Raw genomic sequence first — 55,129 nt, 5'->3', positions numbered from 1 at the left:
TGACGAGCAGGCCGTCGGCCTCGAACCTGGCCAGGATTCTGCTCAGGTATCCGGCGTCGAGGTCGAGCATGCGCCGCAGCTCGCCCGCCTCCAGCGCCGGCCCCTCGGCGCTGGCGAGCTCGAACAGCACCCTCACCTCGGTCAGGGAGTAGGGCGAATCGAGCATGCCGAGCTGCAGGACGCCGATCACCTTGGTGTAGAAGCGATTGAAGGCCCTGATCTCAGCGATCATTGCCTCGGTCAATGAGTTCATTGACACAGTCAAGCATGAGAGGATGTCTGTTGTGAAGCACCTGTTCATTGGTGGATACGGTCCCGACATCGTGGTCGCGGGCAAGGACCTGACCGTGCTCGCGCGCGCCGCGGCCCACAAGGCCTCCTTCCTTGCCTTCCATCCCGCGATGCCGGTGCTGTACGCCGTGGGCGAGGACGACCGCGGCACCGTGAGCGCCTACTCGGTGGCCGCCGACCGGCCGGCCCCGCTCGGCGAGCGCTCCAGCGAGGGCGGCCAGCCGTGCCATGTGGCCGTGCATCCGGGCGGGCGGCTGCTGGCGGTGGCCAACTACGGCGACGGCGTCGTGAGCCTGCACGAGCTCGACGAGAACGGCGCCTTCGCCGGTGAACCCGTCGTGCTCACCCACCACGGTTCCGGTCCGGTGTGGGAACGGCAGGAGCGGCCCCACGCCCACCAGATCGTCTTCCATCAGGACGTGTTGCACGTGTGCGATCTCGGCACCGACGAGATCCGCCGCTACGCGCTCGACGGCCGCGCGCTGGAGTTCGTGAAGCTGCCCGCCGGGATGGGCCCCCGCCACCTGGTGTTCGACGGCGACCGCTGCCACGTGGCCGGCGAGCTCGACGCCATGGTGCGGAGCTACGACAGCCACTGGAACGAGCTGGCGGCCGCCCCCGCCAGCCAGGCGCCGGGCACGAACTATCCCTCGCACATCGAGGCGGCCGACGACTACGTCTATGTCGCCAACCGCGGCCCCGACACGATCGCGGTCCTGCGCAGGACCGATCTGGCGCCGGTGACGGAGGTGTCCAGCGGCGGTGCCTGGCCCCGGCACTTCGCCATCGACGGCGCCGCCATGTACGTGGCCAACCAGACCGACGACGCGGTCTCCGTGCTGTCACTGCACGGCGGCCTGCCCCGGCCGACGGGCGGGCGCATCGAGGTGGTCGCGCCCGCCTGCGTGCTGCCCCGCTAGTCAGGCCTGGCCGCGAGGATCGCGCTCAGCAGCCGCCTGATCTCCGGCTCCACCGCCTCCTTGGTCACGCCCAGGCCGGTCAGCGCCGCCGTCGCGGGGCCCTCCTCCAGCGACAGGACGCCCAGGAGGATGTGCTCGGTGCCCACGTAGTTGTGGCCGAGCCGTAGCGCCTCACGCAGGGTGAGTTCGAGCGCCTTGGTGGCCTGGGCGGAGAAGGCGATCATGTCGGGCGCGCCTGACCCGGCCGGCGGCGTCACCGCCTCCCGCACGGCCGTGGGGCTCGCCCCGAGCGTGACCATGATCTTGGCGGCGATGCCCTCGGGCTCGTGCAGGAGGCCGAGCACGAGGTGGCCCACCTCGATCTGGTCGTGCCCGCCGTCGCGCGCCTCCGCCTGGGCCTGGACGACCACGTGGCGGGCGCGCTCGGTGAAGCGGGCGTAGTTGCGCAGGTCCTCGGCCAGGGTGGGGCCGTCCTTCGACACGAACCGCTTCTGCGCGGCCTGCTTGCTCACGCCCATGCTGCGGCCGATCTCCGTCCAGGAGGCGCCCGAATGCCGCGCCTGGTCCACGAAGTGGCCGATGAGGTGGTCGGCGACGTCGCCGAGGTGTTCGCCGAGCGTGACCGCGTCGGACAGCTGGTCGAGCGGATCGCCGCCGCGGGTCTTGATCGCTGAGATCAGGTCGTCGAGCCTGACGGTGTTCTCCATTCGTCAACCATAGGTTGACGAGAAAGGGTCGTCAACCGTTGGTTGACGCTCGGTCCGCCGCTCGCCGGTGAGTCCGTCGATACCCCGTCCTGGAGCGGTACGCCGCGCCGCGGGCGCCGCCGGATGATCTCCTCCGGCGCGTGTTCGATCCGGCCAGGATGGGCAGGGAACTCCTCGTGACCACGCGACCCGATCCGCCCCTCCCCGGTGTCGGCCGGCGCGGTCACGCCTGTCGTGCCCGCGTCCGGCGTCGGACCGCGCACGGCGCCCGCCTTTTGGTCTAGACCATTGCCGGTACCAAAGGGCACAATGCGTTGCATCGGCGATACGTCGAAGGCACCGCCCCAGCAGTTTGGCCGTGAACCCCATCGGGAGGAACCCGCCATGCGTATTGGAGTGCTCACCGGAGGCGGCGACTGCCCCGGTCTCAATGCTGTGATCAGGGCTGTTGTTCGCAAGGGTGTCAGCGTTTACGGGCACGAGTTCGTCGGCTTCAGGGACGGCTGGCGCGGCCCCCTCGAGGGCGACACCATGCCGCTCGACATCCAGGCCGTGCGAGGGATCCTGCCGCGGGGTGGCACGATTCTGGGTTCGTCCCGCACGAACCCGATCAAGATCGAGGGTGGCGTCGACCGGATCAAGGACAACCTCACCGCGAGCGGGATCGACGCCTTGATCGCCATCGGCGGCGAGGACACCCTCGGTGTCGCCCGCCAGTTGTCCGACCGTGAGGTCAAGGTGGTCGGCGTGCCCAAGACCATCGACAACGACCTGTCCGGCACCGACTACACCTTCGGCTTCGACACCGCCGTCAACATCGCCACCGAGGCCATCGACCGGCTCCACACCACCGCCGAGTCCCACCACAGGGCGCTGATCTGCGAAGTCATGGGCCGTCACGCGGGCTGGATCGCGCTGCACGCGGGCATGGCAGGCGGTGCCAACGTCATCCTCATCCCCGAGAAGCCGTTCGACATCGACCGTGTCTGCGAGTACGTCGAGTCGCGCTTCCGCACGCGCTACTCACCGATCATCGTGGTCGCCGAGGGCGCCCACCCCCTCGAGGGCCAGATGACACTGCAGGCGAGCGAGCTCGACGCCTTCGGCCACGTACGGCTCGGCGGCATCGGCGAGATGCTGGCCAAGGAGATCGAGAAGCGCACCGGCAAGGAGGCCCGCACGACCGTGCTCGGCCACATCCAGCGCGGCGGCACGCCGACCGCCTTCGACAGGGTGCTGGCCACCAGGTTCGGGCTGCAGGCCATCGACGCGGTCCACGCCGGCGACTTCGGCACGATGGTGGCGCTGCGCGGCACCGACATCGTGCGCGTGGGGCTCGACGAGGCCACCTCGGAGCTGAAGACCGTCCCGGTCGAGCGCTACGAGGAGGCCGAGGTCTTCTTCGGTTAAGCGGATTGCAAGTGGCGGGCCGTACCGTGAGGGCAGAGCGGGAGACCGCTCCATTCCCTCCGGGTACGGCTCGCCCCTGATTGTCGCGGCCCATGATGAAGGGGGCGAGCCGTACCCGCCGGATGCTGTCGCTCTCGCCGTCCCCGCAGGCCGGAGGGCCGGGAGAAACGCCGCGAGGGCCGCGGCGGATCCGGGATCGCCCCGGCCGCCGCGGCCCTCGCGTGCGGATGTCTCAACCCCGTGGGTGCTGCTGGGGCCGGCCGTAGGGCGCCTGCGTCCTTCTAGGGAGGGGGCCGCCCGCCTGTGGGGCGGCGCCGTACTCGGGTCTGCCGTACTCCGGCCGTCCCTGCTCGCCCAGCCCCTGCGCGGCACGGCCGCGCTCCTGCCGCCCGTGCACGGGCCGCCCCTGCTCGGGCAGGCCCTGCGGGGGCAGGCCCTGCGGGGGGCGGCCGCGCTGCGACCGGCCCTGCGCGGGCGGGCCCGCGGGCACGGGCGCGCGAAGGGTCTGGGCGCTCTCGGCCGCCTGGCGGCGCCTCTCGAGGCGGGCCATCAGCTCGGCGTCCTCCTGCATCTCCGCCTGCGACGGAGACAGGATGACCATCAGCAGCATGGTCAGCGTGATGAGGCTGACCACCGTCATCAACGGCACGAGAAAGGACAGCGCGTCCGCGCCGGCCACGTGCCCGGATGCGGTGTGGAGCTGGACGCTCATCCCGAACATGCCCGTGTAGTGCATGCCGGCGACGGCGACACCCATGATCAGCGCGGCGCCGGTGATCGCCAGGGCCCGCCTGACGCGCAGGGTGAACCATAGAGCGACCGTCGCGGCGACGACCGCGATGACGACGGAGGCGCCCACGAACGTCGGGTCGTAGGTGACGTGGGCCGACATGTTCATGGCGTACATGCCCATGTAGTGCATGGCGGCCACGCCGAGCCCGGTCAGCAGGCCGCCGCCGAGCAGGGCGAGCACCTTGGCGCGGCCGAAGGAGACCAGGAACAGTCCCGCGCCGACCACGACGACGGCCACCAGCGCCGAGGCGACGGTGAGCGGGACGTCGTACCTGATCTCGGTGCCCTCGACGTCGAAGCCCATCATGGCGATGAAGTGCATGACCCAGATGCCGGTGCCGCCGATGGAGATGGCCGCGCCGATGAGCCATCGCGCACGCGAGGAGCCGGTCGAGGCGTTGGCCTGAGCGGTGAGCCGTAGGCCGAGCATCGAGCCCATACACGACATCACGTACGCGAGGATCGGCGTGAGCGGACCCTGGGTGAAATGATTCATGTTGTGACAATCCTTGCCATAGGGATCTTCCGGATTGTCGCAGCGCGTCTATCCCATTTGCATGGATAGCTCAACTATCTGTCAATCTCCTCTGTCGGAAACGTGAGAACCTCTCATGGGCGATGCCTTCTGGCGGGCGATCGCGGTCTTCAGGGCCGCGTCGCTGATCTACGCGGCGGTGCTGATGCTCCAGCACGAGGGCTTCGCCCACCCGGTCGCCGGCTGGACGGTCATCGCGATCATGGCGCTGTGGACCGCGGCCGCCACCGTCTGCTACTCCGTCGAGGCCCTGCGCGGCTGGCCGCTGCTGACCGTCGACATGCTGGTGGCGCTGGGCTGCCTGCTGGCCACGCCGTACGTGCAGGGTTCCTTCCAGGGGCAGCTCGGCAGCATGCCGGTCCCCGCGATCTGGATCGCCGGCCCCGTCCTGGCCTGGGCCGTGTACGGCGGGCGCCGCCTGGGCGGGGTGGCGGCGGCGATCGTGGCGGGCACCGACCTCTGGGTGCGGATGGCGGGGCCCGGCTCCCCGATCCTGATCAACGGGGCGGTCCTGCTGTTCATGGCGGGAGTCGTCGTCGGGCACGTGGCGCGCCTCGCGGTACGGGCCGAGGAACGCATGCAGCGCGCCGTCGAGATGGAGGCCGCCCAGCGCGAACGCGAACGGCTGGCCCGCGGCATCCACGACTCGGTGCTGCAGGTGCTGGCGCTGGTCAAGCGCCGTGGTCAGGAGCTCGGCGGCGAGGCGGCCGAGCTGGGCAGGCTGGCCGGGGAGCAGGAGGCCGCGCTGCGCGAGCTGGTCGCGGTGCGGACCGCGCCGACGGGGGCGGCGGATCTGCGGGCGCTGCTCATGAGGTTCGGCTCGGCCCAGGTGACGATCTCCACGCCGGCCACGCCGCTGGTCCTGCCCACCGGCGTGGCCGAGGAGACGGCGGCCGCCGTACGGGCGGCGCTGGACAACGTGCGCGCCCACTGCGGCGAGCGGGCGCGGGCCTGGGTGTTCGCCGAGGAGGGCGACGGCGAGGTGACGGTCAGCGTGCGCGACGAGGGCCCCGGCATCGCCGCAGGACGGCTGGAGCAGGCGCGCGCCGACGGGAGGCTCGGCGTCGCCCAGTCGATCAAGGGCCGGGTGGCCGATCTGGGCGGCAGGGTGTCGATCCTGTCCACGCCCGGCGAGGGCACCGAGGTGGAGATCACCGTGCCCGCGCCGCTTCGCCGGCGGTCCTGAAGGTGGCGGCCCTTAGAGTGACGGCATGGTGCGGGTGATGGTGGTCGACGACCATCCCATGTGGCGCGACGCGGTGGCCAGGGACCTGGCCGAGGCGGGGTACGAGGTGGTCGCCGCCGTGGGCGAGGGACGGCAGGCGCTCCGGGTGGCCGAGGCGGTCAGGCCCGACGTGGTCGTCCTCGACCTGCAGTTGCCCGATCTGTCGGGGGCGCAGGTGGCCAGAGGGCTGCCCGGGGTGAAGATCCTGGTGCTGTCGGCGAGCGCCGAGCAGGAGGACGTGCTGGAGGCGGTGAAAGCCGGCGCCTGCGGCTACCTGGTCAAGTCGGCCGGCCGGGAGGAGTTCCTCGACGCGGTGGCGCGGACCGCCGTGGGCGACGCGGTCTTCACGCCCGGGCTCGCGGGGCTGGTGCTGGGGGAGTACCGCCGGCTGGCCGCAGAGTCGCGCACGCGGCCGGAGGGTCCCCGGCTGACCGACCGGGAGACCGAGGTGCTGCGCCTGGTGGCCAAGGGGCTGTCCTACAGGCAGATCGCCGACCGGCTCGTGCTCAGCCATCGCACGGTGCAGAACCACGTCCAGAACACGCTCAACAAGCTCCAGCTCCACAACCGCGTCGAGCTGGTCCGTTACGCGATCGAGCAGGGGCTCGACGAGGACCTCTGACGGACGACCGCACGCCGGGCGGGTCTCGCCGCCGCGCGGCGGACTAAACTCGTAAGGTCGCGGCGTTGCAGATGGGGCCGCGTTCCCACATTCCTCCCGGAGGTTCCCGCCATGACGATGTCCGCCCTGGGCGAGCCGTGCGTGCTGCTCAAGCTGGGGGAGATCGTCCTGAAAGGCAAGAACCGCGAGCTGTTCGAGCGCAGGCTCGTCGGCAACATCCGCGCCGCCCTGAAGGACTTCGACCTCAAGACCGACGTGCGCCAGCGCCACGGCGTCATCGCGATCTTCCTGCCCGAGGGCACCGGCGTCGAGGTCGCCGACCAGGTGGCCCAGCGCGTGACCGACGTGCCGGGCCTGGTGTGGATCCACCGCGCGTGGCGGGTCGCCAAGGACCCCGACACGGTCGTCAAGGCCGCGCTGGAGCTGATCAGGGACCGCGAGGAGGTCAGGCGGGGCGCCAAGTTCGCGGTGCGCTCGCGCCGCCGCGACAAGCGCTTCCCGCTGCGCTCCAACGAGCTCGACCGGCTGGTCGGCGGCACCATCAACGACACCTACGGCCTGCCCGTCGACCTGAAGAACCCCGAGCTGACCGTCTACATCGAGGTCGACCGCGACGAGGTCTTCGTCTTCACCGACGGGCTGCCCGGGCAGGGCGGCCTGCCGGTGGGCAGCAGCGGCAGGGCCCTGGTGCTGATGTCCGGCGGCATCGACTCGCCCGTGGCCGCCTACCGCATGATGCGCCGCGGGCTCCACGTCGACTTCCTGCACTTCTCCGGCATCCCCTTCACCACCTCCGAGTCGATCTACAAGGCGTACGCGCTGGTGCGCAGGCTCGACCGCTTCCAGGGCAAGTCGCGGCTGTGGGTCGTGCCGTTCGGCAAGGCGCAGCAGTCGATCAGGACCTCAGGGCAGGACCGGCTGGCCGTGATCGCCCAGCGCCGGCTCATGCTGAAGACGGCCGAGGAGGTCGCCCACCGCATCAGGGCGGGCGCGCTCGTCACTGGCGACGCGCTCGGCCAGGTCTCCTCCCAGACGCTGCAGAACATCACCGCCCAGGACAACGCGGTCGACCTGCCGATCCTGCGACCGCTGATCGGCTGGGACAAGACCGAGATCATGGCCGAGGCCCGGCGGATCGGCACGCTGGAGATCTCCGAGCTGCCCGACGAGGACTGCTGCAGCCTGCTGGCGCCCAAGCGCGCCGAGACCCGTGCCAAGATCGAGGACCTCAAGCTGATCGAGAAGCGCCTCGACGCGGAGGAGCTCGTGGTGCAGCTCGCCGACTCGATCCAGGAATACACCCTCTGACGGGCCACGGCGTCCCATGCCAGAGGAGCGGGGGAGTATCAGGCCCGGTGAGCGGGCGGGTCTCCTCCCGGCCCGGACCGAGGCCGTCGCGGATCGGTCGCCGCATGAGGAGCGCGTAGAGCGCCGCGGCGACGACCATGCCCACGGGCAGGGCGAGGTCCAGGCCGCCCAGGGCCGCGGCGACGGGGCCGGTGTACAGGGTGTTCACGCAGAGGGCGGCCGCGCCGGTGCCCGCCGCGAGCGCCAGGGCCCCGGCCGGGTTGACGCCCCCGGTGTACCAGAAGGGGCTCCCAGGGGTCTCGTCGGTGAGCGCGAGCCCGTCGTAACGGTTGCGGCGCAGCAGGATGTCGGTGGCGTAGACGGCCATGCTCGGGCCGAGCAGGACGACGGTCAGCTGCAGGACGTCGCTGACGGTGCCGAGGAAGTCGGAGACGAGCAGCGCGTACAGGGTCAGGGCGACGGCGACGGCTCCGTCGACGATCACGCTGAGGGAGCGGCGGACGCGGACGCCGACGGCCTGCAGGGCCATGCCGGCGCTGTAGGCGGTCAGGGCGTTGATGGCGATCGTGCCGAGGACCAGCGCAAGCAGGAAGGCGGGCGTGAACCAGCCGGGCAGGATCTTCTCCAGCGCGGTCTGCGGGTCGGTCATGTCGACCGCGGTCGCGGCGAACGCGCCCAGGGAACAGACGATGACGCTGGGCAGGAAGCTGCCCAGGGCGGTCCATCCCACGATCGCCTTCGGTGACGAGGCGCGGGGCAGGTAGCGGGAGAAGTCGGCGCTGGTGGTGTACGACAGCGGGCCGGAGGCGATGAGGGTGACACCGGCGACGAGGGCCGGCCCACCGGCCTGCTCCTGGAGGACGCCGCCTGCGAGCTGGTCGAGCGCGGGTGCCCGCCACCGCCGGCCCAGCCGCGACCTCACCCAGCCCCCGCACGGCCCCGGCCAGGCGCTCACCGCTCTGGAGGCGCTGCGGGGCATGACGGTCAACGCCGCCTACGCGGCGGGCGAGGAGCGCCAGGCAGGCCGGATCGGGCTCGGCCACCGCGCCGACCTCACCGTCCTCGCCGGCGACCCGCTCACCACCGCCGCCACCGGCCTGCCCGACCTGCCCGTGCTGCTCACCGTCCTCGACGGGCACCTCACCCACCGCGACGCGAGCCTGTGAGCCGTCCCGTCAAGGGGTCCTCCCGTCAGAGGTCCGTCCCATCAGGGGGGCCGTCGCGCTCAGGGGGTGTCGACCTTGAAGGGATCGTGCTCGGCGAGGAGCTTGTCGAGGCGCGCCTGGTCGACCCGGTTGGTCATCGCGCTCAGCTCCTGCCGGTCGCGTACCACCTTGGCCAGCGTGAACGCCGACGTGATCACGTAAAGGACGCCGACGGTCAGGAACGCCCTGATCCATCCGGAGACCGGCAGGTAGGCCACGCCGATCGCCACGGCGGCGAGCGACGCGCCGAAGGACAGGACCGCCTGCACGTAGTAGGCGGTGGTCTGGGAGGGCTGGATCGGTTTGCTCATGGCTCGATGATGAGACGCCACGAGCGCCCGACACATGCGGAGAAATACTTAGTTACTCGTGAGTACGGCAGGCGGTTCGTGGCGCGCCGGCCGTACCAGCCCTGAGCCCCCTGCCTGGTCAGACCGTGACCGTGTCGCCGGTCAGGCCCTTGCCCAGCAGGGCGGGGAAGGTCCGCATGGTCGTGGCCAGCTCGCGCAGGTCACCGTCGACCAGGGCCTGCGGGCCGTCGCACAGCGCCTGCTCGGGGTGTGGGTGCACGTCCACGATGACGCCGTCGGCGCCGACCGCGATCGCCGCGCGGGTCAGCGGCAGCACCAGGTCGCGGCGGCCGCCCGAGTGGGACGGGTCGATGATGACCGGCAGGTGCGAGAGCCGCTGGGCGACCGGGACGGCGGAGACGTCCAGGGTGTTGCGGGTGGCGGTCTCGAAGGTGCGGATGCCGCGCTCGCACAGCACGATGTCGAGGTTGCCGCGCTGGGCGATGTACTCGGCGGCCATGAGCCACTCCTCGATGGTGGCGTTCATGCCGCGCTTCAGCATGACCGGCTTGCCCGCCGCGCCGACCGCCTGCAGCAGCGCGAAGTTCTGCGCGTTGCGCGTGCCGACCTGCAGCATGTCGGCGTAGGAGGCGACGAGGTCGACGTCGTGGGCGTCCACGACCTCGGTCACGACCGGCAGCCCCGTCTCCTCGCGCACGTCGGCGAGGATGCGCAACCCCTTCTCCCCGAGCCCCTGGAAGGCGTACGGGGAGGTGCGCGGCTTGTAGGCGCCGCCCCGCAGCAGCGTCGCGCCCGCGGCCTTGGCCATCTGGGCGGCCTCGAGCGTCTGCTGCGGCGTCTCCACCGCGCAGGGCCCCGCGATGAGCGTCACGGTGTCGGGGCCGATCGGCACCCCGCCGACGTGCACGGTGGACCTGTCCGGGTGGTTCTCCCTGCTCACCAGCTTGTACGGCGTCGACACCCGCATGACGTCGCGCACCCCGCTCATGCCGCGTAGGTTGACGGCGCTGAGCTGCGTGACGTCGCCTACCAGCCCGATGATCGTGCGCTGCACCCCCCTGCTGACGAACGCCTCCACGCCTGCCGCCTGCACGAGGCCGACGACCGCCTCGACGTCGCCCTGCGTCGCCTCGGAGCCCATCACGATGACCATGTTCTCTCCTCGAAAATGACGAAGGCCCCGAGTCCTCATGGACCCGGGGCCTTCGTTCGCCTGTGTGCTAGCGCATCACCAGATGGCGAACGGTCCGATCGGGTCCGTCGCCATACCAAAACAGGAAGGTGATCCGCATAGTCCGGCAATAGTAGCGCATGCCGGAGACCTGACAAGCCAGGCACCGCGTCCGCGACGCCGCACCCGGGATGGGAGGATGGCCTGGAACACAGTCGGTGAGGGAGTGATCGTGGAGGAGTCGCGCCTGCCCCCAGGCCAGTACATCCCACGCGGCCGACCCGTCATCCACTACGGCCGGGTGCCCCGATTCAAGCCGGACACCTGGGACTTCCGGGTCTTCGGCGCGACGGCGTCGGGCGAGGAGCACCGCTTCACCTGGACGGACTTCGGGCGACTGCCCCGGACGTCGGTTCTGGCCGACTTCCACTGCGTGACCAAGTTCTCACTCATGGGCAACGAGTGGTCGGGCGTCACCCCGCAGACGATCATCGCGGCCGCGCCGCCGGCCGCCGGCGTCCGCCACGTGATGATCTGGGCGGAGTACGGCTACAGCGCCAACCTCAGGATGTCCGACCTGACCGCACCCGGCACGCTCTTCGCCACGGAGCTGGACGAGAAGCCGCTGGCGCCCGAGCGAGGCTTCCCGCTGCGCATCGTCGTCCCGCACCTGTACGCGTGGAAGAGCGTCAAGTGGGTGCGCGCGGTGGAGTACCTGGTCGAGGACAGGCGCGGCTTCTGGGAGGAACGCGGCTACCACAACGTGGCCGACCCGTGGAAGGAGCAGCGCTACTCCTACCAGGAGGAGCCGGGGGAGGGCCCGCCGCCCTAGCTCTCGCTCCGTTCCCGCCCGGACACAGTGCGTTGTTGGCTACCGTTACGCGCATGTCGACCACGGCTTGCGCGGTTCTGGCCGCCTTCGCGTTCGTCGCGGGGTTCGCCCTGGCCAGAAGGCGTCCCGTGCTCCCCGAGGGCCGCTGGAAGGGTGCGGCCACCTTCACCACGCTGCACGTGGCGGCGCTGGCGGCACCCGCGCTGCGGACGGGGCTGACACGGGAGTCGGCGCGCAGGGCCGTACGGCATCTGCGGGCGCTGCTCGGCACCTCGGCCGTCGCGATCACCTCCACGGACGCGGCGCTCGCCTGCGACGGGGCCTGCCCCGAGGAGGTGCTGGCGCACGCGCGCGCCTCGCTGGCCTCCGGGCGGCCGCACGTGTTCGCGGGCGAACCGAACGGCGCGGTCGTGGTCCCGCTGACGGTCGAGGGCACGGTGGTGGGCGCGCTGGCCGCCTACGACCGGCAGGTGAGCGCGGCGCTGGTGCGCACGGTCACCGAAGTGGGCAGGTGGGTGTCGGGGCAGCTGGAGCTGGCCGAGCTCGACTCCTCCAGGCGGCGGGCGATGGAGGCGGAGCTGCGCGCGCTGCGCGCCCAGATCTCCCCGCACTTCGTCTACAACGCGCTGACCACGATCGCCTCGTTCGTCAGGACCGACCCGTGCCGGGCCCGCGAGCTCATCCTCGACTTCGCCGACTTCTCCCGCTACGCGCTGCGCAGGGCCCGCGACTTCACCACCCTGGCCGACGAGCTGACCTGCGTGGACCGTTACCTGCTGCTGGAGCGGGCCCGCTTCGGCGACCGGCTGCGCTTCAGCGTGCAGGTCGCGCCCGAGGTGCTGCCGGTGCCGGTGCCGTTCCTGTGCCTGCAGCCGCTGGTGGAGAACGCCATCAAGCACGGCATGGGCGGCCGCGACGGCGTCGGCGAGGTCAGGATCGTGGTCCGCGACGCCGGCCCCGAGGCGCACATCACGGTCGAGGACGACGGCACGGGCATGGAACCCGAGACCGCCCGCCGGCTGCTGGACGACGACCCGCACCGCGGGGGCGGCGGCATCGGCCTGGCGAACGTGGACGTCAGGATGCGGCAGATCTACGGCGAGGACTACGGCCTGGTCGTGGAGACCGGCGTCGGCGCCGGCACCAAGGTGAGGCTCCGCGTGCCCAAGAGCCACCATAGCTCTTTGTAGTCAAATCTTTACGCAAAGCTGGCGTGTCACTTGTGACGTGCGCGTTCTTGAGGCAGCGTAAAGGTCATGCTACGCGTGCTGGCCGTCGACGACGAGGTCCCCGCCTTGGCGGAGCTGGCCTACCTGCTCCGTCAGGACGCCAGGGTCGAGCATGTCGCGACGGCCTCGGACGGTGTCACGGCGCTGCAGGACATGGTGCAGATGATCGGGGCGGGAGAGCGGCTCGACGGCGTCTTCCTCGACATCCGCATGCCGGGGCTCGACGGGCTCGACCTGGCCCGGCTGATCGGCGGTTTCCCCAGTCCGCCCCGGCTGGTGTTCGTGACCGCCCACGACGACTGCGCGGTGCAGGCCTTCGAGCTCGAGGCGGTCGACTACCTCCTCAAGCCGGTGCGCGCCGAACGCCTCGCCGAGACGGTGCGCAGGCTCGAGGCGGCCGCCGCCCCCGCCGCCGACCACGGCTGTGACGACGTCATCCCGGTCGAGCTCGGCGGGGTCACCAGGTTCGTGCCGCAGCAGGCGGTGTGGTACGCCGAGGCCAAGGGCGACTACGTGCGCCTGCACACGCCGGACGGCGGCTACCTGGTGCGCATGTCGCTGGCCGCGCTGGAGCGCCGGTGGGCGGGCGCGGGCTTCATCAGGGTGCACCGCAGCACGCTGGTGTCCGCCCGCCATGTCAGCGAGCTGCGGTTCGACGGCGGCCGGGTGACGCTGACCGTCGGCAGGGAGACGCTGCCCGTCAGCCGCCGCCACACCAGGCAGGTCAGGGAGCAGCTGGTGCGGCAGTACAAGGCGTTCACGTGAGCGGCAGGCGGGTGCTCGTGGTCAGGCGGCCCGCTCTTCGGCGCGGTCCCCGGCGGCGTGCCCTCATGCCGCGGGCCCCCGTGCCGCTCGCCTCCGACGGCGCTGTCAGCGACGCGCGGGTCAGGGCGCTCATGGGCAGGCAGGCCAGGATCGCGCTGGCCACGGTCGCGGCGGTGCTCGCCGCGCTGGTCGCCCTGCCGCTGCTGACGGCGCGGAGCGACTGGCTGGTGGTGACGATGGCTGTCCAGCCGCTGTGGGTGGTGCTGGCCGTGCTCCAGCTCAGACGGGCGGAACGCGCGGAACGCGACAGGTGAGCGGCGGCAGCGTCGCCGCGTCGGCGGTCGGCATCGCGTTCGTGGTGGTCATCTCGGTGGTCGTCGGCGTGGTGCGGCCGCGGCGCTACACCAGCGCCGCGGAGTTCTACGTGGCGGCGCGGACCGTCCGGCCGTGGTGGAACGGGGCGGCGATCAGCGCGGAGTTCACCTCGGCCGCGGCCTGCCTGGGGCTGGCCGGCCTGATCGCCCTGCACGGCGCGTCGGCGCTGTGGTACCCGGTGGGCGCGGCGGCGGGCTACGTCGTCGTCATCGCCTTGGTGGTGGCGCCGCTGCGCCGCTCGGGCACCTTCACGCTGCCCGACTTCGCCCAGTGGCGGCTCGGGTCGGTCGCCCTGCGCAGGTTCGCCACCTGGCATGTGCTGGCGATCGGCCTGCTCTACCTCGTCGCCCAGCTCCACTCGGCGGGGGTGGTGCTGCGCGTGCTGACCGGGATGCCGACGTGGACGGGCTGGGTCTCGGTCACGCTCGTCTCGGTCGTCGTCACGCTGGCCGGGGGCATGGGCAGCGTGACCAGCGTGCAGGCGGTGCAGTACTGGCTCAAGCTGGTCGTCTTCACCGGGGTCGCGCTGGTGCTGTGGTGCGCCTGGCGGTGCGGGGGGCGGAGCGGGCCGCGGGCGACGGCGGGGTTGGAGGGGTTCGAGGGGTTGGCGGCGCCGTACGGGGAGGCGCTGGCGGGGGCGGGCGAGCCCTCACTGCCGGGTGTGCTGGCCGTACTGCTGGTGTGCGCGCTCGGCACCATGGGGCTGCCGCACATCATCGTGCGCGTCTACGCCAACGGCGACGCGCGCGCCGCGCGGCGCTCGATCGTGGCCACCCAGGTGCTGCTCGGCGTCTTCTTCCTGGTGCCGCCGCTGTACGGCATCCTCGGCCGGGTGCACGTGCCCGGCGCCCGCGAGGAGGAGGTCGTGCTGCTGCTGCCCGGGGCGCTGCTGCCGGGGACGGCCGGAGACGTGCTGACCGGGCTGCTGGCCGCGGGGGCCTTCGCCGCCTTCCTGGCCACCTCCTGTGGCGTGCTGGCCGCCGTGAGCGGCGCCGTGTCGGCCTGCGTGACGCGAGCGGGCGTGGGCGCCTTCCGCTTCGCCACGGCCGCCGTGGCGCTGGCGGCGCTGACCCTCACCTCGCTCACCACCCCCGGCACCTCCGTGATCGGCGTGCTGTTCGGGTTCTGCCTGTCGGCGGCGACCTTCTGCCCGTTGCTGGTGCTCGGCATCTGGTGGCGGCGGCTGACCGCCGCGGGCGCCGCAGCCGGGCTGGTGGTGGGCGGCGGGCTCACCGCGGCCCTCGCCGCCGGCGACCTGGCAGGCGTGAGGCTGGGGGCGGTGTCCGTGTATCACATGGCGTTCACCGTGCCGCTCGCCTTCGTCGCGATGGTGGTGATTTCCCTGGTCACACCAGGTCGGGTACCTATGGGGGTGGATCGGATGATGGCCAGGATGCACCTGCCCGAACCGATCGCGGGCCCCGCCGACGACCACTCGTCGCCCGGGAACGACCGCTCGTCGCGGCAATACTCTCCGTACATCGATGACTACTGACCGTTTACCGAGCTGTCGCCCAACGGGGTTTCAGCTGCAAGATCGCGACCGTAGTGTTTCCGCATCGGAGAGCCACTCCGCCGCATCAGAGGGACGAGCCACCCGGCTCATACGGGCCTGATGCGCGGATCCCTCCGGTGACCTGCCGGTCACCGAACGGTGGTCGGGCCCTTTACCGGGGGGTAGGGCCCGCACGCCGTAGACGTGAAGGGGCGCCCGCTGTGGCCGCGTGCTGAACCGCGATCCGGCCATACGGGGGCGGCCGGATCGCGCGAGCGGCGCGCCCCTTTACGTCTCCACGGGCCCGGCGGAGCTCAGGAGTCGCGCAGCTTCTTCAGCAGCTCGATGTCGTCGCGGTGCTTGTCGGCCTTGCCCGGCGTCTCGATGCAGATCGGCACGCCCGCCACCGCAGGGTGCCGCATCAGGTCGGCGAACGGCTGCGCGCCGATGTGGCCCGCGCCGATGTTCTCGTGGCGGTCCTTCTTCGACCCGCACACGTCCTTGGAGTCGTTGGCGTGGATCAGCTTCAGCCGTCCCGGCGCGATCCGGTGGAGGGCGTCGAAGGTCTGCGTGACCCCGTCGGCGGCGGCCAGGTCGTGGCCCGCCGCGAAGGCGTGGCAGGTGTCGAGGCAGACGCCGGCCTTGGGATGCCAGTCGAGCGCCGCCAGGTAGGGCTCCAGGTCCTGGACGGTGGCGCACAGCATCGCGCCCTGGCCCGCCATCGGCTCCAGCAGCAGGTCGGGGCCGTCGTCGGGGATCTCCTCCAGCAGCGGCAGCAGGTGCTCGCGCAACTGGCGCAGCGCGTCGTCGCGGGACTGGCTGACCGCCGAGCCCGTGTGGACGACCACGCCCCTGGAGCCGGTCTCGACCCCGCGCCGCAGCGTGTGGCGGGTGACGGCGATCGAGTTGGCCAGCGTCTCGGGGCTCGGCGAGCCGAAGTTGACCAGGTAGGGCGTGTGGATGAAGGACAGGACGCCGGACTCGGCCAGCTTGGCGTCCTGCTCGGGTCTGCCCGCCGCCAGGGCCCAGCCGCGCGGGTTGGTGACGAACACCTGGACCATCTCGGCGCCGATCTCGGCCATGTACTTCAGGCCGCCCGTGGCCAGGCCGCCGGTGACGGAGACGTGTCCGCCGATGAGAGATGTAGCGCTCATGATGGGGCCAGTCTAGGCGCACGCGGTGACATCCCAGGTGGGAGTCAGTGCCAGGGCACCTCGGGGGAGCGGTAGAAGGTCACCGACTGTGCCTGCCAGCGGGGCGCCTGGGCGGCCAGCCGTCCCCGGTAGTCCTCCCAGGAGCGGGCGGCGGCGGGCGACCAGCCGATCTCGGCGATGCCGGGCAGGCGCGGGTAGGCCATGTACTCCAGCGCGTCGGGCGTCTCCAGCGTCTCCGTCCACAGCGGGGCCTCGACGCCCAGGATGTCCTTCTCGGTCACGCCCTCGACGAGGGTGGCCGGATCCCACGCGTAGCTGTCGCCGACCTCGACCAGTCCAGCCCAGTCCAGGCCGTAGTCGGTACCGGCGGTGTATTTCATGTCCAGGTAGGAGCGGTCGGCGGGCGACATGATCAGCTTGGCCCCCCTGGTCACGGCAGCCACGGCGCGGTCGGGCTCGCGGGGGTTCCAGTGCTGGGCCACCTCGCCCGAGGTCATCTCCGCCCAGCCGGTCAGGCGCTTGCCGTACTTGTCGACGATCTGGTGGGCGCGCGTGACGAACTTCTCGTAGTCCTCGGGGTCGGTGCTGTGCGCCTCGTCGCCGCCCAGGTTCAGGTACGGCCCCGGCGTCAGCGCGGCCACCTCGCGCACGACGTCGTCGAGGAAACGGTAGGTGACCTCCTTGCTCGTGCACAGCGAGCTGAAGCCCACCTCCCTCCCCCTGTACGGCTCCCGCGCCCTGCCGTCGCAGTTGAGCTCGGCGTAGGCGGCCAGGGCCGCGTTGGTGTGCCCGGGCGTGTCGATCTCGGGCACGACGGTGACGAACCGCTCGGCGGCGTAGCGCACGATCTCGCGGTAGTCGTCCTGGGTGTAGAAGCCGTCGGCCGCCAGGCGGGGCCAGCTCTTGATCTCGATGCGCCAGCCCTGGTCGTCGGTGAGGTGCAGGTGCAGGTGGTTGACCTTGTAGGCGACGGCCAGGTCGATGTAGCGCTTGACCTGCTCGACGGTGAAGAAGTGGCGGGCGACGTCGAGCATGACGCCGCGGTAGGGGAAGCGCGGCCGGTCCTCGACGCGGACGCCGTCGATCGTCCACGGCCCCGGCTGCGGGCCGGCGCTCTCGACCTTCGGGGGCAGGAGCTGGCGGAGCGTCTGCACGCCGCGGAACAGGCCCTCGGGGGTGGCGGCGGCCAGCCGTACCCGCTCGGGGGTGACGTCGAGGGTGTAGCCCTCCTGGCCGAGACCGCCCGCCGGGGGCCGGCTCGTCACCTCCAGGGTGATCTCCGCCTCCTGCCGTACGACGGGCAGCGCGTAGCCGGTGGCCCTGCGCAGCAGCCGGGCCAGCCCTTCGGCGACGGGCACCCCGCTCGCCTCGCGCACCCCGATCCGCGCGCCGGCGTCCAGGGTGAAGCCGCCCTCGCTCGCCCGCACGGAGACGGGCAGCGGGACCAGGGCCGGGCTCGTCGGGTCCTGCGCGTCGGCCGCGCACCCGGCGGCGAGGGCGGAGGCCGTCATGAGCGCGGCGAGTCGGCGGTGCGGCAACGGGCCCTCCCGAATTGTAAGGTTTCTTTACATATATCACCTACTGCAGGCGGAGGGCGAGGAAGAAGTCCACCCGGTCCTCGAGGCGCGACAGGTCCCTTCCGGTCAGGTCCTGGATGCGCTGGATGCGGTAGCGCAGGGTGTTGACGTGGACGTGCAGCAACTCCGAGCACCTGGTCCACGAACCCGAGCACTGCAGGAAGGCCTCCAGCGTGCCGACCAGGTCGGCCTTGTGCACCTGGTCGTAGGAGCGCAACGGGTCGAGCAGGCGCACCCTGAACATGTGGCGGACCTCGTCCGGCACCGACGCCAGCAGCAGGACGTGGGTCGCCAGCTCGTCCTGACCCACGACGGCGTCGGGTCCGGGCTTGCCCTCGGCCATCCGGCGGGCGTACCTGGCCTCCTCGACCGCGCCGCGCAACCCCTCGACAGGGGCCGTGCCGCTGACGCCCACCGTCAGGCGGGCCCCGGCCAGGCCGGGGGCCAGCTCGCGCACGGCGGCGCGGACCCGCTCGGTGAGGCCGGGATCGTCGCAGGGCACGAGCGCGAGCGCCTCCTCGCCGACGACGCCGATCGCCGGCGGAGTCAGTCGGTCGCCCGGCGGCGGGCCGGTGCCGCCGGGCGTGGCCGCGTAGAGGATCTCCTTGACGACGGCGCGCAGCTCGGCGGGGCGCAGCGCGCCGTGCGCGGCGGCGGCCAGGGCGACGTAGCCCGGCGCCCCCGCCAGGCCGGTGACCTCCAGCCGGGGCAGGATGTCGCTGGGCCTGCCCTCGGTGACCACCAGGCGCACCAGTTCCTGGGCGATGCGCCCCTCCGGGCTGAGCCGGTCGTCCAGCCTGACCCGCTCCAGGGCGGCGACGGCGGCCAGCTCGCCCGCCAGCGCCTGACGCTCCTCCGGCCAGTCGGTGAAGCAGCCCTCGACGGCGACGAACCAGTCGGCCACCCTGGAGGTGGTCTGCTCGTCCACGGGGAAGATCGAGTACCCGTTCCGCGAGCAGGGCAGCCGCTTGACGGTCAGGAAGGTCCTGGCCATGGCGGCGGCCGTGTCGCGGTCCAGCGGGCTCGAGCCCGACACCAGGCGCCCCGACGAGGTGAGGACCCAGCACCGCATGCCGAGGTCACGCCCGATCATCTCCAGGACGGGGTCGAGCCCCGCCCCCGAGACGAGCTGGCGGTGCCGGTCGAGGACCGCGGTCACGTCGGAGGCCCTGGCCGTGGACAGGTGCCGCACGATGTGCTCGGTCACCTCGGCGAACGACAGCGCCTGCGGCACGTGGAAGAGCGGCATCCGATGCCGGCGGCAGGCGTCGACCAGGTCGGCGGGCAGATCGCCGCTGCGCGCCTCGCAGGCGCCGAGCCCCGAGGCGCCGGCCCTGGCCAGCGCCCTGACGAAGGTTTCGCTGTCGGCGGGCGCGCGCCGCCAGATCAGCCCGGTGAGGACCAGCTCGCCGCCGCTGAGATAGCGGCCCGGATCGAGCAGGTCGGTGGTGACGACCCACCTGATGGGCCGCTCCAGATCGTCGTGACCTGCCACGACGGACAGGCCCAGCTCGGTCATGCCGAGCAACGCGTTGAGCCGCATGTACTCGGAGGGTAACCGATGGGTGAACGGGACGTGCATTGGAGCATGACACGAAAAGACCTGGCCAACCCCCCGCGCACTTCGGAGTTCTTGCTGCTGGACCGGGGACATCAGCGCTGTGTGTACTCGTGACATGTCCAACCTCAACGCCCTCAGCGCCGGCGAGGCGGAGGAGGAGCTGCTGACCTGCTGCGCCTCCCGCGCCTTCGCCCGCGAGGTGGCGGCCCGGCGTCCCTACGCGGACCTGGCCGAGCTGACCGCCGCCGCCGACGCCGCCGTCCGTGCCCTGGACTGGCCGGACGTCGAGGAGGCGCTCGCCGCCCACCCGAGGATCGGGGAGCGGGTCCAGGGCGCCGGCCGCGAGTCCGCCTGGAGCAGGCAGGAGCAGTCGGGAGTCGAGGACCACCTGCGCGAGGCGCTGGCCGAGGGCAACCGCGCCTACGAGGACAGGTTCGGCCACGTCTACCTGGTGTGCGCCACCGGCCTGTCCGGGCAGGAGATGCTCGCCCGGCTGAAGGAGCGCCTGGCGCACGACCCCGCCACCGAGCGCGAGGTCGTGCGGGACGAGCTGGCCAAGATCACCAAGCTGAGGGTGGCGCGGATATGAGCTTCTCGACGCACGTGCTCGACGCGGTCACGGGACGACCCGCCGCGGGCGTCCACGTACGGCTGGAGCACCAGGGCCAGGTGGTGGCGCAGGGCCGTACGGACGACGACGGCCGGATCAAGGGCTGGAACCCCGGAGCGGGCGTGCACCGCGTGGTCTTCGACACCGGCTCCTACCTCCAGGACACCTTCTACCCCGAGGTCGTCATCACCTTCACGATCGCCGACCCGGCCGAGCACTACCACGTCCCCCTCCTGCTCAGCCCGTTCGCCTACTCCACCTACAGAGGGAGCTAGATGTCAGTCATCCTCGGACCCAACCGGTACGGCAAGGCCGAGACCAGGCTCGTCCGCGTCGTCCGCGACGGCGAGGTCCACCATCTCAAGGACATCAACGTCAGCAGCTCCCTGTCGGGCGACATGGCGGCGGTCCACCTGACCGGCGACAACGCCGCCGTGCTGCCCACCGACACGCAGAAGAACACCGCCTACGCCTTCGCCAGGAAGTACGGCGTCGACCAGATCGAGGACTTCGCGCTGCTGCTGGCCAGGCACTTCGTCGACACCCAGCCGACCATCCACCACGCGAGGGTGGAGATCGAGGAGTACGCCTGGGAGCGCATCGGCGGCGGCCACTCCTTCGTGCGCGGCGGCAGGGAGGTGCGCACCTGCGTCGTCCACCACGACCGCGACGGCCGCACCAGCGTGGTCTCGGGCCTGCGCGACCTGGTCGTGCTGAACTCCACCGGCTCGGAGTTCCACGGCTACATCGTCGACGAGTACACCACCCTCCAGCCGACCACCGACAGGATCCTGGCCACCGCGGTGGCGGCCCGGTGGCGGCACGCCGCGCCCGGCGCCGACTTCGGCAAGTCCTACGCCGAGGTGCGCCAGTGCCTGCTGGACGCCTTCGCCGAGACCTACAGCCTGTCGCTCCAGCAGACGCTGTACGCGATGGGGCGGCGCGTGCTGGAGGCCAGGTCCGAGGTGTGCGAGGTGCGCTTCACCATGCCCAACAAGCACCACTTCCTGGTGGACCTGGCGCCGTTCGGGCTGGACAACGACAACGAGGTCTTCTATGCCGCCGACCGGCCCTACGGGCTGATCGAGGGCAGCGTGCTGCGAGACGACGCGCCGGACGCGGCGTTCGCCTGGGAGTGAGACATGGACTTTCTGCGGCCCACCACATGGGCGGAGGCGCTGGCCGCCAAGGCCGACCAGCCGGAGGCGGTGCCCGTCCAGGGCGGCACCGACGTGATGGTGGAGATCAACTTCGACGTGCACCGGCCCGCCGCGCTGCTCGACCTCAACCAGGTCGGCGAGCTCCAGACGGTCGAGCTGGTCGACGGGATGTACCGGGTGGGCGCGGGCGTGCCGTACACGCGGATCATCGAGGAGCTGCCCGGCGCGCTGCCCGGGCTCGCCCAGGCGGCGCGGACGGTCGGCTCGCCGCAGATCCGCAACCGCGGGTCGGTCGGCGGCAACCTGGGCGCGGCCTCGCCCGCCGGTGACAGCCACCCTCCGCTGCTGGCGGGGGACGCCGTCATCGAGGTGGAGTCGCGCGACGGCGGGGTCAGGATGATCCCGGCGCCCGAGTTCTACCTGGGCGTCAAGCGCAGCGCGCTGCGGCCCGACGAGCTGATCAGGGCCTTCCACATGCGGCCCGCCGAAGGACCGCAGTACTTCTCCAAGGTCGGCACCCGCAACGCCATGGTGATCGCGGTGTGCTCGTTCGCGGTGGCGCTGCACCCGTCGCGGCGCCGGGTCGGCACCGGGATCGGCTCGGCCGCCCCGACGCCGCGCCGCGCGCTGGAGGCCGAGGAGTTCATGGCCGCCGAGCTCGACTGGGACGCCCGCCTCGACCCGGCCGTGCTCAAGCGGTTCGGCGAGCTGTGCGCCGCGGCGGCGTCGCCGATCGACGACGTGCGCGGCACGGCCGACTACCGCAGGCACGCGATCGCGGTCATGGCCCGCAGGACCCTGACGTGGGCCTGGAACGACTATCGGAAAGCGAGGGCCGCGTGATGCGCGTGAACTTCACCGTCAACGGCCGCACCGAGGCCGTCGACGACGTGTGGGAGGGCGAGAGCCTGCTCTACGTGCTGCGCGAGCGGGTGGGCCTGCCGGGCTCCAAGAACGCCTGCGAGCAGGGCGAGTGCGGTTCGTGCACGGTCTACCTGGACGGCACGCCGGTCTGCTCGTGCCTGGTCGCTGCCGGCCAGGTCGAGGGCCGTGAGGTCCGCACCGTCGAGGGGCTGGCCGACGGCGACCGCCTCGACCCCGTCCAGGAGGCCTTCGTCGAGTGCGGCGCCGTCCAGTGCGGTTTCTGCACGCCCGGCCTGATCGTGCAGGCGCACGACCTCATCCAGCGCAACGACCGGCCGACCGACGCGGAGATCCGCGAGGCGCTGGCCGGCAACCTGTGCAGGTGCACGGGCTACGAGAAGATCCTCGACGCCGTACGGCTGGCCGCCGCCAGGAAGGCGGCGCAGCCGTGATCATCGAGAACGTCCGCATCGCGCCCGTCGTCGGCCCCGAGATCGAGTCCGGGTACATCAGGATCGAAGGGGACACGATCGCCGAGGTCGGCCGCGGAAGGCCGGCCGAGGACGGCGACGCCGAGCGGATCGACGGCACCGGCTGCCTGGCCACGCCCGGCCTGGTCAACACCCACCACCACCTCTACCAGTGGGCCTCGCAGGGGCTGGCCCAGGACGCGACGCTGTTCGAGTGGCTGGTGGCGCTCTACGAGGTGTGGGCCGCGATGGACGCCGAGGTGGTGCACGGCGCGGCCACGGCGGGGCTGGGCTGGCTGGCCCTGTCGGGCTGCACGACCTCCTCCGACCACCACTACGTCTTCCCCAAGGGGCGCGGCGACCTGTTCGGCGCCGAGATCGAGGCGGCCCGCGCGGTCGGCATCAGGTTCCACCCCGCGCGCGGGTCGATGGACCGGGGACAGTCGCAGGGCGGCCTGCCGCCGGACGTCGTGGTCGAGCGGCTCGACGACATCCTCACCGCCACGCAGGAGGCGATCGACACCTACCACGACCCCTCCTTCTCCTCCAGGCTGCGGATCGCGGTGGCCCCCTGCTCGCCGTTCTCCGTCAGCGCGGAGCTGATGACCGAGGCCGCCTCGCTGGCCCGGGCGGCGAACGTGCGCCTGCACACCCACCTGGCCGAGACCCTCGACGAGGACGAGCACTGCCTGGAGCAGTTCGGGATGCGGCCGGTCGACTACATGGAGAAGCTGGGCTGGCTCGGGCCGGACGTGTGGTTCGCGCACACCGTCCACCTCAGCGACGGCGACATCGACAAGTTCGCCAGGACCGGGACGGGCTCGGCGCACTGCCCCTCGTCCAACGGACGGCTCGGCGCGGGGATCGCGCGGGTGTCGGAGATGCTGGCCCGCGGCGCCACCGTGGGCCTCGGCGTCGACGGCAACGCCTCCTCCGAGCTGACCACGATGGCCGGTGAGATGCGCCAGGCGCTGCTGTTCCAGCGCGCCCGCTACGGTCCCACCGCGCTGACCGCCAGGCAGGCGCTGGAGATGGCCACGCTCGGCGGCGCCCGCAACCTCGGCCGGCAGGACGAGCTGGGCTCGCTGGAGGCGGGCAAGCTCGCCGACATCGCGCTGTGGCGCGTGGACGGCGCGTTCGACTCGGCCGTCACCGACCCCGTGTGCAGGCTCGTCTTCGGCCCCAGGCAGCCGCCCCTGGCCAGGCTGCTGGTCGGCGGCCAGACGGTCGTCGAGGACGACGAGCTGCGCACGGTGCCGCAGGACGTGGCGGGCAGGGCCGGGGCCGACGCGCACCGCAGGCTGCTGCGCCTGGCGTCCGAACAGGGATTCAGCGCCGCCAAGGAGGTTCACGCGTGACCGGCTCCCGACAGAGCACACCGCTGAGAGCGCCGCACGAGATCACCGCGCCGGGACAGGGCCGGGTGGGCGACAGCCCGCTGCGGCCCGACGGCACCCTCAAGGTCAAGGGCGAGTTCGCCTACTCCTCCGACCTGTGGATCGACGGGATGCTGTGGGGCGCGACGCTGCGCAGCCCGCACCCCCGCGCCCGCATCGTCTCCATCGACACGTCCGCGGCACTGGCCCACCCGGGCGTGCACGCCGTGCTCACGCACGAGGACGTGCCCGGACGCAAGCACTTCGGCCTCGACCTCACCTGGGACCAGCCGGTCCTGGCCATCGGCGAGGTACGCCACCAGGGCGAGCCGATCGCGCTGGTGGCCGCCGACCATCCCGAGATCGCCCGCAGGGCGCTGGAGAAGATCGCCATCGAGTGGGAGGTCCTGGAGCCGCTCGTCGACGCGCGCAGGGCCGCCTTCGACGGGGCCTACCCGCGGGTTCAGGAGCGGCCCAACCCCGCCAGGCACCAGCCGGTGCGGATGGGCGACGTCGAGGCGGCGAAGGCCGCGGCCGAGGTCGTGGTCACCGGCACGTTCGAGGTCGGCATCCAGGACCAGGCCTTCCTCGGGCCCGAGTCGGGGCTGGCCGTACCGGCCGAGGACGGCGGGGTCGACCTGTACGTGGCCACCCAGTGGATGCACAACGACCTCAAGCAGATCGGACCGTGTCTCGGGCTGCCCGAGTCCAGGATCAGGATGACGCTGTCGGGCGTGGGCGGGGCCTTCGGCGGGCGCGAGGACCTGTCGATGCAGATCCACGCCGCGATGCTGGCCCTGCGCACCGGACGGCCGGTCAAGATGGTCTACAACCGGCACGAGTCGTTCTTCGGCCACGTGCACCGGCACCCGGCCGAGATGCGCTACGAGTACGGGGCCACCAAGGACGGCCGGATCCTCTACGCCGACGTGGAGATCCTGCTCGACGGCGGCGCCTACACCTCGGCCACGCTCAACGTGGTCGGCAACGCCGCCTCCCTCGGCGTCGGGCCCTACGACATCCCCAACATCAGGATCGACGCGTACGGCGTCTACACCAACAACCCGCCGTGCGGCGCGATGCGCGGCTTCGGCGCGGTGCAGGCGTGCTTCGCCTACGAGTCGATGATGGACCGGCTGGCCGCCGCCTGCGGGCTCGACCCGGTCACCGTCCGGCAGCGCAACGCCGCCTCCCAGGGCACCAGGCTGGCCACCGGACAGGTGCTGTGGGCGCCGCTGCCGATGGCCGAGATGCTGGAGCAGGCCCGCACCCTGCCGATGCCCGCCGCGCTCGACGCCGCCGACATCAGGAACCTGCCGGGTGGCGCGTCGCAGACCACCCACGGGGAGGGCGTCGTCCGCGGCGTCGGCTACGGCGTCGGCCTGAAGAACATCTGCTTCTCGGAGGGATACGACGACTACTCCACCGCCAGGGTCCGCCTGGAGGTCGTCGGGGGAGTGGCCACCGCGCTGGTGCACACCGCGGCCGCCGAGGTCGGACAGGGACTGGTCACCGTCGAGGCCCAGATCGCTCGCACCGAGCTGGGCATCGAGCGGGTCGTCATCCACCCCGCCGACAACCAGGTGGGCGACGCGGGGTCGAGCTCGGCCTCCCGCCAGACGTACATGACGGGCGGCGCGGTCAAGGCGGCCTGCGAGGCCGTCCGCGAGCGGCTGTTCGAGCGGCTGGACCACGACGACCTGTCGCTGTCCGGCGGCAAGGTCGTCTCCGCGAGCGCCGGAGTGATCGCCACCGTCGAGGAGGTCCTGGGCGACGAGCCCATCGAGGAGATCCGCGAGTACCACCACGAGCCGACCACCGGCATGGACGAGGTGACCGGGCAGGGCGACTCGCACACCCAGCTCGCGCTGTGCGTCCACCGCGCGGTCGTGGACGTCGACGTCGAGCTCGGCCTGGTCAAGGTCGTCGAGCTGGCGGCCGTCCAGGACGTCGGGCGCGTCATCAACAGGCTCTCGCTGGAAGGCCAGATCCACGGTGGCAGCGCCCAGGGCCTCGGTCTGGCGGTGATGGAGGAGATCGTGGTGCGCGACGGCAAGGTGCGCAACCCCTCCTTCACCGACTACCTCATCCCGACCATCCAGGACATGCCGCCGATGCGGCTGGAGATCCTCGAGAACGCCGACCCGCGCGCGCCGTACGGGCTGCGCGGGGCCGGAGAGCCACCCACGCTCTCCTCCACGCCCGCGATCGTCGCGGCCATCCGCGACGCCACGGGTCTCGCACTCAACCGGGTGCCGGTCCGCCCCGAGCACATCACGCTCGGAGCAGCAGTGAGTTGATCAACGGGGGCCGCCCGCGGGGCGGTCCCACAACCACACCCCCAGCGGCGGACCCGTCATGTCCCGCCGCAGGTCGACCATGCCCCGAGGAGGGCCCGACCATGACCCAGCTGAAGCCGAAGCCTGTCGCAGGAGACTTCTTCGACCTGGCGAACAGGGGCACCACGGTGGGCAGGGAGGTGCGCGGCGGCATCACGACGTTCGTGGCCGTCGCCTACATCATCCTGCTCATCCCGATCATCCTGAGCGGCGCCAAGGACGTCACCGGCGCCCAGATGACCATTCCGCAGCTCACCACCGCCGTCACGCTGTCGGCGGCACTCACTACGATCCTCATGGGCCTGGTGGGCAACGCTCCCTTCGCCCTCGCCTCGGGCCTCGGAGTGGCACCGGTCGTGGCCTTCCAGGCGGCACCGCACATGACCTGGGCCCAGGCGATGGGCCTGGTGGTCCTGGAGGGCGTGGTCATCGTGATCCTGGCCCTCACCGGGGTCAGGCAGCTCATCATGGACGCCATCCCCACACCCATCAAGCACGCCATCGGCGTCGGCATCGGCATGCTCATCGCGCTGATCGGGCTGGTGGACGCGGGATTCGTCGGCAGGGGAGAGGGCACGCCGGTGACCCTCGGCGTCGGCGGCCACCTGGCCGGCTGGCCGATCGTGGTCTTCTGCGCCGGCCTGCTGCTGACCATCGCCCTGTTCGTCAGGAGGGTGCCGGGCGCGCTGCTCATCGGCATCATCGCGGCGACGGTCCTCGCCGTCGTGGTCAACGCGGTGGTACCCGGCCTGAAGTGGGGCGTCGTGACGCCCGAGATGCCGTCGCAGATCATCGCCACCCCCGACTTCGGGCTGCTGTTCGGCGTCGACCTGTTCGGCGGCTTCGGCTCGGCGGGCGTCCTGACCGCGACCGTCGTGCTGTTCACGCTGGTCCTGTCCGGCTTCTTCGACGCGATGGGCACGATCCTCGGTGTCGGCGAGGAGGCCGGCATGGCCGACTCGCAGGGCCGCATCCAGGGCATCGGCCGGATCCTCACCGTCGACGGCCTCGGCGCGGTCATCGGCGGCGGCACAGGGGCCTCGGCGAACACCGTCGTCGTCGAGTCGGCCGCCGGGGTGGGGGAGGGCGCTCGCACCGGCCTCGCCAGCCTCGTCACCGGAGCCCTGTTCGGCGCGGCGATGTTCCTCACCCCGCTGGCCGCCGTGGTGCCCGCGCAGGCGGCCGCGCCCGCGCTGGTGCTGGTCGGCGCGCTCATGATGACCGCGGCCCGCAAGATCGAGTGGGACTCCCTCGACCTGGCGATCCCCGCGTTCCTGACGATCGCGCTGATGCCGTTCACCTACTCCATCACCAACGGCGTGGGAGCGGGCGTCATCGCCTACACCGTGATCAAGGCCGCGCGCGGCCGCTTCGACGAGATCCACTGGCTGCTCTGGGTGATCAGCGCGATCTTCGTCGGGTACTTCGGCATCGGCTTCATCGAGGGCCTGATCGGCTGATGTTCGAACTCCTGGAGCAGCTGCGGGCCTGGGCGGCCACCGGCAGGCCGTTCGCCGTCGCCTCCGTCGTCTCGACCACCGGCAGCGCCCCCCGCCCCGCGGGCGCGGCGCTGGCGGTGTCGGCCGACGGCGAGGCCGTCGGGAGCGTCTCCGGCGGCTGCGTGGAAGGCGCCGTCTACGAGCTGTGCCTGCGGGTCGCCGCCGACGGCGTCCCCGTCCGCCAGACCTTCGGCTACAGCGACGACGACGCCTTCGCCGTGGGCCTGACCTGCGGCGGCATCATCGAGGTGCTCGTCTGGCCCAGCCCCCGCCTCCTCGAGCGGGTAAGGCAGGGCGAGCGGGTCGCGCTGGCCAGGACCCTCGACGGGACGGCCGGCGCCGTCGTCGTGTGGCCCGACCGGCACGAGGGCGGCACGGGCGACGACGAGCTCGACGCGGTCGTCGTGGCCGAGACCAGGGCGATGCTCGACGCGGGCCTGACCGGCGTGCGCGAGGTGGGCTGCGGCGAGCGGCGGGTGGAGGTGTTCGTCGAGTCGCACACGCCGCCGCCGCGGATGCTGATCTTCGGCGCGATCGACTTCGCCGCCGCGCTCACCAGGGCGGGCCGCCTGCTCGGCTACCACGTCACCGTCTGCGACGCCCGCCCGGTCTTCGCCACCAGGCGGCGCTTCCCCGACGCCCACGAGGTGGTCGTGGACTGGCCGCACCGCTACCTGGCCGGCACCGAGGTGGACTCCCGCACGGTCGTCGCCGTCCTCACCCACGACGCCAAGTTCGACGTGCCGCTGCTGGAGGTGGCGCTGCGGACGAACGCGGCCTACGTGGGGGCGATGGGCTCCCGCCGTACGCACGCCGACCGGCTGCGGCGGCTGCGCGAGCGGGGGCTGACCGAGCAGGAGCTCGGCAGGCTGCGCTCGCCCATCGGCCTCGACCTGGGCGCGCGCACGCCGGAGGAGACCGCGGTGTCGATCGTGGCGGAGATCGTCGCCGCCCGCCGCGGCGGCAGCGGCCTGCCGCTGTCGCGGACCGGCGGGCCGATCCACCGGTTCAGCGACGACCGGAGGGGTCTTCGCGCAGCGCGCGTTCCAGCGGAGTCTTGAAGCGCGGCGTCACCGTCACCCCGTCCAGCCACGTCGTGACAGCGGTGGCGGCCCGCTCGACGGCGGCCCGCGCGTCGGAGCCGGCGTCCTCCAGCAGCCGCCACACCACCTCGCCGTCGCCGCGCTGTCCCCAGCCGCCGACGACCGCGCCGTTCCACCACACGGTCGGGCCGACGTTGCCCGACCGGTCGAACAGCTCGGCCCTGTGTTCCCGCGGGAGGTACCAGTCGCGGTGCTGCCAGCCCATCGGCGTCGGGTCGAGGGCCGGCAGCAACGCCGCCCACGGCTCCGGATCGCCCGCCTCCAGGTCGTCCGGCAGCAGGTGGCCCGTCGTACCGTCGTCGAGCTCGACCGGGACCGCGCCGACCGCGTGCAGAGCCTTGCGCACGTCGCCGAGCGACCAGCCGGTCCACCACTTCAGATCCGCCTCGGTGCCGGGGCCGTAGGACCACAGCCACCGGCGCACCAGCTCGGCCTGCGCCTCCCGCACGGTCAGGACCGGCATCTCGGGCGCCAGGGCCCACCGGTGCTGCCCGCTGACCCAGGAGCCGGCGGGCCGCCCCTGCCTGACGATCAGGCCCTCGGCCGCCATCAGGAACAGCAGCCTGGTGCCCACACCCTGCCTGGCCTCGTACGGCTTGCCCGGCGCGTAGACGATCTGCTCGCGCAGCTCCGGCACCAGCTCCCCCAGCCGGGCCGCGGTCGCCTCGCCGTGCTCGCGCAGCGCCGCCAGCACCTGGCCCTCGACCCGTGCGATCCACGCGCCGTCGAAGCCGCCGCCCCGCTCGACATGCTGGAGGAGTTGCCTGCGCTCCTTCACGGCGACCGCCAGCGCGCTGGAGTGGTGGATGACAGGAGCCAGCTCGCGCCGCACCACGAAGATCGTGCGCCGCATGCCCGTCATCCTGACCAGCGTCCTGTCCTCGTACAGGGCCCGCTCCATCGGCCCAGGTCCCGGCGTGCCGGTGCGCGCCGCCGCCGACAGGAACACCGTCGCGGGGTCGGTGCCGTGCAGCGCCACCACCGCCCCGGCCGCCTCCTCGACGCTGCGGCCCCGCTCGGCGAGCAGGTGCCTGACGCCCAGCCGGGCACGGCGCTGTGCCGTCGTCATGCGCATGATCGGAGCATATGGGGTTGGACCAACGCACAATCCCACCCCGCTCCCGGCCCCGCAGCTTCGGATGTCCTGCCGGTAGACCCGGTGGAGGGCGGGTGTGTCTACTGGTTGGCACACCAGGTACCGCGCTGCCGTACGGCAGAACTACGGGCCTCTCCCCACGAGAGGAGCCTGCGATGGCCCTGATGTTCCTCAACGGCGGCGCGATGCGGGGCGGACCGCTGCACCACCTCCTCGACGGCGCGCCGCTCGTCGCCCAGATCGACACGGCGCCCAAGTACCGGTTCTACTCGGTCGGCGGGCGCTGCCCCGCGCTGGTGCCCGTCGCGCACGGCGGCGCCGCCATCGCGGGCGAGCTGTACGACGTGGACATGGACGTCCTGCGCGACCGCCTGCTGCCGGCCGAGCCGCCCGAGCTGGAGCTCGGGGTGATCGAGCTGGCCGACGGCCGCTCGTCCCTGGCGATGGTGCTGCGCAAGCCGATCACCTCGCACGTTCCGCTCATCGACATCACCTCGCAAGGAAGGTGGGTTTCGTGAGGTTCGACGTCAACTGCTCGATCCTGTTCACCCAGCTCCCGCTGCTCGAACGCCCGGCCGCCGCCAAGGCCGCCGGCTTCGACGCGGTCGAGTTCTGGTGGCCCTTCGACACGGCCGTCCCCGACGACAGGCAGGTGGACGCCTTCATCGACGCGATCAGGAACGCGGGCGTGCGGCTCGTCGGCCTGAACTTCGCCGACGACATCCCCGAGGGCGGGCGCGGGCTCGCCGGTCGCCCCGGCGACGTGAAGAGGTTCAGGGACAACCTCGACGTGGCCGTCGGCATCGCCGGACGGCTCGGCTGCCAGGCGCTCAACGCCCTGTACGGCAACAACGCCGACCCCGACCTGGCGCTGGAGAATCTGGCCCTGGCCGCCCGCAAGGCCACGGCGATCGACGCGGTCGTGCTGGTCGAGGCGCTCAACGCCTACGAGTCGCCGACCTACCCGCTCGTCTCCGTCAAGGCCGCGACCGACGTGATCGAGGCGGTGGGGCAGCCGAACGTGCGCTTCCTCTGCGACTTCTATCACCTGGCCCGGATGGGGGAGGACCTGCGGGCCGCGCTCGCGCACCCGCTGACCGGGCACGTCCAGATCGCCGACGCCCCCGGCCGCGGCCGTCCCGGCACCGGCACCCTGCTGCTGGCCGAGCTGCTCGACGGCTACGACGGCTGGGTCGGCCTGGAGTACAAGGACCCCGACCTCGACTTCGGGTGGATCTCGACCTGGTCGGCACCGACACACGAACAGGAGCTCGTCACGTGAGGATCGCTTTCATCGGGCTCGGCATCATGGGCCTGCCCATGGCCGGGCACCTGGTCAAGGCGGGGCACGACGTCATCGGCTACGACGTGGTCGCACGGCCGTTCCCGACCGCGGCCGACGTCGGCGAGGCCGTGCGCGACGCGGAGGTCGTCATCACGATGCTCCCCGCCGACCCGCAGGTCGAGGCGGTCTTCCCGGAGATCGCCGCGCACGCCCCGCAGGACGCGCTCTACATCGACTTCTCCACCATCACACCGCAGACCTCCCGCGCGCTGGCCGCCCGGTGGAAGCGCACGCTCGACGCCCCGGTCTCCGGCGGTGAGAAGGGCGCCGTCGACGGCGTCCTGTCCATCATGGTCGGCGGCGCCGAGAGCGACTTCGAGGCCGCCAAGCCGATCTTCGAGGCCGTGGGCAGGACCTACCGGCTCGTCGGCGGGCCCGGCGCGGGCCAGTTCGTCAAGGCCGCCAACCAGCTCGTCGTCGGCGGAACCTACGCGCTGGTCGCCGAGGCCATCGTGCTGATGGAGGCCGCGGGCGTGGACGCCGCCGCGGGTCTCGACGTGCTCGCGGGCGGGCTGGCCGCCAGCCGCGTCCTCGACCTCAAGCGCGAGTCGATGCTGGCCCGCAGCTTCCAGCCGGGCTTCCGCATCGACCTGCACCACAAGGACATGGGCATCATCCTCGACGCCGCTCGCACCGCCGAGGTCGCCCTGCCCATGTCCGCGCTCACCGCGCAGCTCGTCGCGGCCGCCCGCGCGCAGGGCCACGGCTCGCTCGACCATTCCGCCCTGCTCCTGGTGATCGAAAGGCTCAGCAGATGAAGATGCCCGCGATGAACGCGGTCGTGGAGGTCCTCAAGTCCGAGGGCGTCGACGTCGCCTTCGGCTGCCCGGGCGCGGCGATCCTGCCGCTGTACAAGGCGATGGAGGAGGTCGGCGGCATCGAACACCTCGTCGTCCGGCACGAGGAGGGCGCCACCCACATGGCCGACGGCTGGGCCCGCACCAACGGCCGCGTCGGCGTGGCCATCGGCACCTCGGGCCCGGCCGGCACCAACATGATCACCGGCCTCTACACCGCGCTGGCCGACTCCATCCCGATCGTCTGCGTCACCGGGCAGGCCGTCTCCACCAAGCTGCACCAGGAGGCCTTCCAGGCGGTGGACATCGTCGCGGTCGCCACGCCCGTCACCAAGTGGGCGGTGCAGATCAAGGAGGCCGGGCAGGCCCCGTGGATCTTCCGCGAGGCCTTCCGCGTCGCCCGCTCGGGCCGGCCGGGCCCGGTGCTGATCGACATCCCCGTCGACGTGGCCCGCCAGGTCATCGAGTACGACCCCGCCATCGACGCCCCCCTCCCCGTCGCCGCCGTCGAGCCCCACCTGCCGCGCGTGGAACGGGCGCTGGACCTGCTGCTGGCCGCCGAGCGCCCGCTGCTGCTGTCCGGCGGCGGCGTCATCGGCGCCGGCGCCTCGGCCGAGCTGGTGGAGCTGGCCGAACTGCTGCAGGTCCCCGTGCAGGTCACGCTCATGGGCAAGGGCTCCATCCCCGACGACCACCCGCTCCACAGCGGGATGACCGGCATCCAGACCTCCCAGCGGTACGGCAACGCCTCCTTCCTGGAGTCCGACCTCGTGCTCGCCCTCGGCGCCCGCTTCGGCGACCGCCACACCGGCGCGCTCGACGTCTACCGCGGCGAGCGCACGTTCATCCACGTCGACATCGAGCCCACCCAGCTCGGCAAGGTCTTCGAGCCCGACCTCGGCATCGTCTCCGACACCGGGCTGTTCCTGCGGGCGATGATCGACCTGGTGAAGGCGCGCGGCATCACCCGCGCCCCCGGCGCGTGGGTCGAGCGCGTGCGCGACCTGCGCAGGACGCTCACCCGGCGCGAGGACTTCGACGACATCCCCGTCAAGGCGCCCCGCGTCTACAAGGAGATCAACGACTTGTTCGACGAGGACACCTACTTCGTCACCGCCATCGGGCTCTACCAGATCTGGGGCGGCCAGCACCAGAAGGCCTTCAAGCCGCGCCGCTACCAGGTGTGCGGCCAGGCGGGCCCGCTCGGGTGGGAGATCCCCGCGGCGATCGGCGTCAAGAAGGCCGCGCCCGACGCGCAGGTGGTCGGCGTGGTCGGCGACTACGGCTTCCAGTACCTGGTCGAGGAACTGGCCGTCGCGGCGCAGTACGACGTGCCGTTCGTGCTCGTCATGCTCAACAACGAGTACCTCGGCCTGATCAGGCAGGCGTCGCTCCCGTACGAGATGAACTACCAGGTGGACATCCACTACGACGAGTACGGCACCGACAACGTCAAGATCATGGAGGCGTACGGCTGCGCGGGCGTCCGCGTCTTCGACCCGGCCGAGATCAGGTCCTCGCTGGAGTGGGCGACCAAGGAGGCCGCGCGCACGTCCCGGCCGGTGCTCGTGGAGATCATGATCGAGCGGGAGGCGAACACCCCGCACGGCCTGTCCATCGACGCCGTCCGCGAGTTCGAACCGCTTCCCGCCGAGGTGTGATGATGGGTCATCGCAGGCACGCCCTCCTGCCCGCTCGCACCGGGCAGGAAGGCGTGCCAGCCCATTCTTCATCATCAGGCTGGGAGTGTCGCAGTGGTTGAGCATGTTCTTGTCGCCCCTGACAAGTTCAAGGGGTCGCTGACGGCGGCCGAGGTGGCCGCGCGGGTGTCGGCGGGCCTGGGCGTCCCCACCGTCGAGCTGCCCGTCGCCGACGGCGGTGACGGCACCGTCGACGCCGCTGTGGCCTGCGGTTTCACCCGTGTCAACCAGGAGGTGACCGGGCCCACGGGCGCGCCCGTGACGGCCTCCTACGCCTTCCTGCCCCCCGCCCATGGCGATGCGGGCCCGCCTGCCGTCGCGGTCGTCGAGCTGGCCGAGGCGTCGGGGCTGCGCCGGTTGCCCGGCGGGCCCGAGCCGCTGACGGCCACCAGCCGCGGCACCGGCGAGCTCGTCGCCGACGCCGTACGGCGCGGCGCCCGCCGGATCGTGCTCGGCCTGGGCGGCAGCGCCTCGACCGACGGAGGCGCGGGCATGGTCCAGGCGCTCGGCGCCCGCCTGCTCGACGCCGGCGGACAGGAGCTGGGCGCCGGCGGGGCGGCGCTGCGCGAGCTGGCCAGGATCGACCTGTCCGGGTTCGCCGACCTGTCCGGCGTGGAGTTCGTCGTCGCGAGCGACGTCGACAACCCGCTGCTCGGCCCGCACGGCGCCGCCGCCGTCTACGGACCGCAGAAGGGCGCGACACCCGGTGACGTCGCCGTCCTGGAGGCCGCGCTCGGCCGGCTGGCCGCCGTCGCCACCCAGACCCACGGACTGGTCGGCGCGGTCGAGCACGACGGCGTCCCGCGCCCCATGGGCGTCGCGGGCGCGCCCGGCGCCGGCGCGGCGGGCGGGGTGGGCTTCGCCGCCCTCGCCTTCCTGCGCGCCGAGATCCGCCCCGGCATCGAGTACCTTCTCGAGCTGCTCGGCTTCGACGAGCAGGTCAAGGGCGCGCGGCTGGTCGTCACCGGCGAGGGCTCGCTCGACGGGCAGTCGCTGCGCGGCAAGGCGCCCGTCGGCGTCGCCCAGGCCGCGGCGAAGGCCGGCGTACCCGTGGTCGCCGTCTGCGGTCGCCGCACGCTCACCGACGAGGAGCTCCGGGCGGCCGGCATCGAGGCGGCCTACGCGCTCACCGACATCGAGCCCGACCCCGCCCGCTGCATGGCCGAGGCGGGTCCCCTTCTGGAGCGGCTGGCCGCCCGGGTCGCCGCCGACCGGCTGAGCTGATGCGCACCACCTCGCGGAAAGGCAGCAGATGACCGGTTACGAGCTCGTCATCCGATCCCGCAGGGCCGTCACGCCCGACGGCGAGCGGCCCGCTGCCGTGGCCGTACGGGACGGGAAGATCGTGTCCCTGCACGCCCACGACGCCGCCCTCGACACGGCCGAGGACCTCGACCTCGGCGACCTGGCCCTGCTGCCCGGCCTGGTCGACACCCACGTCCACGTCAACGAGCCCGGCCGTACCCACTGGGAGGGCTTCGCCTCCGCCACCAGGGCGGCCGCGGCGGGCGGGGTGACGACGATCGTCGACATGCCGCTCAACTCGCTGCCGCCCACCGTCACCGCCGACGCGCTGACCGTCAAGCAGGAGGCGGCGCGCGGCCAGTGCTACGTGGACGTGGGCTTCTGGGGCGGGGCGGTCCCCGGCAACCTCGACGACCTGTACCCCCTGCACGAGCGCGGCGTCCACGGCTTCAAGTGCTTCCTGTCGCCCTCCGGTGTGGAGGAGTTCCCCCCGCTGACCCCCGACCTGCTACGGCAGGCGCTCAAGGTCGTCGCCGGGTTCGACGGGCTCATGGTCGTCCACGCCGAGGACCCGTCGCTGCTGCGGGAGCCGGCCGGGCCGAGCTACCCGGAGTTCCTGCTGTCGCGGCCGGGCGCCGCCGAGCGGCGCGCCGTCGAGCAGGTCATCGAGCTGGCCAGGCAGACCGGCGCCCGCGTCCACATCCTGCACGTCTCCAGCGCCGACTGTCTGGAGCCGCTGGCGGCCGCCCAGCGGGACGGCGTGCGCGTCTCGGCGGAGACGTGCCCGCACTACCTCACGCTCACCGCCGAGCAGGTCCCCGAAGGCGACACCGCCTTCAAGTGCTGCCCGCCCATCCGCTCGGCCGGCAACCGCGACCGCCTGTGGGCCGGGCTCGCCGACGGCGTGCTGAGCTGCGTCGTGTCCGACCACTCGCCGTCGACGGCCGACCTCAAGCTGCCCGACTTCGCCGCCGCCTGGGGCGGCATCGCCTCCCTCCAGCTCGGGCTGGCGGCGGTCTGGACCGAGGCCGCGGCCCGCGGGCACGGCCTGGCCGACGTGGTGCGCTGGATGTCGGCCAACCCGGCCGCGCTGGCCGGGCTCCACGGCAAGGGCGGCCTGGTTCCCGGCGGCGACGCCGACCTGGTCGCCTTCGACCCGGCCGCCGACCTCACCGTCGACGCCGCCGCCCTCCACCACAAGAACCCCGTCACCCCCTATCACGGGCGCACCCTCAAGGGCGCCGTCCGCACCACGTGGCTGCGCGGCGTCCCCGTCGACGTCACCGCGCCGCCGCGGGGTGTCTTCCGCTGACCTACCATCGAGACCGAGCAGGAGAGAGAGCGAACCGCATGCCGGACTTCACCACCCTTCCCGACCTGGCCCTGCGTACCGTGGGCGGCTCCGTCGTGGCCGCCAGCGACGAGTCCTTCGCCGAGAAGGAGAGCCTGATCAGGCCCGGCCGTCCCGGCTTCCAGGCCGAGACGTTCGGCAACAAGGGCCAGGTGTACGACGGGTGGGAGACCCGGCGGCGCCGCGAGCCCGGCCACGACTGGGCCGTCGTGCGCCTCGGCATGCCCGGCGTGATCCGCGGCGTGGTGATCGACACGGCCTGGTTCAAGGGCAACTACCCGCCGCACGCCTCGGTCGAGGCCTGCGCGGTCAGCGGCCACCCGAGCCCGGCCGAGCTGGCCGAGGCGACGTGGGTGGAGATCGTCCCCAAGGTCGGCCTGAAGGGCGACGCGGAGCACGCCTTCGAGGTCTCCGACGAGAGCCGCTACACCCACGTCCGGCTCAACATGTTCCCCGACGGCGGCATCGCCCGCCTGCGCGTGCACGGCGAGGTCCGCGCCGACCTGTCGGTGTACGAGGGGCTGGGCCTCGACCTGGCGGCGCTGGCCAACGGCGCGGTCGTCACCGCCTGCTCCGACGAGTTCTACTCCGCGCCGAACAACGTCCTGGCCCCCGGCCTGGCCCGGCACCAGGCGGAGGGCTGGGAGACCGCCCGCAGGCGCGACGGCGGCAACGACTGGCTCGTCATCCGACTGGCGGCGCCCGGTGTCGTCAAGGTGGTCGAGCTCGACACCACCAACCTGCTGTTCAACGCGCCCGGCGCGGCGTCCGTGCAGGGCAGCCTGGACGGCGAGACGTGGTTCGAGCTGCTGCCGAAGACACGCCTGCAGCCCGACACGCCGCACCGCTTCCGGCTGGAGGAGGCGCGGCCGGCCGCCTACGCGCGCGTCGACATCTACCCCGACGGCGGCCTCGCCCGCGTTCGCCTGCTCGGCACGCTCGCCTAGCCGTCACGCGGGGCGCGGCGGCGGGGGCCCGCCCGCCCTGCGGGGCCGGTCACCGGCTGGCCATCAACAGGGTCCAGCGCTGGCGCGTGTAGCCGACGCCGACGTAGGCGTAGCCGCAGTTCAGGATGTTGGCCTTGTGCCCGGGGCTGGCCATCCACTTCTTCACCACCTCGGCCGCCGTGCCCCTGCCTCTGGCGATGTTCTCGCTCCACGCGGCCGGCGGGGTGAAGCCCGCCGCCTCGATGCGCTGGCCGGGCCCGAGGCCGTCAGGGGAGGTGTGGCCGAAGTAGTTCCGGGCCGCCATGTCGTCGGAGTGGCTCACCGCGGCGTCGCGCAGCCGCGGGTCGGGGGTGAGCGGCTCGCAGCCGGCGGCGGCGCGTGCCTCGTTGGTCAGCCTGACGACCTCGTCGGCCATCTCCACCTCCGGGCTGTCGAGCCGGTCGAGGTCGTAGAGCGTCTTCCAGCCGCCGCAGTGCTGGGCGGCGCGGCCGTCGGACTGGCAGGCCCGCACCCGCATCCCCTTCACCCGGGTCACCTCGAAGCCGAAGGTCCGCGCCACGTCGCCGCACGCCGTCGCGGTGTACGCCGTGCTCCACCGCCCGGTGGTCGTGGCGAGGGCCTGGAAGACCACCCGCGCGCACCTGCGCCGCGTCTCAGCCGATCCGTTGTCGAGGTCGCGGAGGATCACGGCGGCCCTGGCGTCGGTGTCGCCGTCGGTCGAGGCCCTCACCATGATCGTGCCGCTGGCCTCGGCCAGGCCGTTCGCCGAGGAGACCGAACCCCAGGAGCTGGGCATGTCCGCGATGTCCGCGGTGCCCGCTACGGGCGGCGGGGCGGCCGGGACGGTCGCGGCGGTGGCGATCCCGGGAACCGACAGGACCAGCGCCCCCACGGCGGCCGTCGCGAGCAACCCCGGTGTCGACTTCGTGCTCATGCTTTCTCCGGACAGCCCTCCCCCCTCCGGCCCCCTGCCGGATCCCGGGCTGTGGTGACCACCGATATCGCGTGCCGCTTGCACGTCACCTGCAGCCCGCAGAACGCGTCCTTGCAGGTCACAGACACCGTAGGCGGCGGCGGGCTCAGGGGACGAGCCTGGCCTGGTGCCGCGGCGGCAGCGTGAGCCTGCGCAGCGACAGCCGGGGCTCGCCGGGCCGCCACGCCACCACGAAGCTGGCGTAGTCCGTCTCGGCGGGCATCACCCGGTCGGTCGTCACGAAGTCGCCGGTCAGGACCAGCCGCCCGTCGCGGCTCCACGCCATCGAGGTCGACTTGAGCGAGGCGGGCACCGGCATCGACGGCAGTCGCGTCCACGTCCGCGCCCGCACATCCAGCACCTGCACGTCCAGGTACTGGCGTGGTCCCGGCCAGGCCGGATCGGCGAACCAGAGCGCGATCAGCCGCCCGTCCGGGCTGACCTCGGCGGTGGACGGGCTGCCCTCGGTGACAGGGGAGGGCAGCGGCGTGCGGCGGCCGGCCGCCGGCTCGACCAGGGACAGCCGGGACGCCCTCGAGACCAGGACGAGGTCGCGGGTGACGGCGTGCACCCGCTCCTCGGCGAAGACCTCCTCGCCCGTGGTCCTGTCGAGCAGCCGGGCGCGCTCCTGGGCGGCATACGACAGCAGGCCCTGCGGGGTGTCCTGGGCGGGAGCGCGCGAGCAGGCGATCGGCAGGACAGGGCCGCGCTCGCGACCCCCGAAGTCGAGCGGGCGCAGGCGGCAGCCGTCGTCGCCGCGCGCCCGCTGGAGCACCCACACGCCCTTGCCGTCGGCCGCGGCGAAGGCGGACGACACCGCGCCGCCGAGCGGGCGGGCCCGGTCACCGGACAGCAGGAACAGGCGGCCCTCGGCGGAGGGATCGGCGGGCGTGGTCACGACGAGCTCGCGGGAGCCCGCGGTGAAGGACCAGACCGGCCGGCCGTCCGGCAGGCCGCGCAGCTCGGTGCGTACCCGCGAGTCGACGTCGAACCTGAAGGCGCCGCTGTCGCCGGTGACCAGCAGCCGCAGCCCGCTGCCCGGCGGCAGCGGACGGCCGGAGACGGGCGGCATGGGGTCACGGGGGCCGCGCCCGGGACCGTCCGTCCCGGGAACCCCCGACGCGCCGATCGTGCACGGGCCGGGATCGCAGGGCCCGGCCGTACGGGCCGAGGACGCGGGGACCGCGGGCGAACATCCCGCGGCGGCGGCCAGCACAGGGACCAGCACGGCGACCAGCACGACAGCGGGCACACCGGCCGACACAGCGGCCGGCAAGGAGGTCTGTCTCACGCTCCTTCTACCGCGCCGGGCCGCCACGGGTTCCGGCCGCTCAGCGCCAGATCGTCACCGTGGTGCCGGAGGGCCGTTCCTCCCCGGGCATCGGGCGCTGGAAGCGAACCTGCTCGCCGTTGGTGAGGTTGCGCACCCGCACCCGGTAGCCCTGCTGCTGCAGCTCGGTCGTGGCGTCACGGACGCTCTTGAACACCACGTTGGGGACGATCCTGAACTCGGCGTGGTCGTCGGCCTGGCCGTTGCGCTTGCCGAACCAGTCGAGCCAGAGGCCGCCGCATCGCGAGACCGTGATGCTGGTCATCGTGCCGGGGTCGACCTCGGCCTTCGGCCGGGGGTTCTGCGAGATGACCTGGCACGGCTCGGCGTCGTCGTCGACCTCGTTGACCTGCACCTGGAAGCCCTGCTGGGTCAGGAACGCGGCGGCCTCGTCCTTGGACATGTCGCCGACGTCGGGCATCACCAGCCCGGCGCTGAGCACCAGGTTGATGCGGGTGCCCTCCTTGACCCGGTCGCCGATGCTCGGCCTGGTCTGCGTCACCAGACCGCGCTGCACCTTCGGGTTGGCGATCTTGGTGACCTTGCCCACCTTGAGGCCCTGCTCGGCGAGCTTGACCGCCGCGTCGTTCTGGCCCAGGCCCTCCACGTTGGGCACGGTCACCCGCTTGGCGCCGAGCGAGGGCACGAGCGTGATCGTCTGGCCGATCTCCGCCTCGGTCTGGGCGACGGGGTCGGTGCTGATCACCTTGCCCTCCGCCACCTTCTCGTCGTACTGCCCCGGGGCCTCCTTCACCAGGAAGCCGTTCTTGGCGGCCTCGCTCTTGGCGGCCGAGACGCTGATGCCGACGAGGTTGGGCACGAGCGCGTACTTGCTCTGCGCGAAGTACCATCCGGTCAGGCCGACCGCGACCACCATCAGCCCGGCCAGCGTCACCAGGAACCAGTTCGGCCGGAAGCCCCGCCGGCGCGCGGGGGGCTGGCCGGCCTGTCCGGCGGGCGCGGTCAGCACCTCGGTGCGGGAGACCACCAGCGTCGGGTTCGGCGCGGCCGCCGCCCTCGGCTGCGGCTGCGGCTGCGACGGTTGTGGCTGCGACGGCTGCGGCTGCGGCTGCGAGGCGTTGGGCACGGCGTGCTGCCCCGTGGAGTAGGGCGGGATGGACTCCCGCGGCAGCATCCGGTGCGTGTCGACGGCCGCCACCAGCATCGCCGAGGCGTCGGCGGGGCGGTTCTCGGGATCGCGCGCGGTCGCCTGCGCCACCAGCGTGTCGATCAGCGGCGGCACGTCGGGCACCACCGACGAGGGCGGCGGGACGGTGTCGTGGACGTGCCGGTAGGCGATCGACATCGGCGTCTCGCCGTCGTACGGCTGGCGGCCTGTCACCAGCTCGAACAGCATGATGCCCGCCGCGTAGACGTCGCTGCGGACGTCCGCCCCTCCGGTGGTGACCTGCTCGGGCGACATGTAGCCGATCGTGCCGATCATCACACCGGTGCGTGTCTGGTTCGTCGCCTCGATCGCCCTGGCCAGGCCGAAGTCGACGACCTTGACCCGGCCGTCGTCGGTCAGCAGGACGTTCTCCGGCTTCACGTCGCGGTGGACCATGCCCTGCTGGTGGGCGGCGCCGAGCGCGGCCAGCACCGGGATCATGATCTCCAGCGCCTCGCGGGCGGGCAGCCTGCCCCGCGAGCGCAGCACGTCGCGCAGCGTCTTGCCCGGCACGTACTCCATCGACAGGTACACCACGTCGCCGTCGGTGCCCTGGTCGAACACGTGCACCACGTTGGGGTGGGACAGGCTGGCCACTGACTTGGCCTCGCCGATGAACCTGCGCACGAAAGCGGGGTCCTCGGCCAGCGTGCGGTGCATGACCTTCAGCGCGACCGTGCGGTCGAGCCGGATGTCGAGCGCCAGGTAGACCGTCGCCATCCCGCCCCGGGCGATCCGGGACTCGATGCGATAGCGCCCGTCGAGCAGTCGCCCTACGAGGGGGTCCGCGATCGTCGTGTCCACCTGGCCGAGTTTACGGGCGATTCGCCCCCCGCATGGCCCGACAGTCCCAAACCGATGCCCGTTTGATTCCTGATCTGGGAAGGCGGCGCGAAGCCTGCCCGGAGGTCACGTCCCACCGGTGCTCTGCGCCCACCGCGGCCCCACGGCCCCCGGTGGCGCGGGGGCCGTGGCGGACCCCCCGCGCGGATCAGGGGGTCATCGGGGAGGACGCCTCGGCGTAGCGGCGGCGCGGGATCCGTCCGGCCTGGCGCGCCAGCCGCCCGGCCTCCACGGCGGACCGCATCGCCGCCGCCATGAGGTCGGGCCGCCGCGCCCTGGTGACCGCCGTCGCCAGCAGCACCGCGTCGCACCCGAGCTCCATCGCCTGGGCGGCGTCGCTCGCCGTGCCGATGCCCGCGTCCAGGATCACCGGAACCGACGCCGCCTCCACGATCAGCTCGATGTTGTGCGGGTTGCGGATGCCGAGCCCCGAGCCGATCGGCGCGCCCAACGGCATCACCGCCGCGCACCCCGCCTGCTCCAGCCGCCGCGCCAGCGCCGGGTCGTCCCCGATGTACGGCAGGACCACGAACCCGTCGGCCACCAGCCGCTCGGCCGCGTCGAAGGTCTCGATCGGGTCGGGCAGCAGCGTCCGCTCGTCGCTGATGACCTCGAGCTTCACCCAGTTCGTGCCGAGCGCCTCGCGCGCCAGCCGCGCGGTCAGCACCGCCTCGCCCGCCGTGAAGCAGCCCGCCGTGTTCGGCAGGACCTTGATCCCGCGGGCGCGCAGCACGTCGAGCACCGACCCCTTGGCCCCGGGGTCGAGGCGGCGCATGGCGACCGTGGTCAGCTCGGTGCCGGAGGCGGCCAGCGCCTGGTCGAGCACCTCGAGGGAGGGGGCCCCGCCGGTGCCCATGATGAGCCGGGAGCCGAACTTCTCCCCGGCGATGATCAGCTCATCCACCCTGCACCGCCGTGAGGATCTCGACCCTGTCGCGGTCGGCCAGCGAGGTGCTCTCCCACGTGCCCCTGGTGACCACCTCGTCGTTGACCGCCACGGCGACACCCGTCGTCTGCGCCGTCAGCCGCTGGACGGCCTGGGCCACCGTGGTGCCGTCGGGCACCTCGTGCGCGGCCCCGTTGATCGTCACGTGCATCAGTCACTTCCTTGTCCGGCTGTCTGGAACCGCTGCGGCGCGCACAGGGCGGCCAGCTCGCCCTCCTCGCCGTGGAGGATCGCGGTGGTGAGCGGGGCCAGCAGCACGCCGCCCCTGTGGTGTCCGGTGGCGACGGTGAGGCCGGGGCCGTACGGGCCGATCAGCGGCAGGTTGTCGGGGGTGCCCGGCCGCAGTCCCGCCACGACGTCGGCCACCTGCAGCTCGGTGATGCCGGGGACCAGCTCCCTGGCGTCGCGCAGCAGCTCGTACAGGCCGCCCGCGGTCACCGTGGTGTCGAAGCCCAGCTCCTCCTGGGTGGCGCCGACGACGAGCTCGCCGTCGCCGCGCGGCACCAGGTACACGGGCGAGCCGTGGACCACGCCGCGCACGCAGGTGCCGAGCAGGGGGGACGGCGAGCGCAGCCGCATGATCTGGCCCTTGACCGGGCGCACCGGCAGGTCGGTCAGCCCGCCGCTCCACGCGCCGGCCGCCAGCACCACCCGCTCGCCCGTCAGCACATCACCCGAGGCGTCCGAGGCGTCCGCGCGCCCGTCGTCCGAGGCGTCGATCGGCCTGCCGTTCGGGGAGTCGGCCGGCCCGCCGTCCGTGGCGTCCGCCGGAACGTTCCCGGTGGCGGCCGAGGGTGGCTCCAGCCGTACGCCCACCACGGCCGAGCCGTCGCGGACCAGCGCGGCCACGCGCCGCCGCACCAGCGCCACCCCCGCCTTCTCCAGCGCGGCCAGCAGGGCCGCGGTGACGCGTCTGGGGTCGACCCACGCGTCACCCTCGGCCAGCACGCCGCCCCTGACCGACGGCGCCAGCATCGGCTCCCTGCGGCGGCACTCGCGCCCCGTCAGCCGCCGCACCGGCAGCCCGAGCTTGTCCATGAACACGGCGAGCTCGTCCAGCGCCGCCAGGTCGTCGGTGTCGAAGGCGACGTCCAGCGTGCCCTGGGCGCGGTAGTCGAGCCGCAGCCCGCTGTCGGCCTCCAGCTCCGCGGCGAAGGCGGGCCAGCGCTCCAGCGCCGCCAGCCCCAGCCTGAGCAGCGACTCCTCGGTGTAGGAGACCTCGCTGACCGGGGCCAGCATGCCCGCGGCCGCGTGGGAGGCGCCACGCGCCGGGGCCGGGTCGATCACCGTGACACGCGTGCCCGCGCGCGCCAGACGCCAGGCGACGGACAGGCCAACCACGCCGCCGCCCACGATCAGATGCATCTCGCTCCCTTCGCCGGCATGACCCGGATCAGGTGTCTTGCGGTCGAAGGCCCGTCACAGCCTTCCTCTCAGCCCGGTACGGCCGGACTCCCGCGCGTCTTCCGCGAACAAGCCTACTCAAGGCCCGGACCCTGGTGACCGGCGCCGGATTGGTTATGGTCTGAGCGTGAATCATGTCGTGGTGGTGGGCGCCGGACTGGCAGGCATACGCAGCGTCGAGGCGCTGAGATCTCGTGGATTCAGCGGCAGGATCACGCTGGTCGGCGAGGAGCGGCACCGGCCCTACGATCGTCCGCCCCTGTCCAAGGCGGTGCTGCTCGGCACGGCCGACTCCAGCTTCGTCGACTCCGACCTCGAGGCCATGCGGGTGGAGCACCGGCCGGGGGTGTCGGCCAAGGGGCTGCGCGCGGGGGTCCTGGAGACGACCGAGGGCGAGATCGGCTACGACGGCCTGGTCATCGCCACCGGGGCGGAGCCGATCAGGCTGCCAGGCGAGGGCCGCCAGCACGTGTTGCGCACCCTCGACGACTCCCTGGAGCTGCGGGCCCGCCTGGTGGCGGACGCCAGGGTCACGGTCATCGGCGCGGGCTGGATCGGCGCGGAGGTGGCCACGGCCGCCCGTACGGCCGGCTGCAGGGTCACCGTCGTGGAGGCGGGCCCCGCCCCGCTCGCGCACGTGCTCGGGCCCGAGGTGGGCGGCGACACCGTCCCCTGGTACGAGGGCATGGACCTGCGGCTGGACACCATGGTCGCGGCCGTGGAGGAGGGCGGGGTGCGCCTGGTCGACGGCGACTTCGTCGAAGCCGACGTGGTGGTGTCGGGCATCGGCGTCCGCCCGGCCGTCGAGTGGCTGGCCGGCTCCGACATCGACCTGCACAACGGCGTCGTCACCGACGAGCACCTGCGCACCTCCCTGCCGAACGTCGTGGCCGTCGGCGACTGCGCGGCCTGGTGGTCGCGCCGCTTCCACACCAGGCTGCGCGTGGAGCACTGGGACACCGCGCTCAACGCCCCCGAGGTCGCCGTGGCCACGCTGCTGGGCGACGAGGCGGTCTATGATCCTGTGCCGTACTTCTGGTCGGAGCAGTTCGGCCACATGGTGCAGTACGCCGGCCACCATGCCGGCGCGCGCCTGTTGCGCCGCGGCGATCCCTCGGCGGCCAAGTGGTCGGTCTGCTGGTTGACAGACACCGACAGGCTGGCCGGGGTGCTGACCGTCAACAGGCCACGCGACCTCGTCCAGGGCCGTAGGATCATCGAGTCAGGACAGCGACTCGACCCCCTACGCCTGGAAGATCCCGAGGTCGGGATACGTGACTGTGTAGTTTGAAGCCGGATGCGATGTGGTAGTGGTGGATTCGTGACGCTTTCTGTTGCGCAGATAGACCGGGAAACCGACCAGCTCGTCGGCGAGTGGCTGACGCTTCCCGAAGTGGCCGACCGCCTCGCCCTCTCGATCGGGCGGGCCAAGCAGCTCCTGAAGGACCACAAGCTCCTCGGCGTACGGCGGGGCGCGGGCGGCCCCCAGGTCCCGGCGGTGTTCCTCGAGGGCAGGGACGTGGTGAAGGGCCTGCCGGGCACGCTCACGCTCCTGCTCGACGCCGGCTACGACGACGCCGAGGCGTTGCGCTGGCTGTTCACCCCGGACGAGTCGCTGCCCGGCTCGCCCATCGACGCGATCAAGGCGGGTCGCCATACCGAGGTCAAGCGGCGTGCCCAAGCGCTCGGTTTCTGAAGCCCGCCTCTACCTCTGCACCGACGGCCGGAGGAAGCGCGGCGACCTGGCCGACTTCCTCGACGCGGTGCTGTCCAACGGCGTCGACATCGTCCAGCTCAGGGAGAAGGGCCTGGAGGCGCGCGAGGAGCTCGCGCTGCTGGAGGTCTTCCGCGAGGCGTGCGACCGTCACGGCGCGCTCCTGGCGGTCAACGACCGGGCCGACATCGCCTTCGCCGCCCGCCCCGACATCCTTCACCTGGGCCAGGACGACCTGCCCGTGAGCGTCGCGCGAGAGATACTCGGCGACGACATCCTCATCGGCAGGTCCACCCATTCGACGGCGGAGGCCTCGGCCGCCGCCGTCGAGGAGGGCGTCGACTACTACTGCTGCGGGCCGATCTGGCCCACCCCGACCAAGCCAGGCCGGCCGGCGCCTGGACCCGCCCTGCTCAGGCACGCGGCGGGGCTCGGCGACCGTCCGTGGTTCGGCATCGGCGGCATCGACCTCGGCAACCTCGACGAGGTCAGGTCGTACGGCGTCAGCCGCGTCGTGGTCGTCAGGGCGATCACCGAGGCGGACGACCCCGGAGCGGTGGCGGCCGAGTTCGCCAAGCGGCTGGGCCGGTAGGTCCGCGACCGCCGCGGCCCGTCAGGTCTTGCGCGAGGTGGCGGCCACCGCCAGCTCGGCCAGGGCGGCACGGGCCTCGGCGGTGATCGGCGCGTCGTCGAGCGAGGCGAGAGCCTCCTCCAGGTACGTGCCGATCATCTTCTCGCACGCCTCGAGCGCGCCGCTGGCCTCGATGACGCCGCGCAGCTTGGCGACGCCCTCGGCGTCGAGGCCGGGGTCGCCGAGCAGCCTGCGCACCGTCGCGGCGTCCTCGGGCGTGGCCGCGGCCAGCGTGCGGGCGATGAGCATGGTGCGCTTGCCCTCCCGCAGGTCGTCGCCGGCGGGCTTGCCGGTCTCCAGCGGGTCGCCGAACACGCCGAGGATGTCGTCGCGCAGCTGGAAGGCGATGCCGACGCGGTTGCCGTACTCGACGCACAGCTCGTCGATCCACGGCGCGCCGGCGCCCGCGGCCAGCATCAGGCCGAGCCTGAGCGGCTGCTCCACCGAGTACTTGCCGCTCTTGTAGAGCGCCACCCGCAGGGCCGACTCGAAGGTGTTCTCGCCGTGGGCCTGCTCCAGCAGGTCGAGGTACTGGCCGCACATCAGCTCGGTGCGCATGTGGTCGTGGAAGGGCTGGGCGACGGCCAGGTGGGGCAGGTCGCACGAGCGCCACATCTCGCCCGACCAGATCAGCAGCAGGTTGCCCAGCAGGACCGCCGCGCCCTCGCCGAACTGCTCGGCCGAGCCGTACCAGTCGCTCTTCTCGTGCAGGTGCTGGAAGCGGCGGTGCGCCGAGGGCATGCCCCTGCGCAGGTCGCTCTTGTCCATGACGTCGTCGTGCACCAGCGCGCTGGCCTGCAGCAGCTCCAGGGAGGCCGCCGCGACGAAGACGCCGGGCTCGTCGGAACCGCCCGCCGCGCGCCACCCCCAGTAACAGAAGGCGGGACGCAGCCGCTTGCCGCCCGCCAGCAGCTCTCTGGCCGCGTTGAGCAGGGGGGCGAGGTCGGGGCCGCTGACCACGGCACGTTGCCGGTCGAGGAACTCCCCGAGGGAGCGATCCACCTCGGTACGGAGGGTGTCCAGGCTCATGCCATGAGAGTAACGGGCTGTAGCCGGCGTTTCGATCTCCCGCTCCCGTCATATGGACGTGGCCACGTCGCCCGCGTCCGTACCGGTAGCCTTGGATTATGGCTCTGGGTCGACCCTCCGTCCTTCCCGATCGCGTCCCCACCGTCCGCGATCTCCTCGCCTCTGGCGGCCGCTCCTTCTCCTTCGAGTTCTTCCCTCCGAAGAACGAGGAGGGCGAGCGCCAGCTCTGGCGGTCGATCAGGGAGCTCGAGGCACTGCGGCCGACCTTCGTGTCCGTCACCTACGGCGCGGGCGGCTCCACCAGGGACCGCACCGTCGACATCGTCGAGCGGCTGGCCCACGAGACCACGCTCACCCCTGTGGCGCATTTCACCGCGGTCAACCACTCGGTCCGCGAGCTGCGCCACCTCGTGGGGCGCTTCGCCGACGCCGGGGTGCGCAACATCCTGGCCGTGCGCGGCGACCCGCCGGGCGACCCCAACGGCGACTGGATCCGCCATCCCGAAGGCGTGCTCTACGCCGAGGAACTGGTCAAGCTGATCCGCCAGGCCGGAGACTTCTGCGTCGGCGTGGCCGCCTTCCCCTACAAGCACCCGCGCTCGCCCGACATCGAGAGCGACACCGAGTACTTCGTCAGGAAATGCTCGGCCGGGGCCGACTACGCCATCACCCAGATGTTCTTCCGGGCCGACGACTACTTCAGGCTCAGGGACCGGGTGGCGGCGCGCGGCTGCGAGACGCCGATCATCCCGTGCATCATGCCCGTCACGAAGATGAGCACGATCGCCAGGTCCGAGCAGCTGTCGGGCGCGCCGTTCCCGCCCGACGTCGCCGCCCGCTTCGAGGCCGTCGCCGACGACCCGGCCGCCGTCCGGCGGCTGGGCATCGACCACGGGGCCGAGCTGTGCCAGCGGCTGCTCGACGAGGGCGCCCCCGGCATCCACTTCATCACCTTCAACCGGTCGAGCGCGACGCGTGAGGTGTTCCAGCTGATCCAGCCGGCCGCCCTGTCGGCCTGATCCCGCCGCCGCGCCCGCTCAGCGCGGGGGCAGGGGCAGGGGCGTGCCCGCGATCGCGTAGTGCTCGTACCCGCCGGGGAAGACGAACTGGGTGAGCAGGTCGGTGAAGCCCACCGCCCGGTAGAGGTGCCGGGCGGCCGTCGGCTGGTCGTGCGTCGAGAGCACCGCCGACCGCTCGGGACGGCCCTCGCACAGGGCGTGGATCAACGCCCTGCCGATGCCCTTGCCCTGGTAGTCGGGGTGGACGTGGATCTCGGCCACCTCCAGCGAGTCGCCCAGCCAGGCGTCGGCCACCTGGAGGCCCGACTTCTCGGCGAGCGCGCGATAGACCACGTCGTGCCACCACTGTCCGGCCTGGCCGTGGAAGCCGTAGGCGAAACCCGCGGCCCGGCCGTCGGGTAGTTCGGCGAACAGGCAGCGGAAGGCCGGGTTGGCGCCGTGGCCGCGCATGATCGCCTGCCGTCCGGCGAGCTGGTCGGCCGGCGGCTTCATGGCGGCCGTGTAGATGCCCATCACCGACTCGAGACGGTCGGTGAACTCCGCAGATCCGGTGCCGCGGATGGCTATCACTCGACTTCGACCGCCGTGCCGCCGGTGATGCGCAACAGCTCGTCGAAGGTGGTCGGGAAGACCGTGTGCGGGTGCCCGCCGGCGGCCCAGACCTGGTCGTGCTTGTCCAGCCACGTGTCGACGAAGGTGCGGATGGGCGCCGGATGCCCGACCGGGGCGACCCCGCCGATCGGCTGGCCCGTCGCCTCGCGGACGAAATCAGGGGTGGCCCTGCGCACCCGCTCGACCCCCGCCGTGCGGGCGACCAGTTCGACGTCCACGCGGTGGGCGCCGCTGGTCAGGACCAGCAGCGGAGCGCCGTCAGCGGCGAAGATCAGGCTGTTGGCGATGGCGCCGACCTCGCACCCCAGCTGCGCGGCCGCCGCGGTGGCCGTCGGCGCCGACTCGGGCAGCACCACGATCTCACCCGTCGCGCCCAGCTCACGCAGCGCCGATGCGACACGAACAGCGTTGGGGTGCAAGAACTTTTCCGGCATGCGCCCACTCTAAACAGATTGACCCAGGAATTGCCGGTCCATGGTGGTGCGCTAGGGTCCTTTGATTCGATTGTTAATTATTTGAGGGGATGGATGGCATGGGAGCTCGGCGCCAGCTCGGCCTGGCTGCTCTCTTGACGGTGGGCACCGTCGTTCTCTCAGCGTGCGGCACGGCCGCCACGCCGCAGCCCGCGGCCGCGGTCATGCGCGCCCCCGCGTCCGTCACGTCGCCCGCCGCGGCGCCCGTGACGGCGCCCGTGACGGCGCCCGTCACGTCGCCCGTCACGTCGCCCGTCACGTCGCCCGCCACGGCGGCCGGCGCGATGGCGCGGGTGGAGCGGACCGTCACCGCGCCGGACAAGACGCTGAAGCTCGGCTCGAAGGGCTCGGCGGTCGTGTGGCTGCAGAAGCGGCTCCGGGAGCTCTCCTACCTGCCGGGCAAGGCCGACGGCAGGTACGGCGGCAGCACGCTGGCCGCCGTGTGGGCGTTCCAGAAGGTCAACGGGATCAGGCCGACCAGTACGGTCGGCAGGCGCACCTGGGACGCGCTGGAGAACCCCAAGCAGCCGCAGGTCCTGGTCAAGAACGGCAAGCCGACCAGGGTCGAGGTCAACCTGACCAAGCAGATCCTGGTCTACTACGTCGACGACCAGGTGAAGCTGATCTCCCACACCTCGTCGGGCAGCGGCGTGCCGTACTGCGAGACGGCGGTCTGGCAGGGCAAGTCGCAGCGGTTCTGCGGGTCGGCGACCACGCCGACGGGCGACTACCGGACGACGTGGCGGGCGAAGGGCTGGCACAAGTCGTACCTGGGCCAGCTCTACAACCCGATCTTCTTCAACGGCGGCATCGCCTTCCACGGCGCGCTGTCGGTGCCGCTGTACCCGGCCTCCCACGGCTGCGTGCGGCTGCCGATGAACGTGGCCGAGGTGCTGCCCGGAATGCTCGGCAAGGGCGTGCCCGTGCACGTCCGGGGCCGTTTCAGGCGCTAGCCGAGGAGGTCCTGACCCCGGTCGGTGGTCGTAGCCGATCAGCGACCGGGTGTCGGGCCGGCCGGTGGCGCGGCCGTGCCGGCTCGCGGCGGTCACGCGGGGACGCCATCCCGGGCAGGACGTGGGCGACCGCCAACCCGCCGCGCTCCGCCGGCCGCTTGGCGCGCCGCCGTAGGTCAGTGGTTCAGGACCTCGGGTGAGGAGCCCTGGCGGGCGCAGGCTGTCGTCAGGCGGGCCTCCTCAGACGGACCACGGACCGTCAGGCGGGTCTCAGGCGGGATCGCCAGGCGGGTCTCAGGCGGGCCTCCTCAGGCGGACCGTCAGGCGGGGCCCTCAGACGGACCGTCAGACGGGCCTCAGACGGGCCTCAGAAGGGACCGTCAGGCGGGACCGTCAGACGGGTCTCAGGCCGGACCGTCAGGCGGGTCTCAGGCGGATCGTCTCGTGGTGCCGAGCGAGTCGAGACCGCCGGCGACGATCCGCGCCGCCGCGCGTACCGCCGCCCACACCTCGGCGTACGGCTCGCCCCTCGACAGGCTCATGACGGCCGCCAGCTTCGTCGCGCCCACCATCGCCCCCACCGCGGCAGCAGCCGCCACCGGGTCCAGCTCGTCCGGGTAGGCCGCGCACAGCGCCTCGGCCGTCCGCCGCTGGCTGTCGAACAGCAGGTGGAGCGCCCTCGCCTGGAGCGCGGGGACCGTCATCACGAGCCGGAAGCGCTCGCCCCCGAGGCTCCTGGCCAGATCGTCCTCCCAGGTCGCGCCCGTCTCGACCACCCGCAGCAGCAGCTGCGCCACCGACTCTCCCGGCCGCCGCGCGGCCACCAGGGTGAGAGTCCGGTCGAGGCGCTCCCCGGCGTCGAAGAAGACGATGTCCTCCTTGCCGGCGAAATAGCTGAAGAACGTGCGCGTCGACACCTCGGCGGAGGCGGCGATCTCGGCGAGCGTCGTCTGCTCGAACCCCTTCTCGGCGAACAGCCGCATCGCGCCCTCGACGAGCGCGCGCCTGGTCCTTGCCTTCTTGCGCGCCCGAAGTCCTGCCATATCCGTCATTGAAGCAATGTAGTGCACTGATGGAAATTTTGCATGCGATGAGGTTTTCTGGAGGGTAGTCGATCACGTCGATCTCACGAAGGAGCGCGACATGAGCTACCCGATGACCCGGCAGCGCAGGTTCGACCCGCCCGACGAGCTCTTCGACGACCCGGCGCCGGTGCGGCCGCTGACCTTCGCGGACGGACACCAGGGCTGGCTCGTGACGGGACACGCGGCCGGCCGGGCCGTCCTGGCCGACCCGAGGTTCAGCACCGTCCCCCGGCGGCTGCACCCGCTGCTCGCCTCGCGGCGCGTACCCGAGGGGGAGGTGCCGCCCGGATTCTTCCTCCGCATGGACGCGCCCGAGCACACGCACTACCGGCGCCTGCTCACCGGGCAATTCACCGTGCGCAGGATGAACCAGCTCAGGGCGCGCATCGAGGAGATCACCGCGGCTCGCCTCGACGACATGGAACGCGCGGGGCCGCCCGCCGACCTGGTGCGCACCTTCGCACTGCCGATCCCCTCGCTGGTGATCTGCGAGCTGCTCGGCGTGCCGTACGACGACAGGGAGCAGTTCCAGCGCGACACGACCGAGCTGCTGCGGCTGGCGAACTCGCCCGAGCAACTGACGGCCAAGGTCGGCGACCTGATCAAGTACGTCTACACGCTGGTCGCGCGCAAGCGGGCCGAGCCGGGCCACGACATGCTCACCGGGCTGGTCGACAGCGGCGAGCTGAGCGACGACGAGATCGCCGGCATGGGGTTCCTGCTGCTGGTGGCGGGTCACGAGACGACCGCCAACATGCTGGCGCTCGGCACGTTCGCGCTGCTGCAGCACCCCGAACAGCTGGCGCTCGTCCGCGACGACCCGTCCGTGATCGACAACGCGGTGGAGGAACTGCTGCGCTACCTGTCGATCATCCACTTCGGCGCGACGCGGGCCGCCGTGGAGGACGTCACGATCGAGGGCACGCTCATCAAGGCGGGCGACTGCGTCGCGGTGTCCATCCCGGCCGCCAACCGCGACCCCGCCCGCTATGCTGACCCTGCCGTCCTCGACGTGCGGCGGCCCGCGGGCGGGCACCTGTCCTTCGGGCACGGCATCCACCAGTGCCTCGGGCAGCAGTTGGCCAGGATCGAGATGCGGGTGGCCTACCCCGCGCTGCTCGGATGCTTCCCCGCCCTGCGGCTCGCCGTCCCCGTGGACGCGGTGCCCATGCGCTCGGACATGAGCATCTACGGCGTGCACGCACTGGAGGTGGCGTGGTGAAGGTCAAGGCCGACAGGGACGTGTGCATCGGCGCGGGCATGTGCGTGCTGACCGCGCCGCTGGTGTTCGACCAGGACGAGGAGGAGGGCCTGGTCGTGCTGACGTCGGCAGAGGTGCCGCCGGAGGCCGAGGACGCCGTGAGCCGTGCGCTCACCCTGTGCCCCTCCGGCGCCATCACCCGCGTCGATCCGTAGGCGGCCTTCGGCCCTCATAGCGCCGGTCCGAGGGCGCCCCCGGCCATCGCGTCGATCTGTAGGTGCCCTCGGTCATCGCGCTGATCTGTGGGCGGCCTCGGTCATCGCCTGCTTCGGGCACCCTCGGGTGTCATCCCGCTGATCCGTGGGAGCCCTCGGTCATCGCCTGCTCGATGGGCGCCCTCGGGTGTCACTGAGCCGATCTGTGGGCGCCCTTCGCGAGTTCGTCGCGCCGATCGGCAAGTGCCTCGTGGGCGCCATCGTCCCGGCGACCGAGGAGTCCTTCGACGTCGACGCCGCGCCGATGTACGGAAGTCCCATAGGTGGTGCCATCGCCGCGGCGATGCGCAGAGACCCGCAGGTGGTGGCGCCGCCGTGCCGAGGCGCGGGAGTCCTCGGGCGGCATCGCCCGCGTCTCTCGGCGGCCCCTCCAGCGGCATCTTGGCGTACTTCCAGCGATCTCTCAACGATCCCTCCCGGCCTCTTGGCGTGCCTCCAGCGATCTCTTGGCGGTCCCCTCCGGGGCCTCTTGGCGTACCTTCGGCGATCTCCCGACGATCCCTCCCGGCCTCTTGGCGTGCCTCCAGCGATCTCTTCGCGTCCCTCAGGGGCCTCTTGGCGGTCCTCCTGTGGCATCGCCCGGTGTCCCGGTCGCTCCGCGTGTCGCGCTCGCCCCGCAGGTCAGGCCCCATGATCGAACCTGTGTTCGCCAATCGGTTGACATTCAAGGTCATCGAAATTATGTTCGACGGAGTGACGTGAGACTCGCGGCTCGCGTCGAAGAACCTGGTCGCGGGCTCCCGCCACCCCCATGCGGGGCCCGCGGTCGGGTTCCACGGGCGAAAGGCGCGTCCTCGTCGTCGGCGGAGACGAGCGGGCGCGCCTTGACCGGACGGGGAGAGGGGAAGCTCCTCGTCCGGTCGCCCGGCGGAAATGTCGGTGGCGTCTGCGAGTGTTGGCTCCACCGACGGAGACGCCGGGAGCCGCCACGACCCCTCAAAGGAGGCTGGCATGACGACAAGGCTCAGCGACACGCACGGGCCCCGACTGTCGCCCGCAGTCAGGGCGCACCTCACCGAGTCACGCACCTGCTTGGCCGACGCCGTGACGGCCCGTACCCCCGCCACCCGCTACGTCGCCGCCCACCTCGCCGCCCTGCGCGCGGCGGCGGCGATCCTGGCCGCCCGGCCCCGTCCGATGGAAGGGCGCAGGCGCCGGCTGCGCAGTGCCTGGGAGCTGTTGCCCGAGGTCGAGCCCAGGCTCGCCGAGTGGGCCGCCTACTTCTCCGTCAGCGCCGCCAAGCGCGCGGCCGCGGAGGCGGGCATGGTGCGCGGCGTGACCCTCGCCGACGCCGACGAGCTCCTGGCCGAGGCCGAGACGTTCGTGTCCATGGTCGAGGAAATCCTCGGCGTCGCCGGGCAGCCCGCCCTTCCCGTCAGCGTCCCGCTGGCGGGCTGAGGGCCGCACACCCGGTCTCAGTCGCGGCTGGTCGCGTCATTCTCGTCGGTGGGAGGATGAACGCCCAGCCGGCCGTCCGGCTCGATCCCTCCGCGAGCCGGACCTCCCCCTTCCACCCCGCGCGTTCACACCCCCGCTCCCGCTCCCGCTCTCTGTGCGCTCGTCCGCCCGCGCACAGTGGTCTCCGGTGTCATGAGGCGCTGAGCATCATCCGGTCCCGCGCACCATCTGCTTGAACTCCGGGCAGGCGACGAGCGGGTCGTGCGTGCACGAGGCCGCGTGGCGCAGGCTGTCACGCATCCGGGTGAGCTGCGCGATCCGGTCGTCCAGTTCGCGCGCCTTCTCGGCGATCCGGTCGCGCAGTGCCTCGTCGGACGGCTTGGCGTCCAGCAACCGGCCGATCTCGCCCAGGGAGAACCCCGCGCTCCTCGCGCAGGCGATCAACGCCAGCCGGTGGAGCGTGTCAGGCTCGTACGCGCGTCTGAGCCCGTTGCGCCCGGTCGCCCTGATGAGCCCCTTGCGCTCGTAGAACCGCAGCGCCGAGGCCGCCAGCCCCGACCGCTGGGCCACCTCGCCGATGTCGAGCAGCATTCTTCGTACCCCTTGACTTGAACCGCGATTCAAGTCGCAGTCTAGGGGCATGATGAAAGTTCACCATCTGAACCTTGCCTCCATGCGCACCGTCGAC

Annotated in this window: 57 protein-coding genes and 1 riboswitch (2 of these 58 cut by a window edge); of the genes, 36 read left to right on the top strand and 21 right to left on the bottom strand. The window is 72.2% G+C overall.

What is annotated here, in order from left to right:
- Positions 1-253 carry the beginning of a bifunctional helix-turn-helix transcriptional regulator/GNAT family N-acetyltransferase gene (locus ACWDLG_RS18250; RefSeq protein ID WP_449921252.1) on the bottom strand. 671 nt of this gene lie to the left of the window's left edge, so only the first 253 of its 924 coding nucleotides appear in the window; the start codon lies at positions 251-253; its stop codon lies off the left edge, out of view.
- A gap of 22 nt (positions 254-275) precedes the next feature.
- Here ACWDLG_RS18250 and ACWDLG_RS18245 point away from each other — a divergent pair, with 22 nt between their 5' ends.
- Positions 276-1,211: a lactonase family protein gene (locus ACWDLG_RS18245; RefSeq protein WP_449921249.1), complete on the top strand. Its 936-nt coding sequence runs from the start codon at positions 276-278 to the stop codon at positions 1,209-1,211.
- Here the strand turns inward: ACWDLG_RS18245 and ACWDLG_RS18240 are convergent.
- On the bottom strand, positions 1,208-1,918 hold the full coding sequence (locus ACWDLG_RS18240; RefSeq protein WP_449921246.1) for a Clp protease N-terminal domain-containing protein: 711 nt from the start codon (positions 1,916-1,918) through the stop codon (positions 1,208-1,210). The two genes, ACWDLG_RS18245 and ACWDLG_RS18240, sit on opposite strands and share 4 nt — an antisense overlap.
- 384 nt (positions 1,919-2,302) lie before the next feature.
- On the opposite strand from ACWDLG_RS18240, the gene ACWDLG_RS18235 reads away from it, so the two are divergent.
- Complete coding sequence (locus ACWDLG_RS18235; protein ID WP_354910081.1) at positions 2,303-3,328, top strand: 6-phosphofructokinase; 1,026 nt, start codon at positions 2,303-2,305, stop codon at positions 3,326-3,328.
- Between the two features lie 232 nt (positions 3,329-3,560).
- Here ACWDLG_RS18235 and ACWDLG_RS18230 read toward each other — a convergent pair whose 3' ends face one another.
- Positions 3,561-4,616 (bottom strand): MHYT domain-containing protein, encoded by a 1,056-nt coding sequence (locus ACWDLG_RS18230; RefSeq protein WP_449921243.1) that lies wholly within the window; start codon positions 4,614-4,616, stop codon positions 3,561-3,563.
- A 115-nt stretch (positions 4,617-4,731) separates the two neighbouring features.
- Between ACWDLG_RS18230 and macS the strand changes: the two genes are divergently transcribed.
- The 3 genes from macS to thiI all read left to right on the top strand — a co-directional run bounded on the left by macS (position 4,732) and on the right by thiI (position 7,810).
- Complete coding sequence (gene macS / locus ACWDLG_RS18225; RefSeq protein WP_449921240.1) at positions 4,732-5,841, top strand: MacS family sensor histidine kinase; 1,110 nt, start codon at positions 4,732-4,734, stop codon at positions 5,839-5,841.
- Positions 5,842-5,866: 25 nt separating this feature from the next.
- A complete protein-coding gene (locus ACWDLG_RS18220; RefSeq protein ID WP_354910087.1) occupies positions 5,867-6,502 on the top strand; it encodes a response regulator transcription factor in 636 nt (211 codons plus the stop codon).
- A 111-nt stretch (positions 6,503-6,613) separates the two neighbouring features.
- Positions 6,614-7,810, top strand: a complete 1,197-nt coding sequence (thiI, locus tag ACWDLG_RS18215) for a tRNA uracil 4-sulfurtransferase ThiI (protein WP_449921237.1) — start codon at positions 6,614-6,616, stop codon at positions 7,808-7,810.
- Here the strand turns inward: thiI and ACWDLG_RS18210 are convergent.
- Positions 7,731-8,732, bottom strand: a complete 1,002-nt coding sequence (locus ACWDLG_RS18210) for a purine-cytosine permease family protein (RefSeq protein WP_449921234.1) — start codon at positions 8,730-8,732, stop codon at positions 7,731-7,733. The two genes, thiI and ACWDLG_RS18210, sit on opposite strands and share 80 nt — an antisense overlap.
- Here ACWDLG_RS18210 and ACWDLG_RS18205 point away from each other — a divergent pair.
- A complete protein-coding gene (locus ACWDLG_RS18205; protein WP_449921231.1) occupies positions 8,620-8,976 on the top strand; it encodes an amidohydrolase family protein in 357 nt (118 codons plus the stop codon). The two genes, ACWDLG_RS18210 and ACWDLG_RS18205, sit on opposite strands and share 113 nt — an antisense overlap.
- Before the next feature lie 59 nt (positions 8,977-9,035).
- On the opposite strand, the gene ACWDLG_RS18200 is transcribed toward ACWDLG_RS18205, so the two are convergent.
- Both ACWDLG_RS18200 and aroF read right to left on the bottom strand, forming a co-directional pair.
- Positions 9,036-9,326, bottom strand: a complete 291-nt coding sequence (locus ACWDLG_RS18200) for a YiaA/YiaB family inner membrane protein (RefSeq protein WP_354910090.1) — start codon at positions 9,324-9,326, stop codon at positions 9,036-9,038.
- A gap of 118 nt (positions 9,327-9,444) precedes the next feature.
- Positions 9,445-10,479 (bottom strand): 3-deoxy-7-phosphoheptulonate synthase, encoded by a 1,035-nt coding sequence (aroF, locus tag ACWDLG_RS18195; RefSeq protein ID WP_449921227.1) that lies wholly within the window; start codon positions 10,477-10,479, stop codon positions 9,445-9,447.
- A 217-nt stretch (positions 10,480-10,696) separates the two neighbouring features.
- Here aroF and ACWDLG_RS18190 point away from each other — a divergent pair, with 217 nt between their 5' ends.
- The 5 genes from ACWDLG_RS18190 to ACWDLG_RS18170 all read left to right on the top strand — a co-directional run bounded on the left by ACWDLG_RS18190 (position 10,697) and on the right by ACWDLG_RS18170 (position 15,193).
- Positions 10,697-11,329, top strand: a complete 633-nt coding sequence (locus ACWDLG_RS18190; protein ID WP_449921224.1) for a molybdopterin-dependent oxidoreductase — start codon at positions 10,697-10,699, stop codon at positions 11,327-11,329.
- A 53-nt stretch (positions 11,330-11,382) separates the two neighbouring features.
- Positions 11,383-12,519 (top strand): sensor histidine kinase, encoded by a 1,137-nt coding sequence (locus ACWDLG_RS18185; RefSeq protein WP_449921222.1) that lies wholly within the window; start codon positions 11,383-11,385, stop codon positions 12,517-12,519.
- A 66-nt stretch (positions 12,520-12,585) separates the two neighbouring features.
- Positions 12,586-13,323, top strand: a complete 738-nt coding sequence (locus tag ACWDLG_RS18180) for a LytR/AlgR family response regulator transcription factor (RefSeq protein WP_354910099.1) — start codon at positions 12,586-12,588, stop codon at positions 13,321-13,323.
- The gene (locus ACWDLG_RS18175; RefSeq protein WP_449921219.1) at positions 13,320-13,637 is read left to right on the top strand and encodes a hypothetical protein; all 318 of its coding nucleotides are present in this window, start codon (positions 13,320-13,322) and stop codon (positions 13,635-13,637) included. Before ACWDLG_RS18180 ends, ACWDLG_RS18175 begins: the two co-directional genes overlap by 4 nt.
- Positions 13,634-15,193 (top strand): sodium:solute symporter family transporter, encoded by a 1,560-nt coding sequence (locus ACWDLG_RS18170; protein ID WP_449921213.1) that lies wholly within the window; start codon positions 13,634-13,636, stop codon positions 15,191-15,193. Before ACWDLG_RS18175 ends, ACWDLG_RS18170 begins: the two co-directional genes overlap by 4 nt.
- 314 nt (positions 15,194-15,507) lie before the next feature.
- On the opposite strand, the gene ACWDLG_RS18165 is transcribed toward ACWDLG_RS18170, so the two are convergent.
- From ACWDLG_RS18165 to ACWDLG_RS18155, 3 genes are read right to left on the bottom strand one after another with little or no spacing between them, the layout of a single operon-like run.
- Positions 15,508-16,347 carry a deoxyribonuclease IV gene (locus tag ACWDLG_RS18165; RefSeq protein WP_449921211.1) on the bottom strand — a complete coding sequence of 280 codons (840 nt, stop codon included), beginning with the start codon at positions 16,345-16,347 and terminating at the stop codon, positions 15,508-15,510.
- A gap of 44 nt (positions 16,348-16,391) precedes the next feature.
- Complete coding sequence (locus ACWDLG_RS18160) at positions 16,392-17,885, bottom strand: beta-N-acetylhexosaminidase (RefSeq protein WP_449921208.1); 1,494 nt, start codon at positions 17,883-17,885, stop codon at positions 16,392-16,394.
- Between the two features lie 40 nt (positions 17,886-17,925).
- Positions 17,926-19,467, bottom strand: coding sequence for a PucR family transcriptional regulator (locus tag ACWDLG_RS18155; RefSeq protein ID WP_449921205.1), 1,542 nt, complete (start codon positions 19,465-19,467; stop codon positions 17,926-17,928).
- A gap of 133 nt (positions 19,468-19,600) precedes the next feature.
- Between ACWDLG_RS18155 and uraD the strand changes: the two genes are divergently transcribed.
- The 9 genes from uraD (at position 19,601) to ACWDLG_RS18110 (ending at position 28,864) form a co-directional block, all read left to right on the top strand.
- A complete protein-coding gene (uraD, locus tag ACWDLG_RS18150; RefSeq protein WP_449921202.1) occupies positions 19,601-20,074 on the top strand; it encodes a 2-oxo-4-hydroxy-4-carboxy-5-ureidoimidazoline decarboxylase in 474 nt (157 codons plus the stop codon).
- Positions 20,071-20,370: a hydroxyisourate hydrolase gene (gene uraH / locus ACWDLG_RS18145; protein ID WP_354910116.1), complete on the top strand. Its 300-nt coding sequence runs from the start codon at positions 20,071-20,073 to the stop codon at positions 20,368-20,370. Before uraD ends, uraH begins: the two co-directional genes overlap by 4 nt.
- Positions 20,371-21,234, top strand: coding sequence for a factor-independent urate hydroxylase (gene pucL / locus ACWDLG_RS18140; protein ID WP_449921199.1), 864 nt, complete (start codon positions 20,371-20,373; stop codon positions 21,232-21,234).
- Positions 21,235-21,237: 3 nt separating this feature from the next.
- The gene (locus ACWDLG_RS18135) at positions 21,238-22,098 is read left to right on the top strand and encodes an FAD binding domain-containing protein (protein ID WP_354910122.1); all 861 of its coding nucleotides are present in this window, start codon (positions 21,238-21,240) and stop codon (positions 22,096-22,098) included.
- Complete coding sequence (locus ACWDLG_RS18130) at positions 22,098-22,571, top strand: (2Fe-2S)-binding protein (RefSeq protein WP_354910514.1); 474 nt, start codon at positions 22,098-22,100, stop codon at positions 22,569-22,571. Before ACWDLG_RS18135 ends, ACWDLG_RS18130 begins: the two co-directional genes overlap by 1 nt.
- A 2-nt stretch (positions 22,572-22,573) precedes the next feature.
- A complete protein-coding gene (locus tag ACWDLG_RS18125) occupies positions 22,574-23,947 on the top strand; it encodes an 8-oxoguanine deaminase (protein WP_449921449.1) in 1,374 nt (457 codons plus the stop codon).
- Positions 23,944-26,265, top strand: a complete 2,322-nt coding sequence (pucD, locus tag ACWDLG_RS18120; RefSeq protein WP_449921196.1) for a xanthine dehydrogenase subunit D — start codon at positions 23,944-23,946, stop codon at positions 26,263-26,265. The genes ACWDLG_RS18125 and pucD overlap by 4 nt, the downstream gene beginning before the upstream one ends.
- 101 nt (positions 26,266-26,366) lie before the next feature.
- On the top strand, positions 26,367-27,764 hold the full coding sequence (locus ACWDLG_RS18115; protein ID WP_449921194.1) for an NCS2 family permease: 1,398 nt from the start codon (positions 26,367-26,369) through the stop codon (positions 27,762-27,764).
- Entirely contained in the window at positions 27,764-28,864 is a 1,101-nt protein-coding gene (locus ACWDLG_RS18110) for an XdhC family protein (protein WP_449921191.1), read from the top strand. Before ACWDLG_RS18115 ends, ACWDLG_RS18110 begins: the two co-directional genes overlap by 1 nt.
- On the opposite strand, the gene ACWDLG_RS18105 is transcribed toward ACWDLG_RS18110, so the two are convergent.
- Positions 28,812-29,981, bottom strand: a complete 1,170-nt coding sequence (locus ACWDLG_RS18105; protein WP_449921188.1) for a winged helix DNA-binding domain-containing protein — start codon at positions 29,979-29,981, stop codon at positions 28,812-28,814. The genes ACWDLG_RS18110 and ACWDLG_RS18105 overlap by 53 nt on opposite strands.
- A 176-nt stretch (positions 29,982-30,157) precedes the next feature.
- Between ACWDLG_RS18105 and ACWDLG_RS18100 the strand changes: the two genes are divergently transcribed.
- The 7 genes from ACWDLG_RS18100 to alc all read left to right on the top strand — a co-directional run bounded on the left by ACWDLG_RS18100 (position 30,158) and on the right by alc (position 37,387).
- Positions 30,158-30,520, top strand: coding sequence for an allophanate hydrolase-related protein (locus ACWDLG_RS18100; protein WP_449921185.1), 363 nt, complete (start codon positions 30,158-30,160; stop codon positions 30,518-30,520).
- Positions 30,517-31,284 (top strand): hydroxypyruvate isomerase family protein, encoded by a 768-nt coding sequence (locus ACWDLG_RS18095; RefSeq protein ID WP_449921182.1) that lies wholly within the window; start codon positions 30,517-30,519, stop codon positions 31,282-31,284. Before ACWDLG_RS18100 ends, ACWDLG_RS18095 begins: the two co-directional genes overlap by 4 nt.
- Positions 31,285-31,310: 26 nt before the next feature.
- Positions 31,311-32,105, top strand: a complete 795-nt coding sequence (locus ACWDLG_RS18090) for an NAD(P)-dependent oxidoreductase (protein ID WP_449921447.1) — start codon at positions 31,311-31,313, stop codon at positions 32,103-32,105.
- 2 nt (positions 32,106-32,107) lie between these two features.
- On the top strand, positions 32,108-33,805 hold the full coding sequence (gene gcl, locus ACWDLG_RS18085) for a glyoxylate carboligase (protein ID WP_449921444.1): 1,698 nt from the start codon (positions 32,108-32,110) through the stop codon (positions 33,803-33,805).
- Positions 33,806-33,898: 93 nt separating this feature from the next.
- Entirely contained in the window at positions 33,899-35,068 is a 1,170-nt protein-coding gene (locus tag ACWDLG_RS18080; RefSeq protein WP_449921180.1) for a glycerate kinase, read from the top strand.
- A gap of 28 nt (positions 35,069-35,096) precedes the next feature.
- A complete protein-coding gene (gene allB, locus ACWDLG_RS18075) occupies positions 35,097-36,401 on the top strand; it encodes an allantoinase AllB (RefSeq protein ID WP_449921178.1) in 1,305 nt (434 codons plus the stop codon).
- 38 nt (positions 36,402-36,439) lie between these two features.
- Positions 36,440-37,387 carry an allantoicase gene (alc, locus tag ACWDLG_RS18070; RefSeq protein WP_449921176.1) on the top strand — a complete coding sequence of 316 codons (948 nt, stop codon included), beginning with the start codon at positions 36,440-36,442 and terminating at the stop codon, positions 37,385-37,387.
- Between the two features lie 49 nt (positions 37,388-37,436).
- Here the strand turns inward: alc and ACWDLG_RS18065 are convergent, their stop codons facing one another.
- The 6 genes from ACWDLG_RS18065 to ACWDLG_RS18040 all read right to left on the bottom strand — a co-directional run bounded on the left by ACWDLG_RS18065 (position 37,437) and on the right by ACWDLG_RS18040 (position 44,012).
- Positions 37,437-38,321 (bottom strand): CAP domain-containing protein, encoded by an 885-nt coding sequence (locus ACWDLG_RS18065; RefSeq protein WP_449921174.1) that lies wholly within the window; start codon positions 38,319-38,321, stop codon positions 37,437-37,439.
- A 145-nt stretch (positions 38,322-38,466) separates the two neighbouring features.
- Positions 38,467-39,651 carry a hypothetical protein gene (locus tag ACWDLG_RS18060; RefSeq protein ID WP_449921172.1) on the bottom strand — a complete coding sequence of 395 codons (1,185 nt, stop codon included), beginning with the start codon at positions 39,649-39,651 and terminating at the stop codon, positions 38,467-38,469.
- A gap of 40 nt (positions 39,652-39,691) precedes the next feature.
- Positions 39,692-41,662, bottom strand: a complete 1,971-nt coding sequence (gene pknB, locus ACWDLG_RS18055) for a Stk1 family PASTA domain-containing Ser/Thr kinase (RefSeq protein WP_449921170.1) — start codon at positions 41,660-41,662, stop codon at positions 39,692-39,694.
- A 187-nt stretch (positions 41,663-41,849) separates the two neighbouring features.
- Positions 41,850-42,605 (bottom strand): thiazole synthase, encoded by a 756-nt coding sequence (locus ACWDLG_RS18050; RefSeq protein WP_354910143.1) that lies wholly within the window; start codon positions 42,603-42,605, stop codon positions 41,850-41,852.
- A complete protein-coding gene (gene thiS / locus ACWDLG_RS18045; protein ID WP_449921167.1) occupies positions 42,598-42,798 on the bottom strand; it encodes a sulfur carrier protein ThiS in 201 nt (66 codons plus the stop codon). The genes ACWDLG_RS18050 and thiS overlap by 8 nt, the downstream gene beginning before the upstream one ends.
- On the bottom strand, positions 42,798-44,012 hold the full coding sequence (locus tag ACWDLG_RS18040) for an FAD-dependent oxidoreductase (protein WP_449921166.1): 1,215 nt from the start codon (positions 44,010-44,012) through the stop codon (positions 42,798-42,800). Before ACWDLG_RS18040 ends, thiS begins: the two co-directional genes overlap by 1 nt.
- Positions 44,001-44,116, bottom strand: a riboswitch (TPP riboswitch). It overlaps the preceding gene by 12 nt.
- 62 nt (positions 44,117-44,178) lie before the next feature.
- Here ACWDLG_RS18040 and ACWDLG_RS18035 point away from each other — a divergent pair.
- The 3 genes from ACWDLG_RS18035 to thiE are packed head-to-tail and all read left to right on the top strand — an operon-like array spanning position 44,179 to position 46,357.
- Positions 44,179-45,342 carry an NAD(P)/FAD-dependent oxidoreductase gene (locus tag ACWDLG_RS18035; protein WP_449921164.1) on the top strand — a complete coding sequence of 388 codons (1,164 nt, stop codon included), beginning with the start codon at positions 44,179-44,181 and terminating at the stop codon, positions 45,340-45,342.
- 30 nt (positions 45,343-45,372) lie between these two features.
- Positions 45,373-45,747, top strand: coding sequence for an Rv2175c family DNA-binding protein (locus ACWDLG_RS18030; protein ID WP_449921162.1), 375 nt, complete (start codon positions 45,373-45,375; stop codon positions 45,745-45,747).
- Positions 45,725-46,357, top strand: coding sequence for a thiamine phosphate synthase (gene thiE / locus ACWDLG_RS18025; protein ID WP_449921161.1), 633 nt, complete (start codon positions 45,725-45,727; stop codon positions 46,355-46,357). Before ACWDLG_RS18030 ends, thiE begins: the two co-directional genes overlap by 23 nt.
- 21 nt (positions 46,358-46,378) lie before the next feature.
- Here thiE and ACWDLG_RS18020 read toward each other — a convergent pair whose 3' ends face one another.
- Complete coding sequence (locus tag ACWDLG_RS18020) at positions 46,379-47,425, bottom strand: polyprenyl synthetase family protein (protein ID WP_449921158.1); 1,047 nt, start codon at positions 47,423-47,425, stop codon at positions 46,379-46,381.
- Between the two features lie 98 nt (positions 47,426-47,523).
- On the opposite strand from ACWDLG_RS18020, the gene metF reads away from it, so the two are divergent.
- Positions 47,524-48,444, top strand: coding sequence for a methylenetetrahydrofolate reductase [NAD(P)H] (metF, locus tag ACWDLG_RS18015; protein WP_449921157.1), 921 nt, complete (start codon positions 47,524-47,526; stop codon positions 48,442-48,444).
- A gap of 18 nt (positions 48,445-48,462) precedes the next feature.
- Here metF and ACWDLG_RS18010 read toward each other — a convergent pair whose 3' ends face one another.
- Complete coding sequence (locus ACWDLG_RS18010) at positions 48,463-48,957, bottom strand: GNAT family N-acetyltransferase (protein WP_449921154.1); 495 nt, start codon at positions 48,955-48,957, stop codon at positions 48,463-48,465.
- Positions 48,958-49,010: 53 nt separating this feature from the next.
- Positions 49,011-49,490 carry a YbaK/EbsC family protein gene (locus tag ACWDLG_RS18005; RefSeq protein ID WP_449921152.1) on the bottom strand — a complete coding sequence of 160 codons (480 nt, stop codon included), beginning with the start codon at positions 49,488-49,490 and terminating at the stop codon, positions 49,011-49,013.
- A gap of 98 nt (positions 49,491-49,588) precedes the next feature.
- Between ACWDLG_RS18005 and ACWDLG_RS18000 the strand changes: the two genes are divergently transcribed.
- Positions 49,589-50,482, top strand: coding sequence for a peptidoglycan-binding protein (locus ACWDLG_RS18000; protein WP_449921149.1), 894 nt, complete (start codon positions 49,589-49,591; stop codon positions 50,480-50,482).
- Between the two features lie 428 nt (positions 50,483-50,910).
- Here ACWDLG_RS18000 and ACWDLG_RS17995 read toward each other — a convergent pair whose 3' ends face one another.
- Positions 50,911-51,525 carry a TetR/AcrR family transcriptional regulator gene (locus ACWDLG_RS17995; protein ID WP_449921147.1) on the bottom strand — a complete coding sequence of 205 codons (615 nt, stop codon included), beginning with the start codon at positions 51,523-51,525 and terminating at the stop codon, positions 50,911-50,913.
- A gap of 100 nt (positions 51,526-51,625) precedes the next feature.
- Between ACWDLG_RS17995 and ACWDLG_RS17990 the strand changes: the two genes are divergently transcribed.
- The 3 genes from ACWDLG_RS17990 to ACWDLG_RS17980 all read left to right on the top strand — a co-directional run bounded on the left by ACWDLG_RS17990 (position 51,626) and on the right by ACWDLG_RS17980 (position 54,441).
- Complete coding sequence (locus ACWDLG_RS17990) at positions 51,626-52,789, top strand: cytochrome P450 (protein WP_449921145.1); 1,164 nt, start codon at positions 51,626-51,628, stop codon at positions 52,787-52,789.
- Positions 52,783-52,983 (top strand): ferredoxin, encoded by a 201-nt coding sequence (locus tag ACWDLG_RS17985; RefSeq protein ID WP_449921144.1) that lies wholly within the window; start codon positions 52,783-52,785, stop codon positions 52,981-52,983. The genes ACWDLG_RS17990 and ACWDLG_RS17985 overlap by 7 nt, the downstream gene beginning before the upstream one ends.
- Before the next feature lie 1,011 nt (positions 52,984-53,994).
- Positions 53,995-54,441 (top strand): SAV_6107 family HEPN domain-containing protein, encoded by a 447-nt coding sequence (locus tag ACWDLG_RS17980; protein ID WP_354910171.1) that lies wholly within the window; start codon positions 53,995-53,997, stop codon positions 54,439-54,441.
- Positions 54,442-54,648: 207 nt separating this feature from the next.
- Here the strand turns inward: ACWDLG_RS17980 and ACWDLG_RS17975 are convergent, their stop codons facing one another.
- Complete coding sequence (locus tag ACWDLG_RS17975; protein ID WP_449921142.1) at positions 54,649-55,032, bottom strand: MerR family DNA-binding protein; 384 nt, start codon at positions 55,030-55,032, stop codon at positions 54,649-54,651.
- An 82-nt stretch (positions 55,033-55,114) separates the two neighbouring features.
- On the opposite strand from ACWDLG_RS17975, the gene ACWDLG_RS17970 reads away from it, so the two are divergent.
- Positions 55,115-55,129, top strand: the 5' portion of a protein-coding gene (locus tag ACWDLG_RS17970) for an MBL fold metallo-hydrolase (protein WP_449921140.1). Its footprint extends 771 nt past the window's final position; only the first 15 of its 786 coding nucleotides appear in the window; the start codon lies at positions 55,115-55,117; its stop codon lies off the right edge, out of view.

Source organism: Nonomuraea sp. NPDC003727 (assembly GCF_053586935.1).
Note: the sequence above shows the minus strand (reverse complement) of the source record. Positions and strands in the feature narration are given on the sequence as shown.

Coding starts and splice junctions, on each gene's coding strand:
- ACWDLG_RS18245 (WP_449921249.1), top strand. CDS start 276: ATGTCTGTTGTGAAGCACCTGTTCATTGGTGGATACGGTCCCGACATC.
- ACWDLG_RS18240 (WP_449921246.1), bottom strand. CDS start 1,918: ATGGAGAACACCGTCAGGCTCGACGACCTGATCTCAGCGATCAAGACC.
- ACWDLG_RS18235 (WP_354910081.1), top strand. CDS start 2,303: ATGCGTATTGGAGTGCTCACCGGAGGCGGCGACTGCCCCGGTCTCAAT.
- ACWDLG_RS18230 (WP_449921243.1), bottom strand. CDS start 4,616: ATGAATCATTTCACCCAGGGTCCGCTCACGCCGATCCTCGCGTACGTG.
- macS (WP_449921240.1), top strand. CDS start 4,732: ATGGGCGATGCCTTCTGGCGGGCGATCGCGGTCTTCAGGGCCGCGTCG.
- ACWDLG_RS18220 (WP_354910087.1), top strand. CDS start 5,867: ATGGTGCGGGTGATGGTGGTCGACGACCATCCCATGTGGCGCGACGCG.
- thiI (WP_449921237.1), top strand. CDS start 6,614: ATGACGATGTCCGCCCTGGGCGAGCCGTGCGTGCTGCTCAAGCTGGGG.
- ACWDLG_RS18205 (WP_449921231.1), top strand. CDS start 8,620: ATGAGGGTGACACCGGCGACGAGGGCCGGCCCACCGGCCTGCTCCTGG.
- ACWDLG_RS18200 (WP_354910090.1), bottom strand. CDS start 9,326: ATGAGCAAACCGATCCAGCCCTCCCAGACCACCGCCTACTACGTGCAG.
- aroF (WP_449921227.1), bottom strand. CDS start 10,479: ATGGTCATCGTGATGGGCTCCGAGGCGACGCAGGGCGACGTCGAGGCG.
- ACWDLG_RS18190 (WP_449921224.1), top strand. CDS start 10,697: ATGGCCTGGAACACAGTCGGTGAGGGAGTGATCGTGGAGGAGTCGCGC.
- ACWDLG_RS18185 (WP_449921222.1), top strand. CDS start 11,383: ATGTCGACCACGGCTTGCGCGGTTCTGGCCGCCTTCGCGTTCGTCGCG.
- ACWDLG_RS18180 (WP_354910099.1), top strand. CDS start 12,586: ATGCTACGCGTGCTGGCCGTCGACGACGAGGTCCCCGCCTTGGCGGAG.
- ACWDLG_RS18165 (WP_449921211.1), bottom strand. CDS start 16,347: ATGAGCGCTACATCTCTCATCGGCGGACACGTCTCCGTCACCGGCGGC.
- ACWDLG_RS18155 (WP_449921205.1), bottom strand. CDS start 19,467: ATGCGGCTCAACGCGTTGCTCGGCATGACCGAGCTGGGCCTGTCCGTC.
- uraD (WP_449921202.1), top strand. CDS start 19,601: ATGTCCAACCTCAACGCCCTCAGCGCCGGCGAGGCGGAGGAGGAGCTG.
- uraH (WP_354910116.1), top strand. CDS start 20,071: ATGAGCTTCTCGACGCACGTGCTCGACGCGGTCACGGGACGACCCGCC.
- pucL (WP_449921199.1), top strand. CDS start 20,371: ATGTCAGTCATCCTCGGACCCAACCGGTACGGCAAGGCCGAGACCAGG.
- ACWDLG_RS18135 (WP_354910122.1), top strand. CDS start 21,238: ATGGACTTTCTGCGGCCCACCACATGGGCGGAGGCGCTGGCCGCCAAG.
- ACWDLG_RS18130 (WP_354910514.1), top strand. CDS start 22,098: ATGCGCGTGAACTTCACCGTCAACGGCCGCACCGAGGCCGTCGACGAC.
- ACWDLG_RS18115 (WP_449921194.1), top strand. CDS start 26,367: ATGACCCAGCTGAAGCCGAAGCCTGTCGCAGGAGACTTCTTCGACCTG.
- ACWDLG_RS18110 (WP_449921191.1), top strand. CDS start 27,764: ATGTTCGAACTCCTGGAGCAGCTGCGGGCCTGGGCGGCCACCGGCAGG.
- ACWDLG_RS18105 (WP_449921188.1), bottom strand. CDS start 29,981: ATGCGCATGACGACGGCACAGCGCCGTGCCCGGCTGGGCGTCAGGCAC.
- ACWDLG_RS18100 (WP_449921185.1), top strand. CDS start 30,158: ATGGCCCTGATGTTCCTCAACGGCGGCGCGATGCGGGGCGGACCGCTG.
- ACWDLG_RS18090 (WP_449921447.1), top strand. CDS start 31,311: ATGGGCCTGCCCATGGCCGGGCACCTGGTCAAGGCGGGGCACGACGTC.
- gcl (WP_449921444.1), top strand. CDS start 32,108: ATGCCCGCGATGAACGCGGTCGTGGAGGTCCTCAAGTCCGAGGGCGTC.
- allB (WP_449921178.1), top strand. CDS start 35,097: ATGACCGGTTACGAGCTCGTCATCCGATCCCGCAGGGCCGTCACGCCC.
- alc (WP_449921176.1), top strand. CDS start 36,440: ATGCCGGACTTCACCACCCTTCCCGACCTGGCCCTGCGTACCGTGGGC.
- ACWDLG_RS18065 (WP_449921174.1), bottom strand. CDS start 38,321: ATGAGCACGAAGTCGACACCGGGGTTGCTCGCGACGGCCGCCGTGGGG.
- thiS (WP_449921167.1), bottom strand. CDS start 42,798: ATGCACGTGACGATCAACGGGGCCGCGCACGAGGTGCCCGACGGCACC.
- ACWDLG_RS18040 (WP_449921166.1), bottom strand. CDS start 44,012: ATGCATCTGATCGTGGGCGGCGGCGTGGTTGGCCTGTCCGTCGCCTGG.
- ACWDLG_RS18020 (WP_449921158.1), bottom strand. CDS start 47,425: ATGAGCCTGGACACCCTCCGTACCGAGGTGGATCGCTCCCTCGGGGAG.
- metF (WP_449921157.1), top strand. CDS start 47,524: ATGGCTCTGGGTCGACCCTCCGTCCTTCCCGATCGCGTCCCCACCGTC.
- ACWDLG_RS18010 (WP_449921154.1), bottom strand. CDS start 48,957: ATGGGCATCTACACGGCCGCCATGAAGCCGCCGGCCGACCAGCTCGCC.
- ACWDLG_RS18005 (WP_449921152.1), bottom strand. CDS start 49,490: ATGCCGGAAAAGTTCTTGCACCCCAACGCTGTTCGTGTCGCATCGGCG.
- ACWDLG_RS18000 (WP_449921149.1), top strand. CDS start 49,589: ATGGGAGCTCGGCGCCAGCTCGGCCTGGCTGCTCTCTTGACGGTGGGC.
- ACWDLG_RS17995 (WP_449921147.1), bottom strand. CDS start 51,525: ATGGCAGGACTTCGGGCGCGCAAGAAGGCAAGGACCAGGCGCGCGCTC.
- ACWDLG_RS17990 (WP_449921145.1), top strand. CDS start 51,626: ATGAGCTACCCGATGACCCGGCAGCGCAGGTTCGACCCGCCCGACGAG.
- ACWDLG_RS17980 (WP_354910171.1), top strand. CDS start 53,995: ATGACGACAAGGCTCAGCGACACGCACGGGCCCCGACTGTCGCCCGCA.
- ACWDLG_RS17975 (WP_449921142.1), bottom strand. CDS start 55,032: ATGCTGCTCGACATCGGCGAGGTGGCCCAGCGGTCGGGGCTGGCGGCC.